A 57,671-nucleotide genomic window follows, 5' to 3' on the forward strand; every position below is an offset into this window, starting at 1 on the left:
CCTCCACCCTGGCAAATCCGACCCTGATTCACCTCGTCGACGCCCGCTACACCGAACTACCCGCCGCGGTGCGGGAGGCCATGCGCGCGCCCGCCACCACCGCGGGCGTCACCATCGTCGGGAGCGTGCCCCTCGACGACGGCGAACTCGGCCCCACCCCCATCGACTGGAAGCAGGCGGCGACGTGGGGCGGCGACCCGCTCACCTGCGCGGCCTCCTTCGAGCTCGATATCGCCATGCTGCTGCTGGCGCGCTGCGCCGGTGAACCCTTCGGCTGGCAGGGGCAGCAGGCCGGGCGGCTGGTCAACAATATTGTGCCGAGTCCGGGGCATGAGGAGGAGCAGACCGGGGCCAGCAGCACCACCCTGCTCGCCCCGCACACCGAGGACGCCTTCCACCCGGAGCGCGCCAATCTGCTCATGCTCGGCTGTCTGCGCAATCCGGATCGGGTCGGCACCACGGTGTCATCGGTGCGGCGGGTGGAATTGCGGCCGTGGCAGTGCGATCGGCTCAGTGAATCGATACTGCCGATTCTGCCGGATCTGTCCTACGGCACCGAATTTCCCACCACCCCTGCACCCGCCGTGCCCACCCTCGGGACCGATGACGGACGGCTCACGCTGCGCTTCGATCCGGCGTATACGCCGCTGGCGGACGCCGATCCCGAATTCCGCTCCGCCTATGACCATTTGGCGTCGGAACTCGAAAGGGTATGTATCACCGCCGCTTTGGCCCCGGGAGAACTGTTGCTGGTGGACAATGACGTTGTGGTGCACGGGCGGGTGCCTTTCCGGCCCCGATACGACGGCACCGACCGCTGGCTCAAGCGGGTGAATATCCGGCTGCCGCAGCGCCGCCGCGCCGAAACCGAAGCCGCCGAGGACGGGTACGGCCAGCGCATCGTCGCACCGTTCCGCGCGATGCGGCCTGAAATCGGCACGACCCTAGGACATCGCAGGTGAATTCTCGACCCACCCCGCTGCGGGTGCTCAGCCGCAGCGATCTCGCGGACGTTCCGATCAGCCCGGTCGAGGTGGTGCGCGCCGTCGAAGACGCGTATCTCGCCTTCGCGGCCGGGGAGTCGGATAATCCGCGCAAGCTCAGCGTCGCCCATCCCGACGGATGGTCGGTGGCCTACGCCATGCTCGGCCGGGACGGCCGCCGCCGCGTGGTCGCCATGAAAACCTCGTACAAGTTCGATCCGAACCACGACCGCAGCACCAAGAAGTACTACACCACGATCACGCTCTACGACGACGCCACCGGACTGCCGCTGGCCATGATGGACTGCGCCCGCGTGGGCGCACTGCGGACACCGGCGGTATCGGCACTGCTGGTGCGGGAGACCATTCGCCCCGAAGCGCGCAGCGTGCTGCTGATCGGCACCGGAACCCAGGGCCGCAATGCCCTGCCGCATCTGCTGGCCGCCAATCCACAGCTCAATCGACTAATGCTCTACGGCACCCACCCCGAGGGCCTCGAATCGGTGCATCAGCAACTACTGCACCATCATCCACAGGCCGAACTGGAGATAGTCCCAGATCCGTACGCCGCCGCCCGCACCGCCGACGTGGTGCTGGCCACCGCCGGGCCAGGCACCCGGGTCGCCCTGGAGGCGAGCGACCTCGCACCCGGCGCGCTGGCGGTGCTGGTCGGGTACGGGCTGGCACCGTCCACGCTGGTCCAGGCCGACCGCGTAATCGCCACCAGCGCCGAACAAATGGCGCTGACCGGCACCGATATGGCGGGGCCGGATGGCCGACTACGTCGGGTGGACGCCGAGCTACCGCAGATCCTGAGCCGCCGTGCGGTGGGTCGGACCGCGGATGACGAACGCATCTTCGTCTACAACAGCGGCTTGGTGCTCACCGATATCGCAGTCGCACACGCACTGGCTACGCGCGCCATCGCCGAGGGGCGTGGAACGGAGGTGTCGCTGTGGGACTGAACAGCTTTCGGCACAACAGCGAAAGGGGCCGACCCTGACGAACACCGTGAAATCCCTGACCATGGTCGCCGAACCGGATGACATCGAGCGTGAATCCGCCGCCGATGCCCACGATCTCACCCCCGGTCCGCACACGCCTGGCCGCGCCGGTATCACCGCGGCGCCGATGCCCGCGCACCGTGACGACTGGGAGCGACAACTCCTGGCGGATCCGAAACTATTGCGCGATATGGCCATTGCGGCGGCCGGCCCTTTCCATGTCGTCTACCCCGCCCGGGTCGGCCAGAATATTCGCGCCTTCCGCGAGGTATTCGACCGCGCCGGAGTGGTCGGCGCGATCTACTACGGCAAAAAGGCCAATAAGGCGGCCTGCGTGGTGACCGAATGCGCCACACACGGTGTGGGCGTGGATGTTTCCAGCGCGGCCGAATTCGACGCCGCCCTGCGCGGCGGCGTCGACGGCGGCGACCTCATGGTCACCGGGCCCGCCAAATCCGATGAGCTGCTGCGGCTGTCGGTGTGGCACAGGGCGATCATCGCTATCGACTCGCTGGAGGAACTCGAGCGGTTGAGCCAACTGAGCGCGAGGCGCGTTCGCAGCGAACAGGGCACTACCGGACCTGAGCGCGAGATATCCCCCGGCCCCTCGTCATTCCGGCGTGCTTTTGGCCGGAATCCACCTTCGGCCAGTAGTGGATCCCGGCCAAAAGCACGCCGGGATGACGGGGACGGCAGGCGACATCACGCGGAGAACCTCAGTAACAGCAGCCAGGACACTTCCAACGGGCCAGCCACACCCGGCGAGCCGGGCGGGCGCGCCGCAGCCGACCGGCGGCCGCGCGTGGTGCTGCGGGTACTGCCGCCGGGATCGCACAGCCGGTTCGGGCTGACCGAGGAGCAATTGGATCTGGCGGTCACCCGGATCGAGCCGGAGTCGATGCTGCTGGAGGGGTTCAGTTTTCATCTCACCGGCTACGACTACGCACCGCGGGCCGAGTTGGCGGCGGCGCTGATCGACCGCTGCCGGGAGGCGCGGGGGCTCGGGCATCCGGTCACCACCATCTCCATCGGCGGTGGGTTCGGCGTCGACTATGTACCGGAGCAGGCGTGGCGGAACTTTGTCGCGGGCGTGAATCCCCGGTGGTTCCACGGCGACAAGCGGCCCTCCCCCGATTCGTTCTATCCGTATCACTTCCCCGATCCGGGGCCGACCATGCTGGCGCGGGTGCTCGAGCACGACGATCTCGCGGGGCGGCTGCGGCGGGAGGGGCTGCGGTTGGCCGTCGAACCCGGGCGCGCGCTACTGGATCGGGCCGGAAGCTCGGTATTCCGGGTGCAGGGTGTGAAAGAGCTGAGCGCGCACGGGCATTCGTATTCGGTACTCACCGTGGACGGCACCAGCCTGAGTCTGTCCGAGCAGTGGTTCGACAGTGAGTTCCTGCCCGATCCGGTGCTGTGGCCGGAGCGCTCCGGCGCGGTCACGCCGACCTGTGTCGGCGGGGCGTCCTGCCTCGAGGACGACATGCTCAGCTGGCGACGAATCCCGCTACCCGGGCAAGCGTCGACCGGAGACCTGTTGATCTACCCGAATACGGCCGGGTACCAGATGGACAGCAATGAATCGGCATTCCACGAATTGCCCATTCCACCCAAGGTGGTGCTGCGCGACCGCGCGGATGGAATGGGATTCACGTGGACGGTCGATTCACCCGACCCACGAGTAACTTCCCGAATCGGGCAGGCCATTGCCGATGAGCGGTGACGCAAGCGCGCATTTCGGCCATCGAGACCAATCCCCGAACGCCTTCCACTAAGGTTTCCCTCAGCTTCACTCGAGGCGTAGCCGGGTTGTGCCCAAACCGGGTCCGACAACCGTTTCGCCTGGTAGACGTGCGGCGATAGTGACAAATAGTGGCCGTGTCAGCGGTTGCGCGTCCGGCCGCCATGAAGTTGCGGGCAATGCGCACCGAGAATCGAAACATCCACATCGCGAGGAGATACTTTCATGCCGGTTGTCACAGCCCGCGTGACAGACCTTATCGGTCAAACGCCGCTGTTCGAGCTGGCCGCCACCACCGGTGGCACCAAGTTGTACTTGAAGCTGGAGAGCATGAATCCGACCGGCGCCGCGAAAATCCGCATGGCCCGCGCCATGGTGGATGACGCGGAAGCGCGCGGACTTTTGGCAACCGGCGGGCATATCATCGAATCGACGTCCGGAAATACCGGTCTGGGTTTGGCGGTAGTAGCGGCCGAACGCGGGTATCGCTTTACCGCGGTGGTCGACAACCACGCCTGCCGGGACAAATTGCGAGCGATGAAAGCCATGGGTGCCGAACTTGTGTTCGTCGCCGAGGAGGGCAATGACAGCCTGTCCACCTCGGCGCGTGAGGAACTCGCCGAGAAAATGGCGGCCGAGGAATGCGCGGCCGCCGAACGCGCGGGCCTGCGACCGAATACGTACTTCACCGAACAGCACAACAATGACGCCAACGCCGTCGGCTACTACGCACTGGCCGACGAACTGCTCGCCGCGCTCGGCACGGTGGATGTGTTGATCTCCGCGGTCGGCACCGGCGGTTCCATGTTCGGCACCGCCCGGCGGCTGCGGGAGAACGGATTCGAGCCGCTGCTCTACGGCGTGGAACCGGTGGGCTCCATTGCCTTCGGCGGGCCCGCCGGACCGTACTGGCAGTCGGGCACCGGCACCCCGGAGGGCGCGGATCCGGGCAAGATCGTCGACGAGGACCTCGGCCTGCTCGAGGAGGGCGTGAAGGTATCCGATGTGGAGGCGTTCGCGACCGCCCGGGTAATCGCCGCGAAACTCGGCCTGATGATCGGCGGCTCGGCGGGCGGCTCGGTCTTCGCCGCGCTCGACCGCCTCAGTGAATTCCCGGCGGAGTCCACGGTGGTCACCATCGTGGGCGACGGCGGCGAGAAGTACCTCGATACGGTCTTCGACGACGACTGGATGAGCGACCGCGATCTCCTGGACGTGGAGACAGAACGTAAGGTCGCCGAAATGCTCGACCGCTACGCACCCGCAAGCCGTCAGCGCCGCATGGAACCGGCGCTCGCCACCACACCCGCGCGCACCACCCCGGCAGTGGTCAACAGCTCAGCCACCACCTCGGTGGCGGTCAGCAGTTCGGCCCCGGCCGCCTCCTCGGCTATGGCGACCTCCGCACCCGCAACGACCTCCGCTGCGAATGCCGCCGAGGCCACCCGCGCATCCGCGGCCGCGGCGACCTCCGCACCCGCGGCCTCCGCCCCGCAGCGGCAGACAGCGCCCCCCGCGATTTCGCCCCACGCCAATGAGCTCGAGTTGGTCGGTCAGTCGAACGGGGCCGCGGCCAAATGAACTCCGCCGCTCGGCAATCCGACGGACGACGACTCACCGCACTGGCGACGCCGATCGCATTCACGCAACTGGCACAGGTCGCGGTGTCGACCACCAATATCGCGCTCATGGGCACGCTCGGGGTGCGGGAGGTGGCCGCCGGTGGGTTGGCGCTGGTGTTGTTCAACCAGATTCGCACCATGTGCGTCGGATTGATCACCGGAACCGGTAATCGGGTGGCCACGGTGGTGAGCCGGGCGGAGAAACTCGGCGTGAGCGCTGGACCCGGAGGCGGCAGCCTGAGGGTGAGCGAGCCAGCCGGAAGGCTGTCCGTTGAGGGCGGCGGTGGGAGACGGGGGGGCCACGGAGGGCCCCGGGAACGCCGCAATGGGCACAGTACGGCGGCCGACCACGAGGTGCGCGAGGTGGTGCGGTCGAGTTTCCTGATCGCGACGCTGGCCGGAATCATCGGCGCGATATTGCTGATCGGGCTCGGCTGGGCCCTGCAATGGCTCGGGCAGGACGAGTCGGTGCTGGAGGCGGCGCGGCCCATGATGGTCGCGCTGGCCCCGGGACTGCTGCCGTGCCTGTGGTTCCAGGTGCTGCGTCAGTACACGGTGGGTATGCAGCGGCCGCAGGCGCTCCTGCTGGTGACCATCGGTTCCGTCGCGCTGAATCTGGTGCTGGCGCTGGCGCTCATGCACGGTTGGCTCGGACTTCCCGCGCTCGGGCTGACCGGTATCGGCGTAGCCACCTCACTGGTCTTCCTGATTACCTTCGGCGTGTTCTGGGCCATGGTGCACAGCGACCCGAAACTCGGTGCGGCACTGTCGATTCGCATGTGGCCCGCCCAGCTGGCGACGGTGCGCGAGGAACTGAAGCTGGGTACCCCGATCGCCCTCACCTACGGGTCCGAGGCGGGCATGTTCTCGGTGCTGGCGCTGGTCATGGGCAGTATCGGGGCCGCAGCGCTGGCCGCCCACAATGTCGTCTACCAGATCGTCTACATCGTGTTCCAGGTGGCGATCGGCCTCTCACACGGCTCGTCCATCCTGGTGAGCACGGCCGTGGCGCGCGAGGAGTACCCGCACGCGCGGGCGGTGGCGTGGCTGGCGGTGCGGTACGCGGCGATCGTGGTCGTGGTGACCGGCGCCGCCTATGTGCTGGTGCCGAACCTGGTGCTGAAGCCATTCCTGGGTGACGCCAATGGCGAGACCGTCGCGCTGGCGCACACCCTGCTGCTCATCGCCATCGTGCTGCAATTCTTCGATGCCGCCCAGAACATCGGGGTCGGTCTGTTGCGCGGTCTCAAGGACACCAAGGCCGGTTTCCGGCTCTCCCTGATCGGCTACTGGGCTGTGGGATTGCCCACTGCACTACTGCTCGCCTACCCCTTGCATCTGGGCGCGGCCGGGGTGTGGTGGGGGCTGACCGCCGGTCTCGCCGTCACCGCTGTCCTGATGCTGCGCCGCTACTTCGCCCTGCTCGATGCACGTGAGCAGCAGCTTCCACGCGTGCTGGCCAGTAGCTTCGGACGCTGAGCCGACACGCAAATCTCACCTTCCCGCAAGCATGTCGTCACTGGGCGAGGGCACGCTGAAAGAAACGGCTTCGCTATTCTGGCCGACGGAATCGGCAAGCCAAAGGCGAATACGAAACCGCCGGGGAGGATGTCCGTGTACATCTCGAGAGTCGCCGAGTACCCGAGACCCGATCATGTCCTGTTCCACTTCAGTGACACCCACCTGATCGCGGCCGACGCCGACCTGTACGGCGAAGTCGATGCCGAGCAGCGGTTGGCCGAACTACTCGAACAGGCCGAGGCCAGCCGTATTACGCCGAGCGCCATAGTGTTCACAGGCGACCTCGCCGATCACGGCGAGGCGCGCGCGTACGTCAAGCTGCGCAAACTGGTGGAGCCGTTCGCCGAGCGCATCGGCGCGCCGCTGGTGTGGGTGGCGGGCAATCACGACAGCCGGGCCGCGCTGCGCGAAAACCTGCTCGATGAGCCGGGTTCCGACACGCCGTATGACCGAGTCCATATGTTCGACGGGTTGCGCATCGTCGTCCTCGACACCACGGTGCCCGGCCACCACTACGGCGAGATCAGCGCCGCCCAGCTGCAATGGCTGCGCGATGTGCTCGCCGAACCCGCGCCGTTCGGAACCATCCTGGCCATGCACCATCCGCCGGTGCCGTGCGTACTCGATCTCGCGGTCACGGTGGAGCTACGCGATCAGCGTCGCCTCGCCGACGTGCTGGACGGCACCGATGTGCGGGCCATCCTGGCCGGACACCTGCACTTCTCCACCAATGCCACCTTCGCGGGCATTCCGGTATCGGTGGCGTCGGCGACCTGCTACAGCCAGGACCTGTCCGTGGCACAGGGCGGCCTGCGCGGGCGCGACGCCGCACAGGCCTTCAACTATGTGCACATCTATCCGGATACCGTGGTGCACTCGGTGGTGCCCATCGGAGCCGGGCCGACCGTGGGTGAACCGGCCGACCCGGAGCAGGCCGCGCAGCGATTGGCCGACGCGGGCATAGTCATCCCGCCCGCGGCCCGCATCCCGCACGTGGTCGAACGCCGCGACACCGCCGAGACCGACGGCGAAACGGTGGTCTGAGGCCCTCATCCCGGCGCCCCCGCACCCGGCACGCCCCGCACCCGTCGCCCCGGTATGCCCAGGCACGCGCCGCACCCGTCATCCCGGTACGCCGCACCCGTCATCCCGGTATGTCCCACACCCGTCATCCCGGCGTGCTTTGGCCGGGATCCACGCCGTCGCAACGGGTTCCGATGGATTCCGGCCAAAAGCACGCCGGAATGACGAGGGTTATTCCGCAGGCGGGTTCGACGAAGTTACGCCGCAGCCGGATTCGACGAGGGTTACACGGCACCGGATTCGACGAAGGTTTACGCCGCGCCGGATTCGAAGGCCGTGATCGCCCCCGCGACAATGTCGTGCCGCTCCCACGGCGCCGGATCCGGGTAGTAGGTCTCCAGGAACTGCGAGACCGCCCGCACCCGTTCCGCTTCGGGGACCTCCGGGAAACTGCCGTCATTGAGGCAGAAGAAGTCCACATTGCGGCGTCGCGCCAAACCGTCCAGGAAGGCGAGTCCGGTGTAGAGCGTGGTGTCCACGTACCGCACCTTCGCCGCCTCCTGCGGTACCGCGCGCCCGGTGAGCAGCGCGTAGTAGTGGTAGAGCGAATTGGTGACCGAGATATCGGTGGCGGCGCGGAAGCGGCTGGCGCGGGTGCGCGCGAAATCCGCCGGGAACCGCTGTTCCATCTCCCTGAGCACACTGCGGCGCAGGGGCACCGGCGTGTGCTCCAGGTGCCGGGTGATCACCTGCCCGAACCGGCGCTGCAACAGATCCCGGTTCACCCGCGCGGCATTCTCGAATCCGCTGCGGCGCTCATTGTTCGGGCCCGGACCGATGCGGGTGTCGGCCTCGATGAACCGACTGATCCCGGCGGGTGTGAAGAACATGGACGGCCGCACCGGGCGGGCGAAGAACATGTCATCGTTCGAGTACAGGAAGTGCTCGCTCAGACCCTCGATATGCTGCAATTGGCATTCCACCGCATGGGAATTGAAGACCGGCAGCCCGCTGCTATCGGGGAAATGGTCCAGCGCCCGCACGACAGTCACCTGCGGATCATCGGCGAGCCACTCCGGCACCTGGGAATCGGTGGCAATGAAGATGCGGCGAATCCACGGCGCGTTCTTGCGTACCGATCGCAGCGCGTACCGCAGCTCATCGATCTGCCGGATGCGCGCGTCGGCGTCATCGCCCTCGCCGACCACCACCTGCGCCAGCATTCCCGCACGGCGCGCCCGGAATTCGGGATCGGAGCCGTCCACCCAGGAGAACACGATATCGATATCGAAACCGACATCGGTGTGGTTCGGCTCGAACATTCCGGCCAGGGTCGGCCAGCTCATCTCGTACAGCAGCACCGTGGTCTGCTCCACATCGGCCAAATCGAAAACATTGCGGGTCAACGCGTTCGGACGCGGGCACTCCACGGTGTCACCGTGGTACTCCCACAGCTCGATCTCCACATGGTGCGCCGGATCGAGATCGCGACCGAGCCGAAATACATTGTGCTTCTTCTCATTGCACACGAACCCCGCCACCAGCGCCGCACCCAGCACCCGACGCAGCGCCGAACGATGCTTGGCATCCACCGCCAGTACCATTCGATGCGCCGAATCCCGCACCAGCAGGAACGGCAGATCCGCCGCCATCAGCTCGGCCCGCAGATATCGCAGGTCGTCCATCACCGCCGTCGACACCGCCAGATTCGCGGCGACCGACCGCGGCACCATTCCCACAATCTCCGGCTGCCCGGCACCCATGTCCACCATCACCGTTCTCCGCTCTGTCGCGCCTATCACCTCACGTTTGGTTGGGCCGACGGTCCCGCCGCCGGACCCGAGCTCCCCTTACCGGAGCGGGTCGCGAAATCCCCTGGGAGCGTGCCGCACCTAGCACGCGTCGTTCTGGACTGTTGCTGCGTTCGTCTACGCCGGCTGGGATTCCCAACTGATCTGGCGGACGATCTTCACCGGGCGGTCATCGGCCGGTTACTCGCGCGACCTCGTCTGGACGAGGAACTGTAACGAATGATGCAACCTGAGGTCATGGTTAGTCAATCGGATAGGCCCCAGGTGCGACGCTGTTTTCACATCCGTTACCGGACGCCCGGGCGGGAGGGCGCGAATCGCCGACGCCAGCCGAGCACCGCCGCAACGGCTTACACTGCAAGCACGCAGTCCAGCCCGCTGTGTGAATCGATCGTGAGGTGACGAAGATGGCAACGCGTGCCCAGCACCGTCAGGAGCCCTCGACAGACCATCCCGAGCTGCAAGCCCTCCCGGAGTGGCCGCTCGACACCATCGCGGTCCTCGTGACCGCCGACCCCGCACCGCACGCCATCCCGGTCTCCTGGCCGGTGCGTGCCGGTGACAGACGTATCCTGCTGAGCCTGAAATCCGATAGGGGATCCCTGGCCAGACTACGCGAGCGACCCGATGTGGCGTTGCTCATTCTCGGCGGTGGAAATGTGGCGCTCTGCGCCCGCGGCACGGCGAGTGTGATCGCCGATCCGCTGCCCGGTGCGCCCGACTACGTGGCGGTGGCCATCGACGTCGAGGCCATCGATGATCATCGGCAGTCGGCGTTCGCGGTCACGACTGGTATCCAGCGCACCGTGCTCGACCCGTCTGAGCTGCACTACCTGCAGGAGCGGGTGGCGACACTGCGCAACCTGGCGGGCGGCCGCAACTGATCACAAGAAATGAACTCGCACAACGGGTCCCCATTTCGACCATAATCATCAGGGGATGCGGTTCGAAGGGACCGCGGGGAAGGAGATCATGAGCGTCAGCCTGGCCAAGGGCGGAAATGTTTCGCTGTCCAAGCAGGCCCCCAATCTGACCAAGGTGCAGGTGGGCCTCGGATGGGACGTACGTACCACTACCGGGGCGGACTACGACCTGGATGCGAGCGCACTGGCCTGTGGATCGAATATGCGAGTGCTGTCGGACGCGCATTTCGTCTTCTACAACAACCTGCGCTCACCGGAGGGCACCATCGAGCACACCGGTGACAACCTCACCGGTGAGGGCGAGGGCGACGACGAGGTGATCAATGTCGACCTGGCGGCCATGCCGCCGACGATCACCAACATCTTCTTCCCGGTGTCGATTCACGATGCCGAAATGCGCCACCAGTCGTTCGGGCAGATCCGCAATGCCTATATCCGCGTCGTGGAGGCGCTGACCGGCGCCGAGCTGGCTCGCTTCGACCTCACCGAGGATGCCTCCACGGAGACCGCCATGGTGTTCGGGGAGCTGTACCGGCACGGACCAGAGTGGAAGTTCCGGGCCATCGGCCAGGGCTACGCCTCCGGCCTCGCGGGTATTGCCCGCGATTACGGCGTCCACATCTGAACGCCACTCTCTCGGCGCCACCCCTCGGCGCCGGTGCGGACGTGAGCCGCGCTGCCGCCGAGGGGGTGCTTGCCGCGTTCAGGAAGCGGTACGGGCGGTGAGTCCGGTCAGGGCGACCGAGTATTCCTGCCGCTCGTCGTCGAAGCGGACGGCATAGCCCGACGCGTAGTACCCCGACTTCTGCACCGCCTCCGCCTGTTTCAGCTCGCCCGCGAACCGCGGTTCGGTGAGCAGCCAATCGCGGGTGAGCATGGGCTCGACGAACAGGTACCGCCCATCCCACGTGCCATTGATCAGGACCTGGGTGAACTGGAAGGTCTGCGGATTGAACGGCAGGGTCGAATCCAGCCAGCGCAGGCCCGTATAGGGCACCGTTTCGGTGGCCGGATCACCGGCCGGAACATAGTCGGGCGGAAGGTATTTCGCCTCGGGCAGCGTGGCCGCACTGGCGACGTAGTCGGCGGCCGTGGGATCGATGGCGGCAACCGCCTCCGGATCCTGAAGGTAGAAGCGCAGATCGAAATGCGGTTTGTCGAAGGTCCCCGTCGGTGCGTGTCCCTGCGGAGCCCAGTCGACAACGACGTGGTCATAGGCGGTCGACTTCGCCTGTGCAGGCAGCTCGTACCTCTCGGATTTCGGGAATACACCCGTACCCACCGACACATCGGCATGACTATCCCGGTCGGACAGTCCCTCGAGCGCGTCCCGGCTGAAGCGCAACCCGATCTCGCTGGGATTGCCGTCCGCCGCCAGCACGACATACGTTCGCGCCGTACCGCTTCCGAGCGCACGCTCGGGTCCGTAGAAGGTTCCCGCTCGACTATCGGAAGAGCCGGAGCACCCCGCGAGCCCCAGCGTCCCGGCCACTACGATCGCCATTCCGATTCGTCGCCATGACATGGCGCTCACAGTACGACGAGCGATCCATCCACACACCGGGTCCGAGCCCCCAAAAACCCCCGTTATTTCCCCCTATTTCGACCTTTCGGACATACAACCGAGGCCCGTACTCATCAGGGCAGATCCGCAATGCCTATATCCGCGTCGTGGAGGCGCTGACCGGCGCCGAGCTGGCTCGCTTCGACCTCACCGAGGATGCCTCCACGGAGACCGCCATGGTGTTCGGGGAGCTGTACCGGCACGGACCAGAGTGGAAGTTCCGGGCCATCGGCCAGGGCTACGCCTCCGGCCTCGCGGGCATTGCCCGCGACTACGGCGTCCACATCCGAACGCCACCCAAATGTCCAATTGTCTCTAAATTGAAGACACAATCACGAATTGTGTCCTAAAATTAGAGACAACGGGACATTGGAGGTTGGCCGTGCTGTATGCGACGCCCACACTGGATGACGCCGATTCGGCAGTGCTGGCCGGAATATACCGTCGTCGCGACGCGATGGCATCCGCCATGCGTGTACCGAAGCGTTGGCCGGGATTGCTGCGCCGCAACCTCATGGCGCGTGCGATCCGCGGTTCGAACAGCATCGAGGGTTACGTCGTCGAGACCGACGATGCCGCCGCCGCCGTCGATTACGAAGAGGCGCTCACTGCTGACGAACGCACCTTTGCCGAGATTCGTGGGTACCGACAGGCGCTCGGCTATGTACTGACGATGGCCCAGGGCACGGGGCCGATCGACGAATCCACCCTCAAGGCACTGCATTTCATGATGTTGGGCCACGAACTGACGAAGAGCCCGGGACAGTATCGGACCGGGCCAATCTACGTACGTGAGGATGCGAGCGGCGAAACCGTTTACGAGGGACCGGGTTCGACAACGGTGCCGCCACTTATGCGGGAACTCGTCGATACCCTGGCCGCAGAGTCGGATCCGATCATCGCCGGAGCTATGGCCCACCTGAACTTGATGATGGTGCATCCCTTCAGGGACGGCAATGGGCGCATGGCGCGCGCACTCCAGACACTGGTGGCCTCACGTGGCGGCCTCGCCGAGCCCACGTTTTGCAGCATCGAGGAGTGGCTCGGTGTGAACACCGAAGACTACTACCGCGTACTCGCCGTGACGGGGGGCGGTGCCTGGTCACCCAACCGAGACGCCCGCCTGTGGATGAAGTTCAATCTCCGCGCGCACGATATCCAAGCCCAGACGGTCGAAGGCCGTATGCACCGCACTGAACACGCGTGGTTGATGCTCGACGAGTTGGTTCACGACCGGAAATTCCCAGAGCGAGTCACCGATATTCTCTACGATGCGCTGATCGGCTTCCGCATCCGCCGCCACGGCTATCTGATCCGCGCCGATATCGATGAGCGCACAGCCTCGCGCGATCTCAAGGCCTTGACCGACGCCGGACTACTCACTGCTCGCGGTGAGACCCGGGCCCGTCATTATGTCGCAGGCGAGGTACTCCTCGAGGTCAAATACCGCCTGCGCGAGGATGTCCCCCGACGCATCGTGGATCCTTACCCGGGGCTGCGGGCCGAACTCTTCGCGCCATAATGGGTCAGGTGCGGGGCCAGAATTGGGTCCAGTCCTCGGCGGTGAGGGGGAGGCGGGTACTGCGGGCGGTTTCGGCGGCGTCCTCGGCGGTGCGAATGTCGGTGGCGAAGGTGAGGGTGGCTTTGCGGAGACGTTCCTCAGCGCTGTCGCCCTGTTCGAGGTGGACCACCCGGAGGGATTCGGGGACGAGGTAGTCGGGGAGCCCGGCCTTGCGACTGCGGGAGAGGACTTTCTCCGCGAGGGCGAGGGCTGGTTGGGCCATGGCGATGCCGTCCAGGCACGACCGGCGGGACTTTTCGGTGTTCTTGCGTTCTTCCCAGGCTTGTTCCTGGGCGGCGACCTTTTCCTCGGGGGTGGCGTCCGCGCCGAAGGTGTTGTCCAGGAGGTGGGGGCTGCGGTGGGTCAGCTTCTCCACCAGGGTGGCGGCCACATCGGCGAGGGTGAACTCGCCCGCGGCTTCGGCTATTCGGGAGTGGAAGAGGACCTGGAGCAGCAGGTCGCCGAGCTCCTCCCGGATGGTTTCCGCATCGTTGCACCCGATGGCGTCGAGGAGTTCATATGTCTCCTCCAGCAGGTAGGGGCGCAGGGTGTCGTGGGATTGGGTTACTTCCCAGCCGCCGAAATTCCAGAGGCGGTCCATGACGTCCACGGCTTCGGCCAGGGCCTCGGTCATGCGGTCGGTGGGGGTGCTCATCGGGCCGCGGTCACCTCGGTTTCGACCGTGAGATCTACCGCGCCCTGGGCTTTGCCGTCCAGGGCCAGCAGCAGATCGGCCACGAACTGGAGCAAGCGCACATCGCGCAGGCGGTCCGCGCCGACACTGTCTTCCACGCGGGGCAGCGGCAGCTGCACCACGCCGGTGACGGCGCGGTAGCTGGCATTGGGGTAGATGCGCTTGAGCCGCAACTGTTTCGAGTCGGGCAGCTGCATGGGTGCGATCTTGAGGGTGGTACCGGTGACGCCGATTTCGGCGAGTCCGTACTCGCGGGCCAGCAGCTTCAGCTTCGCCACCGAGATCAGGCGGCCGACCTCGACAGGGAGCGGACCGTAGCGGTCGAGAAGTTCTTCGACCACCGCGGCAATGGCCGAATCGTCCTGGGCGGTGGCAAGTTTGCGGTATGCCTCCAGGCGCAGGCGATCGGAGCCGATGTAGTCGGGCGGAATGTGCGCGTCGACAGGAAGGTCGATGCGGACCTCCTTGACCTCCTCATCGACGGAGATCGGCCGACCATCAGCGGCGGCGCGATAGGCCTCCACCGCTTCGCCGACCAGACGCACATAGAGATCGAAGCCGACACCGGCGACATGGCCGGACTGCTCGGCACCGAGAACATTGCCCGCACCACGGATTTCGAGGTCCTTCATGGCCACGGCCATACCCGCACCCAGATCCGAGTTCTGCGAAATGGTGGCGAGACGGTCGTAGGCGGTTTCGGTGAGCGGCTTCTCCGGCGGGTACAGGAAGTACGCGTAGCCGCGCTCACGGCTGCGGCCCACACGGCCACGCAGCTGGTGCAGCTGCGAAAGACCCAGGGCATCAGCGCGTTCCACGATCAAGGTATTGGCATTGGAGATATCCAAACCGGTTTCGATAATGGTGGTACACACCAGCACGTCGTATTCGCGCTCCCAGAAGCCCTGTACGGTCTTCTCGAGGGTGTCCTCATTCATCTGACCGTGCGCGATCGCCACCCGCGCCTCCGGCACCAGATCGCGAATCCGCTTGGCCGCCTTCTCGATCGACGACACCCGATTGTGCACGTAGAAAACCTGGCCGTCGCGCAGCAGTTCACGGCGGATGGCGGCCCCCACCTGCTTATCGTTGTACGCGCCGACATAGGTGAGGATCGGATGCCGCTCCTCGGGCGGGGTGAGAATGGTCGACATCTCGCGGATACCGGCGAGGGACATCTCCAGGGTGCGCGGGATCGGCGTGGCGGACATGGTCAGGACGTCCACGTGGGTGCGCAGCGCCTTGATGTGTTCCTTGTGCTCGACGCCGAAGCGCTGCTCCTCGTCGACGACGACCAGTCCGAGATCCTTCCACCGCACCCCGGTCTGCAGCAGCCGGTGCGTGCCGACCACGACATCGACCTCACCGGCGGCCATACCCTCGAGGATTTCCCGCGAGTCGGCGGCGTCGGTGAAGCGCGACAGCCCCCGGACGGTCACCGGGAATCCGGCCATGCGCTCGGCGAAGGTCTGCAAATGCTGCTGTGCCAGTAGCGTTGTCGGCACCAGTACGGCGACCTGCTTACCGTCCTGCACCGCCTTGAACGCCGCGCGCACCGCGATCTCGGTCTTGCCGTAACCCACATCGCCGCACACCACGCGGTCCATCGGTACGGACTTCTCCATATCCGACTTCACCTCGGCGATGGCGCTGAGCTGATCGACGGTCTCGGTGAACGCGAACGCGTCCTCCATCTCCCGCTGCCACGGTGTATCGGGGGCGAAGGCATGGCCCGGCGCCGCCTGCCTGGCGGCGTACAGCTGCACAAGTTCGGTGGCGATCTCACGAACGGCCTTGCGCGCCTTGCGTTTCGTATTCGACCAGTCGGAGCCGCCGAGCTTGGACAGCGACGGCATTTCGCCGCCCACGTAGCGCGAGAGCTGATCGAGCGAATCCATCGGCACGAACAACCGGTCACCGGGCTGCCCGCGCTTGGACGGCGCGTATTCGATAACCAGGTATTCCCGTCGCGCCCCGCCCACGGTGCGCTCGATCATCTCCACGAACCGGCCGATGCCGTGCTGATCGTGCACCACCATGTCACCGGCGCGCAGCGCCAGCGGATCGACCTGGTTGCGCCGCTTGGCGGGAAGTTTCTTACCCTCCTGCGGCGCGGTGACCCGGTTACCGGTGAGATCGGATTCCGCGATCACCACCAGTTGCGCGGAGTCGAACACAATGCCGTCGTGCAGTGAACCGCACAGCACCCCGACCAGTCCGCCCACCGGTTCCGAACCCGGTTCCAGTGCGGCGGCGGGCACGTCGGCATCGCGCAGACGTTCCAGAATGCGTTGCGCCGTACCGTGTCCCGCGACCACGATGACCGCGCGGCCACCGGTGGTCACATGGGCGCGCAGCGAGGCGAAAACGGTCGCGATCAGTTCATCGGAGCCGCGGGCGGCGGGCGCGGCCAGCACCGGCAGCGCGATCTCATCGGGATGGTCGGCGGCGAGGGGACTCAGTGTCCACCAGGGCAGCCCGCGCTGCTCGGCATCGGCGTGCACCACATTCAGGCCCCGGTAGGACGAGGCCGCCAGATCCAGTCCGTGCGCGCCGAGCGGTGCGGTCGCACCGAAGGACGCGGCCGTCCACGAGGCTTCGAGGAATTCCTCACCGGTGCGCACCAGATCCGCGGCGCGCGTGCGTACCTTCTCCGGATCACACAGCAGCACATGGGTTTCCGGTGGCAGGGCCTCGGTGAGCAGGCGCAGCTCACCGGGTTGCAGCACCGGCAGCAGCGCCTCCATGCCCTCCACAGGGATGCCCTGCGCCAGCTTCTCCAGCATTTCCACCAGGGCGGCATCGGCCGGATGCTCGGCCGCCACCTCCGCGGCGCGTTCGCGAAGTTCGGTGGTGAGCAGCAGCTCCCGGCACGGCTGGGCGATCGCCACCTCGATGTCGACATCCGACAGCGAGCGCTGATCGGCGACCGAGAACGGCCGCAGCTCGGTGATCTCATCACCCCAGAAGTCCACGCGCACCGGATGATCCGCGGTCGGCGGGAAGATATCGAGAATCCCGCCGCGCACCGCGAACTCGCCGCGCTTGCCGACCATATCAACCCGCTCGTAGGCGAATTCCACCAGGCGCGTGAGCAATTCGTCGAAGTCGTACTGCGCGCCGATGCGCAACACGATGGGCTCGATATCCTCGAGCCCACGCGCCATCGGCTGCATGAGCGACCGCACGGTGGTCACCACCACTCGCAGCGGCTCCCCGTAGACGGTGTCCTCCGGGTGCGCGAGCCGCCGCAGCACCTGCAATCGCCGCCCCACGGTATCCGCGCTCGGCGACAGCCGCTCATGCGGCAGGGTCTCCCAGGACGGGAACTGCGCCACGGCGTCGCCGAAGATTTCCGCCAGCTCGACGGTCAGGTCGTCGGCCTCGCGGCCGGTGGCCGTCACCACCACCAGCGGCCGCTCCCGAGCAATGGTCGCCGCGACGAAGGGCCGCACCGCCGAGGGTGCGACCAGCATGGCCGACTCACGCCCGATAAGTCCCTTGACCTGCTGTAATGCGGTATCGGCCGCAGCCGCTGCGGCCAATCCAGCCAGAGGTGGACGGTGGGTGGGCATGAGGCAGACTCCTGGGCGCGGGTGAGCGATGCAGACGGCCAACCGAGTCTAATGGCTGGCACCGACGCGTCTCCGCCGCCACCCACGGCGACGCGACCCGGACGTGCTACTGCGCGTAGCGGCGCAGGCGACGAGCCGCGAACTCCCGGAAGTACGCCACCTTCTCTTCCGCGACGATCGACGGAAGCAGAAAATACCAGGCGCGTTCCATCCGCGCCGCCATCTGATCGATGGAATCCGTACTCACAGCAACGATGTGGACGCCGGTCGTCATCTCCTGCAGCAGCAGGCCGATGGTCTCCGGATCCAGGTCCGACTTCAGATCCCCCCTGGGCGATAGCGCGTTCGGCGAGCAACCGATGCGTTTCGCCCCAAGTCTTGGCGATATTCTCCCCGGCGGCGCCGCGGTAGTCACCGATCTGGTGGGTCAGTTTCAGCATCGCGCCGACCATCGGATCGTTCATCGTCAGGTCCGCCACCACATAGGTGATCCCGATGCACGCCTCCAGTGCGGGCACCCGCGGATCGAAGAATCCCTGACATGCGCTGACCAGTCGCTCATTACCCTGATCGACTACGGCGCGAGCCAGTTCTTCCTTGGAGCCGAAGTGAAAGTACAAGGCGCCCTTGGTCACATTCGACTGCGCGATGATCTCCGACAGACTCGCGTTCGCGTAGCCCAGCCGCAGAAAGACATCGGCCGCGCCCGCGAGCACGGAATCGCGAGTGATCTCCGCACGCGCTTGCCTAGCCATCAGATCCGCCTGTCATCAAACCAGCCATCCTGAAGTAGACCGACATCCCGAAGTTGACCGACATCACAGTTCGAACAGCACTTGAAGGATGCGTGAACCGTACCATCCGGCTGCCGCGTGCCAGTCGATTCGAGCATTCGACCCGTCCTCCTTCGCAATTCGCTGGTTAACTGTCCAGTTCTGCCCGTACATACCCGACATTTCGCGTGACAGTGTTCATACCCCTTTGCCGCTCGGCCATTCCGACGCCAGCTTCGGGTCGGCCTCCAAGTGCGTGAGACCGTTCCAGCACAGATTCACCAGGTGCGCGGCAACCACTTCCTTGGACGGCTGCCGCTCGTCCAGCCACCACGTCGCCGCGGTCGCGACCATGCCGACAAGGGCCTGTGCGTACAGGGTCGCGAGACTCGTATCGAAGTTCCGGCGCTCGAAATCCTCGGCGAGGATGTGCGCCACCTGATTCACCGCTTCATTGAGCAGACTCGAGTAGGTGCCCTCGGCCGCCGACGCGGGCTGATCGCGCATGAGGATCCGGAATCCGTCGGTGCGCTCCTCCATATAGGTAAGGAGTGCGAGCGCCACCTGCTCCAGGCGCACCCGCGACCGGTTCTGGGTCAGCGAGGCGATGAGCATATCGAGCAGCGTGGACATCTCGCGGTCCACGACCACCGCGTACAGCCCCTCCTTACCGCCGAAGTGTTCGTACACCACTGGTTTGGAAACCTGGGCCCGCTGCGCGATCTCCTCTATCGAGGTGGCGTCGTACCCCCGCTCCGCGAACAGCGCCCGCCCGATCTCGATTAGCTGCTGTCGCCGCTGGGTACCAGTCATACGTGGGCGCGACACCCGGCTTCCTTCACCCGAAGCCATCGCTCCACCTCCCTAGTACTTCCATACGACTGTCCCACAACTGTTCCAGACTCATCGGCCCCGAAGTTCAACGACCCGCGCGGCCGATCTGTAGCATTCGCAAACGCAACAACTGATCTAGCATGATTCGGGGTAACTCGTCGGGAACGCCCAGAACGTGGCCACGTCGTCAACCGCAGGTCCGCGACGGCAGTCTCCACGCTCCCAACGACCGGCAAAAGTCGCGGAGAGGCGGGGGAGTTCGACGTGAGGGCGTCTTCATGCGAGGATCAGTGCCGCATGCCGTGACGCAGCGGCGTACCGTACGGTTCGCCGGTGTGTTGATCCGCCGTAGTGTAATGGCAGCACCACTGATTTTGGTTCAGTTAGTTCAGGTTCGAGTCCTGGCGGCGGAGCAAAGCATCAACACCACGACAGCCCAGCAATGATGACAGGCAGCCGAGGGAGATCCATGCCACAGCAGACCGCCGTCGTCGTTCTCGCCGCCGGAGCCGGAACGCGAATGCGGTCCAAGACCCCCAAGGTATTGCACCCCCTCGCAGGCCGAAGCATGCTCGCGCACGCGCTGCATGCGGCGAACGAGATCGACCCGGCGTACCTCATCACAGTGGTGGGGCACGACAGGGAACAGGTGGGCGCGGCCGTCGGCCGGGTAGCCACCGAATTGGGTCGCGATATCACCCTGGCGGTACAGGAGGAGCAGCTCGGTACGGGTCATGCCGTGCAGTGCGCGCTCACCGCCGTACCGACGGATTTCACCGGCGACCTACTGGTCACCTCCGCCGATGTTCCTCTGCTGGACGGACATACGGTGTCCGCGCTGCTCGACGAGCACCGCAGCTACTCCGAGCGTTCCGCGGTGACCGTCCTTACCTTCGTGCCCGACGACGCCAACGGCTACGGCCGTATCGTCCGCGACGCCGAGGGCCACGTGCTCGAGATTGTCGAGCACGCCGACGCCACCCCGGCGCAGGCCGCCATTACCGAGGTCAACTCCGGCGTCTATGTCTTCGACGCCGCCGTACTGCGCGCCATGATCTCCCGGCTCACCACCGCCAATGCCCAGCACGAGCTGTACCTCACCGATGTGCTGAAGCTGGCGCGCGAGGCCGGGCACCCGGTGCACGGCGCGCGACTGGTGGATGCCGCCAAGGTCACCGGCGTCAATGATCGGGTGCAGCTGGCCGATGCCGGACGCACTCTCAATCGCTACATCCTGGAACGGCATATGCGCGCCGGGGTCACCATTGTCGATCCGGCCAATACCTGGATCGACGCGAATGTGACCATCGGCCGCGACGCCATCATCCGTCCGGGCGTACAACTGTTGGGCGACACCGTGATCGGCGAGGACGCCGAGATCGGACCCGACTGCACACTCACCGATGTCATGGTCGGTGACGCGGCGCGGGTGGTCCGCACCCACGGCGACGGCGCGACCATCGGCCCGGGCGCGAATATCGGTCCGTTCACCTATCTGCGGCCGGGCACGGTCGTCGGGCACTCCGGGAAGCTCGGTGCTTTCGTGGAGACCAAGAACGCCGATATCGGCGCGCACTCCAAGGTTCCGCATCTGACCTATGTCGGCGATGCCACCATCGGCGAGCACAGCAACATCGGCGCGTCGAGCGTTTTCGTCAATTACGACGGCGTCAAGAAGCACCACACCGTGGTCGGCTCACACGTGCGCACGGGCAGCGACACCATGTTCATCGCGCCGGTGACGGTGGGTGATGGCGCGTATACGGCGGCGGGTACTGTGCTGCGTAGGAGCGTTCCCCCGGGAGCGCTCGCGGTATCGGGCGGCGCACAGCGCAACCTCGAGGGCTGGGTGCAACGCAACCGGCCGGGCACCGATGCAGCCCGCGCGGCCGACGCGGCGAAAACGGCCGATGAGAAGTCCAGTCAGACCACCGAGCAAAAGGATGGCGAACGTCAGTGACCGCGTTCTCTACCGATAACCAGAAGAACCTGATGCTGTTCTCGGGGCGCGGACATCCTGAGCTGGCGGAGGAGGTGGCCAAGGAACTCAATGTTCATGTCACTCCGCAGACCGCCCGGGACTTCGCCAATGGCGAAACCTTCGTTCGCTTCGAGGAATCGGTACGCGGCTCCGACGCCTTCGTGCTGCAGAGCTTCCCGGCCCCGCTGAACCAGTGGGTCATGGAGCACCTCATCATGATCGACGCGCTCAAGCGCGGCTCGGCCAAGCGCATTACCTCGGTGCTGCCGTTCTACCCCTACGCCCGCCAGGACAAGAAGCACCGCGGTCGCGAGCCCATTTCGGCTCGTCTGATCGCGGATCTGCTCAAGACCGCGGGCGCGGACCGCATCATCACGGTCGACCTGCACACCGATCAGATCCAGGGCTTCTTCGACGGCCCGGTCGATCACATGCACGCGCAGGTGCAGCTGGTCGAGCACATTCGCAATAACTACCCGCTGGACAACATCACCGTCGTGTCCCCGGACGCGGGCCGCGTGAAGGTCGCCGAGAAGTGGGCCAACAACCTCAGCGACGCGCCCATGGCGTTCATCCACAAGACCCGCGATCCGCTGGTGCCCAACCAGGTAGTGGCCAATCGCGTGGTCGGTGAGGTCGAGGGCCGCACCTGCATCCTGATCGACGACATGATCGATACCGGTGGCACCATCGCCGGTGCGGTGAAGGTACTCAAGGAGGCGGGCGCGCTCGACGTGGTCATCGCCGCCACCCACGGTGTGCTGTCGCACCCGGCCGCCGAGCGCCTAGCCGCCTGCGGCGCCAAAGAGGTCGTGGTCACCAATACCCTGCCGATCAGCGAGGACAAGAAGTTCGCCCAGCTGACCGTGCTGTCCATCGCGCCACTGCTGGCGCGGACCATTCGTGAGGTCTTCGAAAATGGTTCGGTGACGGGGCTTTTCAACGGCAACGCCTAGCTCCGACCGCGCAGTCCCCCGGCATTCGCTGCGAGTGCCGGGGGATTGCCGTTTTCAGGCCCCTTTTCCGGTAGCGTTGAGATCCGAGCAGGTTTCTCAACGGTTTGCTACGGGTGTGCTGTAGCGCGGGAGAGGTGGTGCCGAATGGCCGGGACCAATGATGACGACCAGCTGATGGATGAGGTCCTGGATATGGACGACCAGGAGCCCGACCTCGACTACGACCTGGGCGATGACGATCAGGCCGATGAGGTGCGCGAGTACGAGCGCTATATCGCCGACCCGCCCGACGACCTGGTCATCACCAACCGGGAGAACGACGACACCGGCCGGCTCGGCATCGAACGCGAACTCGCCCAGGAACAGACCCGCCGTCGTCAGCGCGCGGAGCACCGCTCCGACGACGATCGCCCGGCCGAGGTGGCTGCCGTGGAGATTGTGGACGACCTCCGCGACTGAGTGGTGTTTCGCGAAACCCCGGGCATTGTGATAACCAGGGAAGGCGTTCACATCACCAGTCAGGAGGGCTCACCATGAGCACCCCGCCCAACGACCCGAACGAACCGCGGTCCGGCTCCGAATCGGGGGGCATGTTCGAGAAGCGGAAGGACTCGACGCCTTCGGCCGATCAGGACGTGACACCCTCGGCGGGTCAGGACACCGCGCCGTCCGGTCAGGGCACATCCGATCCCGGCCAGGCTGTTCCGCCGCCCGGTCGGATACCCCCTCCCGGTGCGTATCCGCAACCCGGCGAGGGATTCCCGCCGCCCGGTCAGGGAGCGCCGCCGCAGTATCCCGCCGGTGGGGTCTACAACTATCCGGCGGGCGCGTCACAGCAGCAGAGCGGATTTCCGCCGTATCCGCAGCAGCCGTACGGACAGCCGCCCGCCGGACATCCGGGCTACGGTCAGCAGTACCAGCCCTACCCCTCGGGCTATGGCGCACCGCCGCAGCAGCGTGGCACCCAGGTCTTCTCCATTATCGGATTCGTCTGCGCGGCAGTAGCTTTGCTGTTCTGCCCACCCGGCTTCGGTATCGCGGGCATCGTGCTCGGCCTGATCGGCAACAGCAAGGGTGAACCGCTCGGCAAGTGGGCCGCCCTCGCCGCCGGTATCTGCATGGTCATCGGCTTGGTCATCGGTTTCCTGCTGGTCGGTGCCAACGAATTCATGACCGACTGAGATGGAGCGGTTCACCGGATTCCCCATCGCGGGGCTCGACTTCTACGAGGATCTCGAGGCCGATAACTCCAAGACCTTCTGGAACACCCACAAGCAGGTCTGGGAGGAGTCGGTGCGCGATCCGATGAAGGCGCTGGCCGCCGAACTCGAACCGGATTTCGGTACCGCCAAGATCTTTCGGCCGTACCGCGATGTGCGGTTCGCCAAGGACAAGACTCCCTACAAGAACCATCAGGGCGCGGTGGTGCACGCCGCCGAATCCTGCGGTTGGTACGTGCAGATCGGCGCCGGTGGACTGTTCGTGGCGGGTGGGCTGTACGTCGCCTCGCCCGCGCAGAAGGCCGCGCTGCGCACCGCCATCGACGATGAGGTACGCGGGCCGGAGCTGGAAGGCATTCTGGGGCGGTTGGATTCGGCCGGGTACACGATCGGCGGCGATAAGCTGAAAACGAAGCCGAAGGGCTTCTCCATCGACCATCCGCGCATCGAACTGCTGCGGCACCAATCCATTACGGCGGGACGCGATCTCGGTGCGCCGAAATGGTTGTCGAAGCCCGAGGCGGGCAAGCATGTGCGAGCGGCATGGGAGGAGATGCGGCCGCTGATCGAATGGCTCGCGGCCGTCACCGCACAGAAGTAGGCAGCACCCCGCAACCAGGCCGCTCGCATCCAGCAACCGTCATTCCGGATGACGGGGAACGGATCTACTGAGCTTGAACGCGTGCTGTCGCCCACCCTCTCGTCATTTCCGGCGGGCTTCTGGCCGGAATCCACCTGTGGTCGGTAGTGGATCCCGGCCAAAAGCATGCCGGAATGACGGGGGGCGGCAGGCGACGTCGCGTGGAGAATCTCAGTAACGCCGTTCCGCGAGGAACAGCGCGAACCGCTGATCCGGATCGGTCCATACCTGTTCGGTCGCGAATCCCGCTGTATCCAGCTCCTTTTCGAATCCGGCGCGGCGGAACTTCGCGGAGATCTCGGTACGCATCTGCTCACCGGCCGCGAATTCGACGGTCAGGTCCAGATCACGCACGGTGACCGTCATGGCCTCGGTGGCTTCCAGGCGCATCTCGATCCATTCCCGCTCGGCATCCCACAGCGCGATATGGGCGAACTTCTCGGGATCGAAATCCGCGTTCAGGCGATTGTTCAAGACCCGCAGCACATTCCGATTGAACTGCGCGGTCACCCCGGCGGCGTCGTCGTAGGCGGGGACCAGCACCGCCGGGTCGATGACCAGGCCCGCGCCGATCAGCAACTGCTCCCCCGGCTCCAATACATCGTGGATTCCGGCCAGGAACTCGGCGCGCTCGCGCGGTATCAGATTGCCGATGGTGCCGCCCAGGAAGGCGATCATGCGCCGCCCGCCGCGCGGCAGATTGTCCAGGGTATCGGTGAAATCGCTGACCACGCCGTGTACCGCGAGTCCCGGAAACTCACTTGCGACCTGATCGGCCGCTGCCCGCAGTGCCGTCGTCGACACGTCCTGTGGTACATAGGTTTTCAATGGGCCCTCGGCGTTGAGCGCGGACAGCAGCAGCCGCGTCTTGGCCGCCGACCCGGCACCCAGCTCCACCAGCACCTCGGCCTGTGCGGTGCGCGCGATCTCCCCGACCACCCGTTCCAGCAGGGCCCATTCGGTGCGCGTCGGGTAGTACTCGGGCAACTCGGTGATCTGCTCGAACAACTCGCTACCGCGCGCATCGTAGAACCATTTGGGCGGCAGCGACTTCGGTGTCGCGGTCAACCCGCGCCGGGCATCCTCGCGCAGCGCGGCGGTCAGGTCTTCGTCGGTCAGGTGGATCTCCAGCGTCGCCGAAGTCATGAAGTAGCCCTTCCCATTTCGATATCCAGAGGTTCCACGGTCAGCTGTCCCGGCCCCGCCACCACCAGCTGCCGATCCCCGATGGCTCGCCAGCGTGGATCGTCGTCATACGGTTCCGAGGACAGCACCGCGACGCTGTCGGTAACCAATACCGACAGCGAGTGGTACCGCGTGGTGGCCCACAGGGTTTCGCCATCGCTCAGCAGCAGGTTCAGCCGCGCGGTCGGCGAGTGTTCGAGTACGGCGGTGGCCACCTGCCGCAAGGCGGTCGAAGTGTCGATCGCATCCGTTTCCAGCAACCCCCACAGGATCACCCACAGCGCGGCCGAATCGGTCAGCGATTCCGCCTCCAACAGCGACGGCGAATCGAACTTCGCCGCCAGGGCGGTGAGGGTTTCACGCCAGTTCGGGATGGCACCGTTGTGGCTGAAAGCCCACCGGCCGTGGGTGAACGGCGCACAGGCCGCGCGCTCCACCGGCATGCCCACCGTCGCGGAACGCACAGCGGCCAGCACCGCCGCGGACTCCAGCTGCGGCAGCACCTCGTCGACAGCGGGGTCGGTCCAGATCGGAGCGGCATTGCGATATCGGCTGACCACCCGACCGCTGGGAGTGGCCCGGTCGACCGCCACGGCGTTCGCGCCCGCAGCCCTCGAGCGCGGCGGGGTATCGGCTCCCGCTGCTCCGGATCGCGCGACCGCGCCAGCACCTCCACGCGCGGGCTCCTCCGCCGCGGCCACCTCCACTGCGGCCACCTCCGCCGGGTCCGAGACCCGGCCACCGGATCGCACGGCCGATTCCTCGCCCCAGCGCGTGGCATCCTCCGCCGCGGCCGCATCCACCGGGTCCGACGCCCGGCCGGATCGCACGGCCGCTTTCTCGCCCCGGCGCGGGGCCGCCTCCGCCGCAGCGGCATCCACCGGGTCCGGGGCGGTGCCGCCGTGCCAGCTCACGCCCGCGCCGCGATCGGCGGGCGCGCTGGTGGGCGGAGCCCACCAGGCCACGCCGAAGCCGTCCGCATTGATGGTGCCGCCGCCACGCATGTCGCGCGGGGCCCAGGATTGGGTGCGCAGGGAATAAGGGCCCCGGGTGAGGATTTCGCCGACGGGAATCGGTGGACCGAGGTAGCCGAGATGGCGGCACATCAGCGTTCCTCCGCTCGCAGATCTCGTGCCAGGCGGAATCCGGAGAAGATTTGGCGGCGAATGGGGTGGTCCCAATTGCGGAAGGTGCCGCGCGAGGCGACCGCGTCCGCGCCGAAGGAGCCGCCGCGCAGGACCCGGTAGTCGCCGCCGAAGAAGACCTCGGAGTATTCGCGGTACGGGAAGGCACGGAAGTTCGGGTACGGGTCGAAACCCGATGCGGTCCATTCCCACACATCGCCGATGAGCTGGTGCACGCCGGTCGGGGACGCGCCCGCCGGATACGCACCGATATCGGCGGGTTCCAGGTGGCGTTGGCCGAGATTGGCGGTGAGCTCGGAGGGCTCGTCGTCCCCCCACGGGTAGCGCTGGGAGGCACCGGTTCTCGGGTCGAAGCGGGCCGCCTTCTCCCATTCCGCCTCGGTCGGTAGGCGTTTGCCCGCCCAGTTGGCGTAGGCCTCGGCCTCGAACCAGCAGACATGTACGACGGGCTGGCGGGGGCGTACCGGCGTCATGGTGCCGAAACCGCGCCGCCACCACCGGCCGCCACCATCGCGCTCCCAGAATTGCGGTGCGGTCAGATCGGCTTCGACACGGTGCGCCCAGCCCGCCCGCGACCACAGTTCGGGACGGTCGTAGCCGCCGTCGGCAATGAATTCGAGATACTGCTCATTGGTTACCGGCGCGGCGTCGATGGCGAAGCCGGGTACGTGCACGAGGTGGGCGGGGCGCTCATTGTCGAGGGCCCACAGATCGGTATCGGTGCCCATGGTGAACTCGCCCGCCGGGATCACGACCTCCCCGCGCACCCGCACCCGCGACGGGGGTGTGGGCGGGGCCGACAGCACCGCATCCCCGGTCCGCAGCTGATGGGTGGCCAGCATGGTCTCGTCGTGCTGCTGCTCGTGCTGGGCGATCATGCCGAATGCGAAACCATCGGCCTCCAGGTCGCCGCCGCGTAAGGTGCTGCGCTCGAGCACATCCCAGACCTTCTCCCGCACCGTTCCGACGTAGGAGCGGGCCTCGGTCGGCGACAGCAGCGGCAGCGACGGCCGATTCGCGCGGGCGTGTTTGAACGCGTCGTACAGTTCGTCGATATCGGCGCGCACCGGTTCGCGCCCGCCCACATCGCGCACCAGCCACAGTTCTTCCTGATTGCCGATATGCGCGAGATCCCAGACCAGCGGACTCATGATGCGCGAATGCTGGGCGACGAGCTCGGCCTCATCCAGGCAATCGGTGAGTCCGATCGTGCGCTTGCGGGCCCGCTCCAGCACCTCGGCGATATGCCCGCGCAGCCGCTCGGTCTCGGCGCGATCGGTTCCGGGTAGGTGAGTGGTCATGGGAGAACTCCGAATTCGTGACGAACGGTGGCGGGTGTCCAGGAGGCGTGGCGCGAGTTCATGCGCCGCCTCCGGATTCGAGCGCCTCGGTCGGCGACAGACATCGTTTGCAGCGCAGGGCCGCGGCCGTCAGTTCCGCGGCCGCCTCCGGTGTACTGGCGTGGGCGGCGGCCAGTTCGAGCAGATCCACGGCGGCCGACCGCAATTCCGGATCGGCGAGACCGTGCCGCGCGGCCTCGGACCAGCGGCCCGCCGTGTAAGCCGTCAGGGCCGTAGCCTCGGCCACCACATCGGGTGTGGACAGCAGCGCGTCCACCGCGTGGACCGGCACCGTCCAACCCTCCCCCGGCTGCGTATCCAGATAGCGGACCTCCAGATGTCCGGACGCCCGCACCGGCGGAAACATGGTGGTCAGGTGGTAGTCGAGATCGACCGTGGACGGCCTGCGACCGATCTCGTCATCGAGCGCCCCGCAGATCCAGTCCGCGAAGGTCGCGCCCGGCGGAGCCGCCCAATCACCGCCGTCGGAGCGCACGCACAGCAGCGGCACATCGAGAGCCCAGCGGGCATAGCCGGTAATCGGATCCGACCATTCGTGCACCGGCGGCCGGGTCCGTGGATTGTCCAGGCGCAACCAGGTCCGCATCCGCTGCGACGCCCACTCCCCCGGCGGCACACCGTACAGGCGCGGGGAGCAGGCGAACGCGCTCAGCAGCGCCGGACCGAAGGTGTACAGGGCCGTCCAGCGCGCCGTCACCTCATCGGCATCGGCCCCGGCATCCACGCTGACCTGGACGGCGGCGGTATTGCACATCATGAGCGCGCCGTAGGGTCCGATACCGGAGAAGGAGCGTTCCATGGCGCGATAGCGCGGAAGTCGCAGCACCCGCCGGGCCTCACGATCAGGGTCGGCAGCGGCGGAAATTGTTCGGATACCGCGGAATTCGAGCAGCTCCCGCAATAGGGAGGCGTCGTAGCGCAGGCGGTCGCAGAGTTGTGACGCGGTACCGAAAGGGGCGCTGGATAGTTCGATCTGGCCGCCGGGTTCGAGAGTGACCCGGCTGCCCCCGGGTAGCGATACGGCCGGGGAATCAGGAGAAATGGACTGTGGCGCATAGGGTCCCAGCGCGTCCGCGAGCACAGTCGAATCCGGACGCGATCTCGATGCCGAGCACTCACCACGCGCGGTGAGCCATTCGAGCTCGGCACCGATGAGCATCGGTGGACCGAGCTTGAAGCAGACACCACCGACATACGCCTCGGCGGCCGCCCGGGAGGTGAAACCCGCATCCGGCGACCGATTCGTTCGTGAGCCGGGCGCAACCGCGCCGGGCGGCGCCGTATGAGAAGCCGTAACAGCCATGCCGAACCTCCGCTCGCGAGTCGGGGCGTCGCACGCCGACCAAACCAGAGTAGCGACGCGCTCCGACACACAAAGTGACTAAATGCGGAACAGCTCGAGCCATACGTTCGATTCCCGCCAACCCGATCGGTCTGCTTCGGGCCAGTCGATATGGTCGAAGTCATGCAGAATATTGCCCGGCTGCGTGCCGACACCCCCGGTTGTGAAGGCCGAGTATTCCTGGACAGCGCAGGCTCGTCGCTACCGCCCCGCATTGTCGTAGATACCGCCATCGCACATCTGAACCGGGAAGCGGAGGTCGGGGGCTATCGGGCCGCCAATGAGCGCCTCGACGATCTGCACGCGGTCAAAACGGCCATCGGTGAGCTGATCAATGCCGATGCCGCCACCATCGCGCTCAGCGATAGCGCCAGCCGTGCCTGGAGCGACTTCTTCTACTCGGTGCCGCTCGGCCCCGACGACCGCATCCTCATTTCGGGCTCCGACTACGCCAGCAATGCCATTGCCGCACTCCAGCGCGCCCGTCACGCCGGTGCGACGGTGGAACCCATCCCCAGCGACAGCAGCGGCCAAATCGACCTCGACGCGCTCGACGCCATGGTCGACGAACGCGTGAAGCTGGTGTCGCTGGTTCATGTACCGAGCAATGGCGGCCTGGTCAATCCGGTCGCCGAGGCCGCCCGCATCGCACACCGGGTGGGCGCGCTGGTGCTGCTCGACGCCTGCCAGTCCGCCGGGCAGCTGCCCCTCGATATCGCCGAATTGGACGTGGACGCGCTCTCGACCACCGGTCGCAAATGGCTACGCGGACCGCGCGGCACCGGCTTCCTCTACGTGCGGCCGGAGCTCGCGGCGACCCTGGAACCCCAGCGCCTCGATCTGCACAGCGCCGAATGGACCGGTCCCGATACATACCGGCTGGTCGACGGTGCGGAACGCTTCGAATTCTGGGAATGCAATGTGGCCGCGCGGCTCGGTTTGGGCGCCGCCGTGCGCTACCTGCTCGAGCTCGGCCCGAACCAGGTGTACCAGGCCATTGCCGAACGCGCCGAATACCTGCGCAAGACGCTGTCGGAGATCGGCGGCGTCACCGTTCGCGACCGCGGTACCCAACACGCGGGCATTGTCTCCTTCACCGTCGACGGTCACGAACCCGTCGATATCCGCGACCGCCTGGCGAGTGCGAACATCACCGTCACGGTCAGCCACCGCGGTTCCACCCTGCTGGATATGCGGGCCCGCGACCTGAACTCGGTCGTCCGCGCTTCCCCCCACTGCTTCGTCAGCTTCGAGGAGTTGGAGCGATTCATCGGTGCTGTGGCTTTGCTCGCCTCCTGAACTCACCGCGGAAACACCGCGACCCGTCATCCGGCGTAGGCTCCACCTCCGTCATCCCGCGTACGCTCCCCTTCCGTCGTTCCGGCGTGCTTTCGGCCGGGATCCACTACTCATCAAGGTGGATTCCGGCCAAAAGCACGCCGGAACGACGAGGATTCAGCGAGGGTTGACGAGGGTTTATCGACGGGGAACCTGCTGGTGCGTCCAAAACGGTTAACAGAGCGGCAGTTCGGCGGGATAGTTAGGTGTCCTGTCCGTGGGTCCGCAGGGTTGAGGGAGTTCAACGTGAGCCGATTCACCGATGAAATGTATGCCACCGCGCGAACATCCGTTCGCGGGTTGGTAACCGGGGAGCCCGATGCTCCCTTACGACGGACGTGGGGCGAGATCCATCGCATCGCGCGGCGGATGGCCGGTGGCTTGGCCGCCGCCGGTATCGGGTATAGCGACGCGGTGGGGGTGCTGGCGGGTATGCCGGTCGATATCGCGCCCGCGTGCCAAGGCATTTGGATGCGCGGTGCCTCGATCACCATGCTGCATCAACCGACGCCACGCACCGATCTCGAGATGTGGGCGCACGATACCGAGACCGTGCTGCGGATGATCGAGGCGCGCGCGGTGGTGCTGGGTGCGCCGTTCGAATTGGCCGCGCCGATCCTGCTCGAGCGCGGGATCGATGTGGTGCTCATCGACGATCTGCGCACGGGCGAGGATACCGATCCGCTGCCCACCTCCGAATCCGATATCGCGCTGCAGCAGTTGACCTCCGGGTCCACCGGCTCACCGAAGGCGGTGCGGATCACGCACAGCAGTTTCTTCGTCAATGCCTACGCCATGTTCGATCGGGTGAAATTCCAACTCGACGACGATGTCATGGTCAGCTGGCTGCCACTGTTCCACGATATGGGCATGGTCGGATTCCTCAGCGTGCCCATGCAATTCGGTGCGGAGGTGGTGTGCGTAACACCCCTCGACTTCCTGCGCCGACCGATCCTGTGGGCCGAACTCATCTCCAAGTACCGGGGAACCGTCACCGCCGCACCGAATTTCGCCTATTCCCTGCTGGCCCGCAAACTTCGCAATGCCGAGGACGGCGCGCTGGACCTCAGTAGCGTGCGCTATATGTGGAACGGCGCGGAACCGGTCGACGCCGACACCATGGAAGCCCTCGCCGAGGCGGGAAAACGTTTCGGGCTCAACCCGATGGCGCTGACCCCGGTCTATGGGATGGCCGAAACCACCCTCGCCGTCTCGCTACCGGATCCGGGGCGTGGACAAATTCTCGATATCGTCGACGCCGATCTACTGGAAGCGCTGGGCAAGGCGGTGCCGGTGCGCGATCCGGAGCACCATCACGGCAATGTGCGCCGCCTGCCCACCCTGGGCTATCTGGTCGACAATCTCGAGGGTCGAGTGGTGGACGCCAATCGCGAAGCACTGCCGGTGCGCTCCGTGGGTGTCATCGAATTGCGCGGCCCGGCGGTCACTTCCGGTTACACCACCGTCGAGGGTTTCCGCTCCACACAGGATGCCGACGGCTGGCTCGATACCGGCGATATCGGCTACTTCACCGAGGACAATCTGGTGGTGGTGTGCGGCCGCATCAAGGACGTCATCATTATGGGCGGCCGCAATATCTACCCGACCGATATCGAACGAGCCGCGCTGCGCGTCAAGGGCGTTCGTCCCGGCAATGCGGTGGCGGTCCGGTTGGACGCGGGGCAGAAGCGGGAGAGTTTCGCCGTGGTGGTGGAGAGTAATGACCACCAGAATTCCGAGGAGGTCCGGCGTATCGAGCACGATATCGTGCACGCCGTATTCTCCGAGGTCGGCGTGCGCCCCCGGAGTGTCACCGTACTCGGGCCGGGTGCGCTGCCCAAGACCTCCTCCGGCAAGCTCCGCCGCTCCGCCACCGCCGACCATCTGTCCTGAGCTCAGAGAGCAGGTAGCGACCGCCGGAACTCCTCGACCGGCAAACCGCCGATGCCCCAGTCCGCCAGTGCCACTTCGTCTATGACCACGAAGGTGCTGGCGGGACTCTTGTCGAGGACCTTGACCAGCAGGTCCGTCACCCCGGCGATCAGCGCCGCCTTCTGCTCCCGGGTGACACCCTCGTCGGTGACCTTGATATTGACGTACGGCATGTCAGTTCTCCTCGATATCGAAGTGGAATACCTTGGCGATGATCTGCCAGCGACCGTCCACGTGGACGATGGTCAGCAGATCGGTGAATCGCTTCGGTCCGATCGCGCATTCGACGCGTGCCAGGGCGGTGACCGGGCCTGCGAAATCCACCGAAACAATTCGATCGCGCCGCGCCGCGCCGCGTGCCGCGGGTGCGGGACGCGCATCGACGATTGGGAAGTACTCGTCCATGGTCAGCCGGGTCAGTGACCCTTCGGTCGCGGTGGCGTAGATGGCCTGCGGATGGAAGATCTTGCCCAGGAGCGAGGTGTCGCTGTGGTACAGCCCGTCGAAGTAGAGCTGGAGCGCCGCACGCACCTGTGCGTCGCCGCCGCTCATGACGCGACCTCGATCGGGGCGCGGGCGTCCATCCAGCGTGCGGCGGCGGTGGCCACCCGGCGACCGAGGTATTCGGCAGTGGCCAGATCGCCCGACCCCGGGGCGATTTCGGGTGTGGCGTCGGCTGGTGAATGCGCCATCGCACCGAGGAAGCTGCCGAGCCGATTGAGATCGCCCACGGATTCGAAACTGCCGGGCAGGAGTCCGAGACCCACCCACACCATGCCGTGCTGCATGGCGAACAGTGACAGTGCTTGCAAAGTCGCCAGCTTGTCACCGTTCACGCCCCCCGAATTGGTGAATCCCGCGGCGATCTTGTCCTTCCACAACTGCTGTGCCCAGCGGCCGGACGTCGCGTCGAGGAATGCCTTGAATGGAGCCGACGGACCGGCCATATAGGTGGGCGTCCCGAAGACAATGGCGTCGGCGGCGTCGATGGCCTCCCAGGCGTGCTCGTAGTCGTCGACGGAAACAAGCAGGACCTCGGCAGTCGGTGCCGATGCCGCACCCCTTCGCACCGCCTCGGCCTGGACGCCGGTGTGGCCGAATCGGCTGTGGAAGACGATGGCGATCGTGGTCATGGACAGTTCCTTTCAGCTGGTGACACCTACGCTAGGAACCGTGAACACATAACACCACGACTTAGTTTGAATAGGAGGTATAAGCTGAAGTTATGGATGTCGATATCCGCGATCTGGAACTCCTGGAGGCGCTGGGGAGTCAGGGCACGCTGACCGCGGCCGCTCGTCACCTCTATGTCAGCCAGCCCGCGCTCAGCCAGCGATTGCTCCGCCTCGAAGAACGGCTGGGTATGCCGCTTTTCGATCGGCGCGGGCGAAATCTGGTGCCCAACAATGCCGGTCAGCGCATGTTGCAGGCGGCGGGCCGCACGCTCGGCGAATTACGTTCGGCGCGACTGGATCTGCGCGAACTCGGCGAAGGAAAGGGGCGGCCGGTACGGATCGCCTCCCAGTGCGCGGCCAGCTTCGAGTGGATGCCGTCGGCGCTCAATACGTTCCGGCATCGAGCCCCCGGCACCGATGTGCGGGTCGAGCCCATTCGCGATGACGACATGATCGACGCGCTGCTCGACGACCGCCTCGATATCGCGCTCATGGCGAAACTGGATCGTCGGGTGGATCGGGTGCGGCTGGAGCGACTGTTCGACGACGAGATGCGCGCGGTGGTGAGTGCCCGGCACCCGTGGGCGAAGCGCGATTACATTACCGTCGCCGACTTCGAGGGTGTGCACATCGTGCTTCCCGATTCCTATGACCAGCAACGCATTCCAGCGCCGCCGCTACCGATTCCGACTGGTGCGCACTACGGCAAACTGACCACGCTGGCCACCGGATTCGATGTGGTCGTGGAAATCGTCGCGGCCGGCGAGTCGGTGACGGTCATGCCGCAGTGGGTGGCCGATCGGGTACGGGACCGTAGCGATGTGACTCTGGTGCGTGTGGGTGCGGTACCGGAGCGGCGCACCTGGTACTGCGCCACTCGGCACGGCGAAACATCGCGCGCCGTCAAGGTTTTCGTCGACCTGATCCTGGACCAGCTGGCCCGACGCTGACGGGCCGATCTGTTCAGCGCAGCCGAATCCGGCACAGTGCAGCTAAATCTGACTCAGCGCAGCTAAATCTGGCTCAGTGCAGCTAAATCTGGCTCAGTGCAGCTGATTCTGCGCGGGCTCCAGGCCCACCCGGACGAGTAGTTCCACCGCGTCGGCAGCCTGCTCGACAATGACTGGAAGCTCTTTGCGCTCCGGACCGGCGAACGGCTTCAGAACGAAATCGGCCGGATCCTGTCGGCCGGGCGGACGCCCGATACCGAAACGAACCCGCAGATAGTCCTTGGTGGTGAGGGCTTGCGAGACGGAGCGCAGGCCATTGTGGCCGCCTTCGCCACCGCCGCGCTTCAACCGAATACTGCCGAACGGCAGATCGAGTTCATCGTGCACGACAATGACCTCGGTGGGCGGCACGGAGAAGAAGCGGGCCAGCGCGGCCACCGGACGGCCGGACAGGTTCATATAGGTGCGCGGCTTGGCGATCAGCACCTTGCGCCCGTCCAAACGCGCTTCCAGGAGGTCCGCGCCGGACTTCTTGTGCACGGTGAAACGGCCGCTGACGCGCTCCGCGAGCGCGTCGGCGACCAGGAAACCGACATTGTGCCGGGTGCGCTCGTATTCGGGTCCGGGATTACCCAGTCCGATGACGAGCGCGGGCCCGGCAGTTGCCTCGGTCACGACGGTGTCTTTACGAGAACCGTTGCGAAGCAGTATTACTCGGCGGCCTCGGCGGTAGCGGCGTCGGCGGCGGCCTCGGCAGCCTCGGCCGCGGTGGGCTCGGCGGCGGGGGCGGTGATGACATTGACGATCAGGGCTTCCGGGTCACCGGCCAGGGTGACACCGGCGGGCAGCGTGATGCCGCCGGCGGTGATCTGGGTGCCCGGCTCGAGGCCCTCGACGGAGACCTCGATGGACTCCGGCAGCTTCATGGCATCGGCCTCGACGGAGAGGACGTTGGTCTCCTGGGTGACCAGGGTGCCCGAGGCGGCGTCGCCGGTGATCTCGACGAGCACGTCGACGACGACCTTCTCGCCGCGACGGATGACCAGCAGGTCGGCGTGCTCGATGTAGCGGCGGATCGGGTGAACGACCACGGACTTGGTCATCGCCAGGTGCTTCTTGCCCTCGATGTCGAGGTTCAGGATGGCGTTGGTGCCGTGCTCACGCAGGACAGCGGCGAACGCCTTCGCGTCCACCGACAGGTGCTGCGGAACTTCATTGTGGCCGTACAGCACGGCCGGGACATTGCCGTCGCGGCGGGTACGGCGGGCAGCGCCCTTGCCGAATTCGGTGCGAACGGTGGCTGCGAGAAGATTCGCGTCGGACATGAGTGGTCTACTCCTACGGCTCGGACTCTGTCAGCTGCTCCACCAGGGGACCCATCCCCGGCTGATGTTGGTCTTTCGTCGGGCGAAAGGAACGAACATGGATCGGCCAGCTTGCCGAGCCGCGTCGATCACGGTGGGCACGAATGCCCTCCCTCGCCGAGACAACCCGAAGACCTTAACACGGGCAGACTTCGGCCCGAATCGCACCCCCTGTGCGCGTGACGTGCGCGTGCGCACTCCATTCGTAGCGTACGACCAGCGTCCCCGCACCGCATCTCGACCTCGAGATCACCAGCGTGAGCCGGTGGGCTACGAGGCCAGCCGCTCCTGCCGGGGCAGATCACGGGCGGCGGTGAAAGTGGCCGCAGCGCTGACTGCGGCGCTGGACGCGATCGGTGCCGGACAGCACCACCGGAACGACCGGTGCGCCGGTCGCCATGGCCACCCGGATCACGCCGGTGCGGCCGCGATAGACGCGACCATCCGGTGAGCGCGTGCCCTCGGGGTAAATGGCCCACACCTCCCCCGCGTCGAGAATTCCCTCTCCCGGTACTCTGGAGCGGTTGCCGATGCCCCGAAGGAGCTCCCGTGACTTCCCCGACTACCCCGACCGACACCGTCCCCCGGCGGTTGGCCGAAGAGGTGGCGAGGCGGCGCACCTTCGCGGTGATCTCGCACCCCGACGCCGGTAAATCCACGCTCACCGAGGCCCTCGCGCTACACGCCAAGGTCATTTCCGAGGCGGGTGCGATTCACGGCAAGTCCGGGCGCAAATCCACCGTCTCCGACTGGATGGAAATGGAGAAGGCGCGCGGTATCTCGGTCAGCTCCACCGCGCTGCAGTTCGAATACGGCGACTGCGTCATCAATCTGGTGGATACCCCGGGCCACTCCGACTTCTCCGAAGACACCTATCGCGTGCTCACCGCCGTCGACGCGGCGGTCATGCTCATCGACGCCGCCAAGGGTCTCGAACCGCAGACGCTGAAGCTTTTCCAGGTGGCGCGCGACCGCGGGATTCCGGTCATCACCGTGATCAACAAGTGGGACCGGCCGGGTCAGGCACCCCTGGAACTGCTCGACGAGATCGTCGACCGCATCGGGCTCACCCCCACCCCGCTCTTCCTGCCGGTCGGTATCGCGGGCGATTTCCGCGGGCTGCTGCGGCGCGGCGAAGAGGGTACGGCGACCGAGTACATCCACTTCACCCGTACCGCGGGCGGCGCGACCATCGCCCCCGAGGAGAGCTACACGCCCGAGCAGGCCCTCCAACGCGAAGGCGATGTGTGGGTGACCGCCGCCGAGGAGAGCGAACTGCTCTCGGCCGCCGGGCAGGACCACGATGAGGAACTGTTCCTCGCCGGGCACACCTCACCGGTCATCTACGCCTCCGCCATGCTGAATTTCGGGGTGCGCCAGATCCTCGACACACTCGTCGAACTCGCGCCGCCGCCGCACGGACGCAAGGACGTGAACGGCAACCCGCGCGGTACCACCGACCCGTTCAGCGCGGTCATCTTCAAGGTGCAGGCCGGTATGGATACCGCGCACCGCGACCGGCTCGCATTCATGCGCGTGGTCTCCGGGGAATTCGAGCGCGGCATGGTCGTCACCCACGCCCAGACCGGACGACCGTTCGCCACCAAGTACGCGCTCACCGTCTTCGGCCGGGAACGCACCACCGTCGATACCGCCTATCCGGGTGATGTGGTCGGCCTGGTCAATGCCAACGCACTGGCCCCCGGCCACACCCTGTACGCGGAGAAAAAGGTGGAATACCCGCCCATCCCGTCCTTCGCGCCGGAACACTTCGCCACCCTGCGCGCCCACACCGCGGATAAGTACAAGCAGTTCCGCAAGGCCATCGACCAGCTCGACTCCGAAGGTGTTGTGCAGGTGCTGCGCAACGATCTGCGCGGCGACGCCTCCCCCGTACTGGCCGCGGTCGGCCCCATGCAGTTCGAGGTCGTCACGGCCCGCATGCTGTCGGAGTACAGCGTCAAGACCCATCTCGATCGACTGCCGTACTCGCTGGCCCGTCGCACCGATCCCGAATCGGCCGTCGAGCTGGCGCGTCAGCGCGGCGTGGAGGTGTTCACCCGCACCGATGGCGTGCTGTTGGCGCTGTTCGGCGATAAGTGGAAGCTGGCGTACGTGCAGAAGGAATTGCCGAACCTGACGTTGGAACCGCTGGTCGCGGGCGCGGAGTAGAACAACCGCGTCACCGCGCACCTGCTTTCACCCGCGGACATTCCGTCATCCCGGCATGTATTTCCACGCCCTGGTCGAAGGTGGATTCCGACCAAAAGCACGCCGGAATGACGGGAGCTCAGCCCACACCGGGAGCTCAGCCCAGCCCAGCCCATGAGAGGCGGCCAGCCCACGACGGGCGGCTCAGCCAATGACCGGCCGGCTCGAATCCATGACAGGCGGCTCAGCCCATGGTGGCGTCGGGAGGCGCGGGCTCCGTTCGCGTCGCATCCGCCGGGTCACGGGCGATCAGGCCCCAGCGGCTCGAGGTCAGGCGCAGGCTGGGTAGGTCCGAGAGCGAGAGCACCACTTCGTATGTGCGCTCGTATCCGGTGTGCGCGATGCGCCAGTGGCCGTCATCGCATTTGACGTACTTATCGGTGTAGAAGGCCGCGCCGCGCAGCAGCATATTGTGGCCCGGAATGAGGACCGTGTCGGCGAGGTACCAGGTGCCGGTGGCGGTATCGCCGTCGATATCGATCTCGGGGTGGTCGCAGCGGTGTTCGGTAATGACGTGTGGGCCCAGGGTGTTGCGCATGAACGCGAGGAAGGCGTCGCGGGACTCGAACTGGAGGTATTCGCTATAGGTCGCCGTCGCCTCCGGAACCATGGTGTCGGCGAACTCGTCCCACGCCTTGGTGTCGAGGGCGCGTAGGTAGCGGAACTTCAGCCGGCTGATCGCGGCGACGGCATCGGAATCCATACCTCCCACAATCCCATCAGGCATGCGGAATTCTGCGGAGATTGTGTAGATCTGTACCGATTCGCTATCACCCCGGCATCTAGGTGGTATGGGATGCCGGACGGCCGCTCAGGAGCTGATGCTGAAGCAGGTCTGACAGAAGTCCTCACCGAATTCGGTCAGGCGCAGGCTCTTTCGCACAATCTTGGGCGCGCGGCCCGCCTTCTTCAGCGCCGCCTCCACCAGCGGCTGTACCTCGAGGACCATATAGCGGCTCAACACCACCGGATCGTCGGAGTTCGCGAGCAGACCCAGCCGGTTCAGGTTGATCAAATAGAGGCGGGACCGATCCGGATACCGCACGCCCGACTGCTCCGGCACCGAGGTCAGATCCCCCGACACCAGTTCGGAGCCGATACCCAGCGGCCGGTTGGTACGCACATCCACCGACGGCTGCGGCCCGTTCAAAGCCATATAGCGCAGGATGCGCGCCTCATCGGGGGCGAGCTGATCGAGAATGCGGTCGTAGGCCGGGTGCACGTTCTCGGTGAAGTAGACATCGGCCGACCGAGCCAGCAGCGCGTCGCCGCGGCGGCGCAGATCATCGGCCGAGACCGAGCGGATCAGCGAACCGTTCACCGGAATCGCCGGTTGGCTCTGCCCCATGGGAGTCGGTACGTAACTGACGATTTCGCGCACCGACCCCTCGGTGACGCCGAGTGCGCTACGCGCGATGGACCGCAGCGCCGCCCCCGTGCGGTCGGCGATATCGGCCGACGATTCGCCGTCCATGGCCGCCTGGGTCAGCTGTTTGGTGACCTCGACGGTGGTACCGACCGCCCACTGTCCACTGCGCACCGCCGTACCGACCGCCAGCCCGGCCGCCCGGAAAGCGCCGCGAAGCAGCCGCGCCTCATTACTGATCTGCCGCTGCTCTACATCCGAGCTGCGTTCCACGGCACGGGAACCCGGACGGACCACTTCCTGCCCGGTCCTGTCGTCTGCCACGTCACTACTCCGAAGTTCGCCAGGTGAACGAAACCGTCCACAGAATTATTGCTGCCGGCGGCCCCCCACGCACGGTGAACTCGGCAGCCATGCGAAGGCTACCCCGTCCACGCCCGGCGACACCCGCCCAACATGATCCCTGCCACCCGCCGAGGGAATGCGATACGGCTGTGTTGCCCGTCATTCTGACGGGCGAGTCCGCATAGCGGAACAGTGCGGAGGTGCAGTGTGACTGAGATCTCGGACCAGACAAACCGGAACTGGACCCCTGTCCTGAATTCCCAATAAGGCCCCGCTGCCGACGGGGTGCTAACTTGAGCGTGCCGGGTACAGCGGCTGGTACCGGGTAGGGGTAGGCAGGAGGGTTTCGTGCTACAGAGTGTTATCCCCCATTCCATTTTGGTGGAGCTCATAACGATTCCATTATTTACGGGGGCCATCGGCTACATCACCAACTGGACCGGTGTGCTGATGCTGTTCAAACCGATCGCGTTTCACGGAATCCGCACGCCCGGTCTCGCAATGGTATTTCCCTACTTGCCCAAGCGGATTCAGGTGCTGCCGCTACTGCAGTACGACGGACGGATGGGCTGGCAGGGCATCGTTCCTTCGCGCGCCGACAAGATGGCGTCCATCGCGGTGGACAAGGGGCTGGCCAAACTCGGTAGTGTCGCGGACTTCTATCGCGAACTCGAACCGGACAAGCTCGCTGAACATCTGACCGAGATAGCGGAAGTTCAGATTCGCGACATCGTGGAAGAGATCCTGCAGCGAGAACATCCGCAGCTCTGGTACAACCTCCCCACGCAGGTGCGGGAGTTGATCCACGAACGTGTTCGGCAGCAGTTGCCCGATATTCTGCGGGAACTCACCGATGAACTCGGCAACAACATCGATCAGCTGCTCGACGTCAAGCAGATGGTGATCCGCTACTTCCAGGCGCGACCGCAGTTGCTCAACAGCGTGTTTCAGGTGCTCGGCGCGAAAGAGCTACGATTCATGCAGAATTTCGGCTTCTACTTCGGCGCACCCATGGGCCTGTTACTGGTCGCCACCCTGCATCTGACCGGATGGTCGAGCCTGGTGGTGCTGCCGATCGGTGGAATCATTATCGGCTGGGTGGTGAACTGGGTCGGCATCAATATGATCTTCGCGCCCGCCTACCCGAAGTGGTGGTGCCCGTGGCGGCAGGGCCTGCTCATCAAGCGGCAGCCCGAAATCACCGAGGGCTACGCGGACCTGGTGTCGCGTGAGGTCATGACCATCGCCAATGTCGGCGACGAACTGCTCAACGGACCGCGCTCGGATCGCACCATCCAGATGCTCGAGGACACCCTGCGCCCGGCCGCCGACCGCGCGCTCGGCCCGGCCAAGGGAGCGGTCAGGTTCATGCTCGGTGGGCGCGACTACGACTCGCTGCAGTCGACACTCACGTCCGAGGCCGCGCGCATCGCGCCCATCGCCTTCGCCGATCCGGCGTTCAATGTGCAACAGAGCAAGCAGGTCTCGGAGTACATCGCCAAACAAATGGCGGCGCTGAAGCCACCGGAGTTCGTGGATATGCTGCGTTCGGCCATCAAACAAGACGAATGGCTTTTGTTCGTCCATGGCGGCGTGTTGGGACTGTTCGCGGGCTACGCTCACATCCTGGTCTTCGGAACAGAGGTAGCAGAGAAGTTTTGGCCGTAGAGGAAGCATGGACGTGACCGAATCCGCTTCGGACAACGACGATTACCCGGAGTTTTCCACCGAACTCGTGGTACGACCGACCCCACCGGTACCCGCGGTGCCGGAACCCGCGCGACCCGCGGCGGGCCCCGTGGGCAGCGTGGCGCGGGTGGCGTGGTCGGCGCTGGCCGGGGCGACGTCCTGGGGTCTCGGTACCGCGCTCGGCGTGACCGGGACCGTCCTGCGCGGCAGTCTGGCCGGGCAGCCGCCGCGCGACATTCTCTCCGACGCCCATGCCCAGGTGCGTGATTCGATGCGCCGCGCGCTCGGCGTTCATCCGACCGCCGAGGTCGAGGCCGCTCCCGAAACCTCCCCGGTGACCGAATTGCGGGCGCGCGGTGCGGAATTGCTGCGCCAGTCGGCCGACCTGCACTCCACGGACGTGAGCCATCCGGCCTACGCCCGCATTCTCGATCAGCTCGCCCCCGACGAAGCCCGGATCGTGCGCTACCTCTACCTCGACGGTCCGCAACCGGCCATCGACGTCCGCACCGGGCGCACCGGCAATGGTGGGCGGTTCAATCTCGTCGGCGACGACGCGGGTCTGCGCTACCCCGGCCGCATCGACGAATACCTCACCAACCTCCGCCGCCTCGGTCTCCTCGACTTCGGCCGCGAACCCCTCGGCAACCCCAACCGCTACCAGCTCCTCGAGTCCTTACCCGAGGTGCGGAAGTTGTTGAAAAGAGCCGGCTTCGGCACCAAGGTGCTCTACCGCAGCATCGAGCTCACCAGCTTCGGCGGGGGTTTCGTGCGGACCTGCCTACCGGTCCCGAGCCTGGATCAGGCGCTCTAACCGCGAATACCGGCAACCGCCACGGCATTCCACCGGCGCGGCGTGCGCCGCACCTTTCGACCCCGTCCCCCATCTTCATGCGGGGCATGCGCCCACCGTCATTCCGGCATGCTTTTGGCCGGAATCCACACCTGCTGCCCCAGAGTTGGATCCCGGCCGACAGCACACCGGGATGACGAGAGGCGCCACAGCACGCCGGGATGACAGGCGACGCAATCTCGGGCCTACGCGGTAGAGCGGGCCCTATGTCAGGCGTCGTCGGCGAGTTCGAGCCAGCGTTCCTCGGCAGCCTCTTTCTCGGCTTGGACCTGCTTGAGTTCGGTGCCGAGGGCGATAAGTTTGTCCGGGGTGGTGGCGGCTTCGGCGAGGGCGGCGTGTAGCTTTCGCTCGCGCTCGTCGAGCTTCTGGACGGCGCGCTCGAGTTTGGCGAGTTCCTTGCGGGCGGCGCGGTAGTTGGCCGAATCCGAGGAAGCGGAATTCGTGGCCGCACCGGATGTGGGCTTACCGGGCGCGGAGATACCGGCCTTACCGCCCATCAGGACAGCACGCTTCTTCAGGTATTCCTCGATGCCGCCGGGGAGGTTGGTGAGTTTGCCATCACCGAACAGGGCCCAGGTGGAATCACAGATGCGCTCGATGAGGTAGCGGTCGTGGCTGATCACCACCAGCGTGCCCGCCCAGCCGTCGAGCATGTCCTCCAACTGCTGGAGGGTATCGATATCCAGGTCGTTGGTGGGCTCGTCGAGCAGCAGGACATTGGGCTCGCTCATGAGGATGCGGGTGAGCTGGAGGCGGCGGCGCTCGCCACCGGACAGGTCACCGACGGGGGTGCGCTGTTTGGCCGGGGTGAAGCCGAGGCGTTCGGCGAGCTGGCCCGCGCTGATCTCCTTATCGCCCAGCATGATTCGCTGCGCGACATCCTGTACGGCTTCCAGCACGCGCATACCGACGGGCAAATCGTCGAGTTCCTGCCGCAACCAGCCTATTCGGATGGTCTGACCCTGAATCCGCTTGCCCGACTTCAGCTCTCCGTCACCGGCGAGAGCACGCAGCAGAGTGGTTTTGCCGGAGCCGTTCACCCCGACCAGGCCGACGCGTTCGCCGGGCGCGAGCCGCCAGGTCAGGTCACGCACGAGTTCACGATCATCGGGGGTGCTGAGGGTGACGTCCTCGAGCTCGATCACCACCCGTCCCAGGCGTTTGCGCGCGAAGGACGCCAACTGCACGGTATCGCGCGGTGCGGGCACATTCGCGATGAGCGCCTCGGCGGCCTCCACGCGATAGCGCGGCTTGGAGGTGCGCGCCTGCGGCCCGCGGCGCAGCCACGCCAGTTCCTTGCGGGCGAGATTCTGTCGCCGCGCCTCGTTCACATCGGCCTGCCGCGACCGTTCGGCGCGGGCGAAGATCCAGTCGTTGTAGCCGCCCTCGTAGGTTTCCACCTTGCCGCCCACCACCTCCCAGGTGCGGGTGGCGACGGTATCGAGGAACCAGCGATCGTGCGTGACGACGACGAGTGCGCTGCGGCGCGACAGCAGATGTTCGGCCAGCCACTGCACACCCTCGACATCGAGGTGGTTGGTGGGCTCGTCGAGGACCAGCAGATCGAGTTCGCGCACCAGCGCGGCGGCGAGGGCCACGCGGCGGCGCTCACCGCCGGAGAGATTGCCGACCAGGGCGTCCATGCCGAGGTCGGCAATGCCGATACCTTCGACCACGGAGCGAATCCGTGTATTGGACGCCCATTCGTGTTCGGCGACCCCATCCGTCATCTGATCCTCGGCCAGTCCCGCCAGCACGACATCACCCACGGTCGAACCCTCGGGCAGCACCCCACGCTGGGTCACCACGGCAATCCGCAATCCGCTCATGCGACTGACCCGCCCACTATCGGGCTCCTCGAGCCCGGTCAGCACCTCCAACAGCGTGGTCTTACCGCCACCATTGAGGCCGACAACCCCGATCCGCTCCCCCGCGTGCACGCCGAGTGAGACGTCATTGAGCAACGGCGCGATACCGAAACTCTTGTTGACCTGTTCAAGGTTGATGAGGTTGGACATGGATCCTTCTGGGTTGTGCCGACGGCGAATGCGGCGATGGCCGAGAGCCAGCCTACCGAGCAGCTCGACACCGGCTACGGGCCGCTCGACCCGGTCGCCTCGCCACCTCGGTGGCGGCAATGCCCAACTATCGGGCACAAGTCGCTGACCGAGCCGACCGTCCGCACCGAACTACCGAGGTCGAAGGCGCGACGTCGGCAGCCCCACCCACGTCAGTGCCGACACCGCGAGCTCGACCCGAGCGGGTGGACAGCCGACTCAGCCGCGGCCGGAGGGGTCGCTGATCCGTCGTGCACCCGGGACCGGGCCGCTGGCGGTGCGAACACTGCGGCAGACACCGGCTCCGGAGAGTTCGGCGGCGACCGCTACCGCGGCGTCCTCGCTGTCGCAGAGGAAGGCACAGGTCGGGCCGGAACCGGAGACGATTCCGGCCAGCGCTCCCGAGCTCACGCCCGCTCGAAGGGTGCGGCGCAGTTCGGGTTTCAGAGAGAGGGCCGCGGCTTGCAGGTCATTGCCGAGTAGCGGGGCGAGCTGATGTGGGTCGCCGGAGGCGAGGGCCTGGAGCAGGGCCTCCGGCGGGCCGAGGCGCGGTGGGTCGCCGACCTCGCGCAGGCGATCCAGTTCGTTGAAGACCGCCGGGGTGGACAGACCGCCCTTGGCCAGCGCCAGCACCCAGTGAAAACTATTGCGGGACAGGACCGGAAGCAGCTTCTCGCCGCGCCCCCGGCCGAGGGCGGTGCCGCCGTGCAGCGCGAAGGGAACGTCGCTGCCGAGTTCGGCGGCGATATCGGACAGATCCTCGCGGCTCAGACCCAGCTCCCACAGCTCATTGAGACCCACCAGCGCGGCGGCGCAGTCGGCACTGCCGCCCGCCATACCGCCCGCGACCGGAATGCCCTTATCGATGGCGATCTCCACCAGCGGCGCGCGCCCATCCAGATGGGCCAGGCGCACGGCCGCCTTCCAGACGAGATTGGTGCGGTCGGTGGGTACATCTGCCGCACCCTCCCCGGTCACCTTGACGGCGAGGGTGTCCGAGGGTGCGATCTTCACATCGTCGCCGAGCGAGAGCGCCTGGAAAACGGTAGTGAGATCGTGGTATCCGTCATCGCGCAGATCGCCCACCCCGAGGTGCAGATTCACCTTCGACGGGGCGCGCACGATCACGGGACTGGGCACAACTGACAGCACGGGGTAAAGCGTAATGCGCTCCGAGGCCAGTTTCCGACCACGTGCCGGGACACCGCGCACAACGCGAGGTCGAAGCACTGCGTCGCAGCACCCCCGTCATCCCAGGCATGCCGCCCCTCGTCGTCCTCGCCATCCCGACACCTCGCCATCCCGACACCTCGCCATCCCGACACCTCGTCATCCCGGCATGCTTTTGGCCGGGATCCACTACCCATCGGAGGTGGACCCCGGCCAAAGTGCCCCGGAAGGACAGGGGGAGCGGCGCTACAGCAGCGCTCGCCCGGTGGCGTCGATCCACCGGCCGGTGCCCCCGCGGGGATCCTCGCCGCCCTGCGACAGCGGATTCGCGACGATAGCGCGACCGGCATCCTGCCCTCCGATACCGATGCGGCCGGACTCGCGCACTACACCGCGGCGGTATTGCAGGGCATGTCACAGGGCGCTCGCGACGGTGCGAGCAGCGCTGAGCTGGGCAGAACCGCGGAATTGGCCATGCGTGCCTGGCCGGCGGAGACGATCGCCTGAACAATCGCCGGAATTCCTTCGATCACACACTTGCGTCAGGTACCCATGGGGGGTATCTTTCTGGGTGTCGGGATACCCCCACACCGTATTTTGTGGATACCCCCGCACCGTATGATGTACCGCGAGCGAAGGAGACCGTCATGGCCACCAGCACCTACACCGTCACCGGAATGACCTGTGGCCACTGCGTCGGATCGGTCACCAAGGAGATCGGCAAGATCGACGGGGTCACCAGTGTCGACGTGGACCTCGCCAGCGGCCTGGTCAAGATCGAGTCGGCGGCCCCGATCGCGGATGCCGACGTTGTCGCAGCCGTGGACGAGGCCGGCTACGAGGTGGCGAACTGATATGAACGATCGACTGAAGTTCGCCGCATTCGGCGGCGGCTTGGTCGTCTTGTTCGGGGCCGCGCTCGGGATCGGCGCCCTGGTGGGCGACCCGAGCCCGGCCCCCGAACACGACACCATCCGAACCGAGGCCATCGACAGCCTGGGTCTGTCCGACAGCGAGTCCGGATACACCCTCGGCGAGATCACCGCACCCGCCGCCGCGAATCAGCCCGGCGCCCTGACTTTCCGGATCACCGGCCCGAACGGGACCGTGACCGCCTACGACAAACAGCACGAGAAGGACCTGCACCTGATCGTGGCCCGATCCGATGCCAGCCAATTCCGGCATGTGCATCCGACCATGGCCGCCGACGGCACCTGGTCCATCGATTGGAAGTGGAACGAACCGGGTACCTACCGGGTGTTCGCCGATTTCGCACCCAGCGGAGGATCGGGCGATCTGACGCTGAGTCGGACCTTCACGGTCGCCGGGAACACGGTGGACCGGCCCCTGCCACCGGCATCGCGGACCGCCGAGGTGGACGGCTATCGCGTCACCCTCACCGGCGATCTGTCCACTGCCGGAGGCGAATTGAAGTTCACCGTCGCCCGCAACGGGAAGCCGGTCACCGATTTACAGCCCTACCTGGGCGCGTATGCGCACCTGGTGGCGCTGCGGGCCGATGATCTGGCATACCTGCACGTACATCCACAGGGCGAGGTGGGCAGGACGCCACCCGGCCCCGAGGTGGCGTTCCACGCGGAGGCACCGACCGGCGGCGAATACCGCCTGTACCTGGACTTCTCACATAACAACGCGGTTCATACCGCCGAATTCACCATTGCGGCAAACGCACCCGCCACGGACGCACCCGCGCCCGGAGGACACGGAGGAGGTCACTGATGAGCGCGCCAGCCACTGAACGGTCCGTCGAACTCGAGATTGGTGGCATGACCTGCGCCTCCTGCGCCTCCCGAATCGAGAAGCGGCTCAATAAGATCGATGGCGTCACCGCGACGGTGAACTATGCCACCGAGAAGGCGAAGATCAACTTCCCGGAGTCGGTCGACGCCTCCGATCTGATCGAGCAGGTCACCGAGGCCGGGTACACGGCCGCCGTTCACACCACCGAACCGGTGAAAACCGAGTCGGCCGACAGTGATTCGAAACCCAGCGCCACTCGGGAGCTGCGGCACCGACTACTCGTGAGCCTCGCGCTGGCGCTGCCGGTGGTGGCCATGGCCATGATTCCGGCGCTGCAATTCACCAATTGGCAGTGGCTTTCGCTGACCCTGGCCGCACCCATCGTGGTGTGGGGTGGTGCGCAGTTCCACCGTGCCGCCTGGATGAACGCCAAGCACGGTACGGCCACCATGGACACGCTGATCTCGCTGGGCACCATCGCCGCCTTCGGGTGGTCGGTGTACGCGTTGTTCTTCGGCAACGCCGGTACGCCCGGCATGAAACACCCGTTCACCCTGACGATTTCGCGTGGTGACTCGACTGCCGCGCTGTACTTCGAGGTGGCGGCGGTACTGATCGTGGCCATTCTGGCCGGGCGGTACTTCGAAACCAGGTCCAAGGAGAAGGCCGGTTCGGCGCTGCGGGCGCTACTCGAGCTCGGCGCCAAGGATGTGTCGGTACTGCGCGGTGGCGTGGAAGTCCGGATCCCGGTCGGCGATTTGAAGGTCGGCGACGAGTTCCTGGTGCGGCCCGGCGAGAAGATCGCCACCGATGGCGTTGTGATGAAGGGCAGTTCAGCCCTCGATATGAGCATGCTGACCGGTGAGCCGGTACCCGTCGAGGTGGGCCCCGACGATCAGGTGGTCGGCGCGACCGTGAACGCGGGCGGCATGCTGACCGTGCGTGCCACCCGGGTCGGCGCGGATACCCAACTGGCGCAGATGGCACTGCTGGTGGAGGACGCGCAGAACGGTAAGGCGGAGGTACAGCGTCTCGCCGATCGGGTATCCGGTGTGTTCGTCCCGATCGTCATCGCCATCTCTGTTGCGGCGCTGGGCTTCTGGCTCGGTACCGGTGCGGCCGTGGCGACCGCGTTCGGCGCCTCGGTAGCGGTGCTGATCATCGCCTGCCCGTGCGCCCTGGGCCTGGCCACCCCGACCGCGCTACTGGTCGGCACCGGACGTGGTGCGCAGCTGGGGATTCTGATCAAGGGTCCGCAGGTGCTGGAATCGACTCGACGCATCGATACCGTGGTGCTCGATAAGACCGGCACCGTCACCACCGGGAAAATGTCGCTGGCGGAAGTGATTGCGGCCGATGGCGTGGACTCGAGCGAATTGCTCGCGGTGGCCGCCGCGGTGGAGCACGGCTCCGAACACCCGGTCGCCAAGGCCGTGGTGGACGGCGCGAAATCCAAGGGTCTGTCCCTGGAAGTCGTGGAGCAGTTCGTATCCCACGGTGGCAAGGGTGTGCAGGGCCTGGTCGGTGAGCGGGCGGTCGTCATCGGACGCACCGAACTGCTCGACGACTGGTCGGTGTCGGTGCCGGAGCCCCTGGCCGAGGCCAAGTCGCAGGCCGAAAAAGCCGGACACACTGCCATCCTGGTCGCCTGGGACGGTCGGGCCCGCGGTGTCCTGGTGATTGCCGACGCCATCAAACCCACCAGCGCCGAAGCCATTACGGACCTGAAGGCCCTCGGCCTCACCCCCGTCCTCCTGACCGGCGACAATGCCGCCGCAGCCCGCACCGTCGCGGACAAGGTCGGTATCGACGAGGTGATCGCCGAGGTCCTGCCCAGCGACAAACTCGACGTCATCAAGCAGCTCCAGGACCGAGGCAAGGTAGTGGCGATGGTCGGCGACGGTGTCAACGACGCCGCCGCCCTGGCCCAGGCCGACCTGGGCCTGGCCATGGGCACCGGCACCGACGTAGCCATCGAAGCCAGCGATATCACCCTGGTCCGAGGCGACCTCCGGACAGTGGCGGCAGCCATCCGCCTGTCCCGGGCCACCCTGCACACCATCAAGGGCAATCTCTTCTGGGCCTTCGGCTACAACGTCGCCGCCATCCCCCTGGCAGCGGCCGGCCTGCTCAACCCCATGCTCGCCGGAGCCGCCATGGCCCTGTCCAGCGTCTTCGTAGTGAGCAATAGCCTCCGCCTGCGCCGCTTCAAGTAATCCAACGAATCCGAACGGACCGCTCAACATCCCAAACGGATGCCTGAGCGGTCCGTTCGTCATACTCCGGCTCGCCCAACCGCCCGACGGCCGACGCACCATGGCAGACTCGCCCCCAGCTATCCACAATCGAGCCCAGAGGACATCTCTTGACTGCCCCCACCGGCCCCGATGGGCTGCTCAGTGTTGCCGAATACCTGACCGCGACCGACGTTATGGTCTCTGCGGTCGACCCCGATGCACCTGGGGCACCGCGGGTTTCGTTCCCGGTGCCGGATGGTTGGCAGCAGCTGGACCGGACCATGTTTCCCGGGACCTCCGGCGTGTGGGCCACCACGCCCGAGGACGGCTGGGCCGACAACGCCGTCCTGATGATCGCGCACTTCTCCAAGCCGGTCGACCCCGAAACCCTGCTCGCCTGCGGTTTCACCGACGCCCGCCGGCTGCCGGAATGGCACGAACTCGACACCCACATCGGCGAATTCGACGGTTACCCGTCTTCAGCCATCACCGGCACCTACGCGGTCCCACCACTGACGCTGTGGGCATACAACCGCTACCTCATCGTGAGCGCCAACGACGACCAGTACCTGGTCCAGCTGACCGTCACCGTCCGCACGGACCGCGACGGCTCGGCAGCGTCCGACATCGTGGCTGGGCTGTCGGTTACTGTCTGACGGCCGTGCCCGCCAAGCCCATCCCACAGCGACGCCGAGCCGTATGCGGCGGCCCACCGGATGAAGTTGGCGGCTGGCTCGGTCAGCCCTGTTCGGCGAGGCGGACGAAGGCGGCGGTGTCGAGGGTTTCACCTCGGGCGGTGGGGGCGATTCCGGCTGCGAGGAGGCGCTTTTCGGCTTCTGCGGGGGAACCGGCCCAGGCTGCCAGGGCGGCGCGGAGGGTTTTGCGGCGTTGGGCGAAGGCCGCGTCCACCACCGCGTAGACGCGTTTGCGGAAGGCGTCGTCCTGGGGCCAGGGGGAGGTTTCGAAGCGGTCGATTCGGACCAGACCGGATTCGACTTTGGGGACCGGCCAGAAGATTTGGCGGCCTACCGTGCCCGCGCGGCGGACGGGGCCGAAAAAGCCCGCTTTGACGCTGGGGACGCCGTAGATGCGGCCGCCCGGTTCGGCTGCCAGGCGGTCGGCTACCTCCAGCTGGACCATTACCAGAGCTGTTCGGATGGTGGGGAATTCGGCCATCAGGGTGAGGAGGACGGGGACCGCCACGTTGTAGGGGAGGTTCGCCACCAGGGCGGTGGGGGCGGCGGGGAGGTCGGCGGCGGTGACCTTCATGGCGTCGGCGGGAACCACCGTCAGGCGGTTCTTCAGCTCGGGGGCCCGGGCGGCGACGGTGTCGGGCAGGGCGCGGGCCAGGACGGGGTCGATCTCCACCGCGATGACCTGGTCCGCCATATCGAGCAGGGCGAGGGTCAGCGAGCCGAGTCCCGGGCCGACCTCCATGACCACATCGTCGCGAGTAACTCCGGCTGTCGTCACGACGCGGCGCATGGTGTTGGCGTCGTGGACGAAGTTCTGGCCGAGCTGTTTGGTGGGGCGCACGCCCAGCCGGTCGGCCAGCTCCCGCACTTCGGCGGGACCTAGAAGAGCGGCTTGACCACGGGCGACATCGGGCTCGGACACGCCGCCAAACGTATCAACCCCGGCCGGGCGGCCCGCGCACCACGCCCTCACGTAGTACGAACCGGCATGCCTGCGCTCCAGGACCGACCACCACGGACGTGATCGCCGCCCCCCGGAGCGGGTACGGCCGCGTTCACTCGCGGTGAGCTCAGTACTCCGACGGACGCCGCCGGTCGTCCGACCCGAACAGCAAGCGCACCAACACCACCGCGCCGCAGTCCGCGGTCGACTGGGGCGGGGGAATTCAACCAGCTGGCTTGTCGGTGCGAGAGCGCCCGGTCGATCCGGCCCGCACTCGGCCGGGATCCACCCGCTCAGTGTGCCGACAGAGGTGGTGGATTCGGCTGAAAAGCATGCCGGAATGACGCTGTCGGACGGCGTCACGTCTCAGGGCTGGGTCGGGGTGGACAGCACGCGCGCGACGAAACTCTCGATCGCCGTCCACATCTCCGGATTGAGCTCGGTGTGCTGCCCCATGCCGACCACGGTGGCGAAGTCGACGCCATTGGCGGCGAACTGAGCGGCCAGAGCGGCGTGCAGCGGGGAGGGAACCACCGTGTCGGCGGCATTGAGCAGCAATAGGATCGGGGCGTCGTAGCCGCTGGTGGGTACGGTCATGTAGGTGTCGATGGCGGCGCGGAACCGGGGGTCGCCGAGCGGACGGGAGAACAGCTCACCGAGCGCGACGCCCTGTGTCAGTTTTGCGATATCCGCGAAGCACTTACTTCCGGCCTCATCGAGAATGCTCGTGCCGAGCGGAGTCAAGTAGCTGTCCAGATCGAGCTCAGGATGGGTCTCGCGCAGTCCGGCGAACATCATCACGACGAAACCGTTGATCATGGCGCCCGACGTGCCCGGGATCTCGGGGAAGTAGGGACCGCCGAGGGGGACGAGCTTTTCCACGTCGGAGGACGGGTCGACGGCGATGGTGCCGCGGAAGTCGAGGTCCGGAGCCAGCGCCGACTGGAGATTGGCAGTGCCGAGCGCGGCATGGCCGCCCTGCGAGAAGCCGGTGACGGCCCAGCTGCGCGACAGGTCGGGGCGGGCGGCGCGAGCGGCCTTCACCAGGTCGATGGTCGCCGTCGCCTCGGAACGCAGTTCGAGATACGGGTGCGGTCCCGTCTCGAACCGACCGAGGCCGAGCAGGTCGGGAGCGACGACGGCGAAGCCCTTGTCGACGAAGTACTGGAGAATCGCGTCTTCCTGGGGACGGCTGAAAACACTCGAGGCGCTTTGCCCGCCGCAACCGGGTCCGAGTCCGGAGGTGCCGTGGTCATAGGCCATGATCGGCCACCCACCGGCCGGAGCCGGTCCTTCGGGCAGCATGAGCGCACCGCTGGCTGGCACCGCTTCACCATTCGAGCGCGTGGTCCAGTAGTCGACGGAGTAGCCGTTGGCCGCCCCGCGCCACCCGGCGGGCTGGGCCGCCACCGTGATCGGTGTCCCTTCGGCCGCCGCCTGCGCCGGAGCTCCGGGCACGCTCAGCAGCGCACTCGCCGAGATCGTGGCCGCCGCCAGGGCACGCGTCCATCCACCGAGCACTCGCATCAATCCTCCATCTGGGCCCCGACCCGGTTATTCGACCGGTCGAAGCCTAACGGAGTTGATCATCAGTCCAGATGAGAGTTCTCTGGCAATTTGCCCACCGGGACAGGGTGGACTTCAACAGGGATTCAAGGTTTGCCAGCGTGTAACCAGCACGCATGCCGCCCAGTTCGACCCCGCCTCCGAACCCGCACGCGCCATTGACCGCATCTATAACTTGTTCTAATTTCGGTCGATGAACCGCAGATACGACGGACGTCGCGTCATTGTCACCGGAGCCGGCTCGGGAATCGGTCAGGGCATCGCCCTGCGACTACTTGCCGAGGGCGCTCACCTGGTCGCCGCCGACATCAATGCCACCGGACTCGCCTCCACCGTGGAGGCCGCCCCTGCCGACCAGCGCGAGCGGTTGCGCACCATGGAATTGAATGTCGCCGACCAGGCATCGACCCTCGCCACCGTCACCGAGGCGATCGAATTCCTCGGCGGGCTCGATGTTCTCGTCAATGCCGCGGGCATCATGCGCGCCGGACACCTGCACGAGATGCCCCTGGAAACCTGGAATCAGGTGATCACGGTGAACCTCACCGGCACCTTCCTGATGATTCAGGCCGCCCTGCCGCAGCTGCTGGAATCGCAGCACTCGGTAATCGTGAACTTCTCCTCCACAAGCGCTTTCGGTGCCGCCCCGTATATGGGCGCGTACGCGGCGTCGAAGGCCGGAGTCAATGCGCTCACCCACTCCCTCGCCCTCGAATACTCGAAAAAGGGTCTGCGCGCGGTGAATATCGTTCCGGGCGGCATCAGCACCGCCATCACAGCCGGGCTGGATGTGCCCGCCGACGCGGACTGGAGCCTGATGGCGCGACTGCCGGGCTGGCTCGAGGGTGGGGCGCTCGGCAAGCCGGAGGACATCGCCGGTGTGGTGGCGATGGTGGCGTCCGAGGACGGCCGCTATATGACCGGCACCGAACTCCGCGTCGACGGCGGTGCGCTGATGTAGCCGAAACGACGGAGGACGGGAGTCAGCTCAGGCCCATGCGGCTGGTGCAGGAGGGCCAGGCACCCCAGCCCTGACGCTGACGGGTCACCTCGGCGATGGCGATCTGCTCTTCGCGAGTGGCCAGGTCGGCGCGGGGCGCGTAGCGGGTGCCGCCCTGACGCTGCCAGGTATTCAGGTCGAACTGAATGCCGCCGTAGTACCCATTGCCGGTATTGATGGCCCAGTTGCCACCGGATTCGCACTGGGCCAAGGCATCCCAGGTGGCCCCGTCCTGAACCTCCGGCACCTCGGTGCCCGGCTTCGCACCCTTGCGCACCGTCTTCGGCTGAGCCGGGACGAGAACGTTCGAGTCGATCAGCTCCCGGCCCGCCTCCTTGCCGTTCACGATGGAGACCGCGAACGTCGCGTCGTGTACGCCGGGTACGCCCGGATTCTCCACGACGGTGCGGCTCATATTGAGTTCCGGATCCTCGATGACGATTTCCGGCGGATCCAGTGCCAGCCCGCGCTCGGTGTGATTCTCGACCACGCGGCGGGTGACGACGATCTTCATGCCATCGGAGAGCGGGGTACTCGCGGCCGGTTCCACGGTGTCCTGATTGACCAGCGGACGGCCCTGCACCTTCAGTAGTTCACCGACGGTGGGCGCGGCCAGCCGAACCAGCATGGGAGCGCCGCCGTTATCGGCGAGTTCGAGGGTGCGCGGACTGGTGACGAGCAGCTGTCCGCCTTCCAGCGGCAGCGGTGTCGGCCGGGCCGGGGAGGTGAATACATCGCTGGGCAGGCTCAGTTTGACCAGCGCCTCGGCGACGGTGAGCGCGGTGGTCCACACCTTCTGCTGCTGGCCGTCGACGGTGAGTGCGACCTCGCGGGCCCGGTTCAGCGTAATGGTGTCGCCGTCGGAGACCTTCGAACTCGCCGTCGGGCTGACGTCGTCCTTGCTGTCGATCGAGAATCCGGCCGCCTTCACCACACCGCGCACATCGAGGTACATGGTGCTCTGGGTGATTTTCTGGCCGTCCACCACGACGGTGACCGTCTTGTGGTTCAGGATGGCCAGTCCCGCGCCGACGATGAGCGTGACGAGCATCGCCGCGATCGCGCCGTACAGCAATGGCGATCGCGACGAGTTGATCTTAATCAACGCGTTCATGGGGAATCCCGGCATGGTCACAGTACGATAACGAGGGGGTTAGGAATTGACAACCTAAACGCGCGTACCGGCGTGTTTCACAATAACGAACCGATATCGAACTGCAGGTTGGTCACGATTCGGCTAGATCATAGTGAGACAAACCACATCGCGCGAGTCGGGGCCGACCTCGCACAATTCCTGCGAGCTACCTCCGTCATTCCGGAGCCGCCCTCGTCATTCCGGCATGCTTTTGGCCGGAATCCACACCCCTTATGAGTGATCCTGGATCCCGACCGCACACATGCCGAGATGACGAGCCCCCTACGTGGGGACACACCGGATGACGCGGCTCAGATTCCGTACACCCGCCGCGCATTCGCGGTCGTGATCTTGGCCAGCTTCGCCGGGTCCTGTTCGCGCACCTCCGCCAGCGCCCGCACCGTGTACGGCAGGCAGTACGGCTCGTTCGGCGCGCCCCGGAACGGATGCGGGGTCAGGAACGGCGCATCGGTTTCCACCAGGATCAACTCGTCCGGAACCAGCTTCGCCGCCTCCCGCAATTCATGAGCGTTCTTGAAACTCACGGTGCCGGAGAAACTCAGCACATAGCCCTCTTCCGCGCATGCGATGGCCATGTTCGCGTCGGAGGAGAAGCAGTGGAAGATCACCGTCTCGGGCGCGCCCTCATCCAGCAGTACCGCCAGCAGATCGTGATCGGCCTCGCGGTTGTGGATCATGAGCGGCTTGTCGAGGCGTTTGGCCAGGTCTATATGCCAGCGGAAACCCTCGACCTGCTCCTCGATATCGGCGCAGCCGTCGAGTTTGCCGGGCCAGTAGTAGTCCAGACCGGTCTCCCCGATGGCGACCACGCGCTCGTCAGCGGCGAGTTTCTCCAGCTCGGCCTTGGCGGCGTTGTCGAGCGCGTTGGCCCGCGTCGGGTGCAGTGCGACCGCCGCGAACACCCGCAGATCCCAATTCGCCGCACGGACCGCGAACCGGGCGGCATCGAGATCATCGGCGATCGTGACCACCTGGCGCACACCGACGGCTTCGGCCCGATCGACAATGGCCGCAACCGATTCCGCATCGGTCGCACCGCACGCGTCGAGGTGCGTATGCGCGTCCACCAGGGGGGACAGCGGTTCCGGCGGTTCCGGTGCGGGTCGGGTGTTACGCATCGACACCACCGGTTCCAGGGATATTGAGGCGAGCGGCTGGGGGCACGCAGATTAGAGTAGACACACCATGAGTGCATCCGATCGCCCCTCCTTTTATGTCACCACGGCCATCGCGTACCCGAACGGCGCGCCGCATATCGGACACGCCTACGAGTACATCTCGACCGATGCGCTCGCCCGCTTCAAGCGGCTCGACGGATTCGACGTGTTCTTCCTGACCGGTACCGACGAGCACGGCCAGAAGGTGCAGCAGGCCGCGAAGGCCGCCGGTGTACCGGAGGCGGAGTACGCGGCGGGCAACTCCGATGTGTTCGAACGCATGGACAAGGCCCTGGAGATCTCCTTCGATCGGTTCATCCGGACCACCGATTCCGATCACCACGCGGCGTCGGTCGCCATCTGGGAGCGGATGGCCGCCAGTGGCGATATCTACCTCGACACCTACGCGGGTTGGTACTCGGTGCGCGACGAGGCCTTCTACACCCCCGAGGAGACCACCGTCCTCGAGGACGGCACCCGCATCTCGACCGACACCAAGACGCCGGTCGAGTGGACCGAGGAGTCGAACTACTTCTTCCGCCTGTCCAACTATCAGGACAAGCTGCTCGAGTTCTTCGAGCGGCACCCGGAATTCATCGCGCCCTCGACGCGACGCAATGAGATCGTCTCCTATGTGAAGGCGGGCCTGAAGGACCTGTCCATCTCCCGCACCACCTTCGACTGGGGTGTGCCGGTACCGGGCGATCCGGCGCACGTCATGTACGTATGGGTGGACGCGCTCACCAACTACCTCACCGGTGCCGGCTTCCCCGATACGAATTCCGAATCATTCCAGAAGTTTTGGCCCGCGGATGTGCACATCATCGGCAAGGACATCACGCGCTTCCACTGTGTGTACTGGCCCGCGTTCCTGATGTCGGCGGGGATCGAGTTGCCGAAACGCGTTTTCGTGCACGGGTTCCTGTACAACAAGGGCGAGAAGATGTCGAAGTCGGTCGGCAATGTGGTCGATCCGATGGAGCTCGTCGACACCTACGGGCTGGACGCGGTGCGGTTCTTCCTGCTGCGGGAGATCTCCTACGGGCAGGACGGCTCCTACAGCCATGAGGCCATTGTGGGGCGGATCAATTCCGATCTGGCCAATGAGTACGGCAATCTGGCGCAGCGCTGCTTGAAGATGGTCGCGCGCGACTTCGGAAGTGCCGTACCGACTCCCGGTGAATTCACCGAGGAGGACACGGCGCTGCTCGACCGTGCCCGTGGACTGCTGGAGAAGGTGCGCGCCG

48 protein-coding genes, 1 tRNA gene and 3 pseudogenes (2 of these 52 running past the window's edge) are annotated in these 57,671 nt (G+C 66.1%); 28 read left to right on the plus strand and 24 right to left on the minus strand.

The annotated features are described in order from the left end of the window. The 6 genes from NU1_RS05750 to NU1_RS05775 all read left to right on the plus strand — a co-directional run. Window positions 1–962: the 3' portion of a TauD/TfdA family dioxygenase gene (locus tag NU1_RS05750; RefSeq protein WP_084521006.1), read on the plus strand. 100 nt of this gene lie to the left of the window's left edge; only the last 962 of its 1,062 coding nucleotides appear in the window; the start codon falls outside the window, past its left edge; its stop codon occupies window positions 960–962. A gap of 23 nt (window positions 963–985) precedes the next feature. Continuing rightward, complete coding sequence (locus NU1_RS05755; protein ID WP_067518384.1) at window positions 986–1,948, plus strand: ornithine cyclodeaminase; 963 nt, start codon at window positions 986–988, stop codon at window positions 1,946–1,948. Window positions 1,949–1,994: 46 nt separating this feature from the next. Further along, a complete protein-coding gene (locus tag NU1_RS43015; RefSeq protein WP_067518097.1) occupies window positions 1,995–3,710 on the plus strand; it encodes a type III PLP-dependent enzyme domain-containing protein in 1,716 nt (571 codons plus the stop codon). 243 nt (window positions 3,711–3,953) lie between these two features. Further along, entirely contained in the window at window positions 3,954–5,309 is a 1,356-nt protein-coding gene (locus tag NU1_RS05765) for a PLP-dependent cysteine synthase family protein (protein WP_157552007.1), read from the plus strand. Continuing rightward, window positions 5,306–6,829: an MATE family efflux transporter gene (locus NU1_RS05770; protein ID WP_067518099.1), complete on the plus strand. Its 1,524-nt coding sequence runs from the start codon at window positions 5,306–5,308 to the stop codon at window positions 6,827–6,829. Before NU1_RS05765 ends, NU1_RS05770 begins: the two co-directional genes overlap by 4 nt. A gap of 135 nt (window positions 6,830–6,964) precedes the next feature. Next, complete coding sequence (locus NU1_RS05775) at window positions 6,965–7,915, plus strand: phosphodiesterase (protein WP_084521027.1); 951 nt, start codon at window positions 6,965–6,967, stop codon at window positions 7,913–7,915. A gap of 290 nt (window positions 7,916–8,205) precedes the next feature. Here the strand turns inward: NU1_RS05775 and NU1_RS05780 are convergent, their stop codons facing one another. Further along, a complete protein-coding gene (locus NU1_RS05780) occupies window positions 8,206–9,666 on the minus strand; it encodes a stealth family protein (RefSeq protein WP_084521028.1) in 1,461 nt (486 codons plus the stop codon). Between the two features lie 446 nt (window positions 9,667–10,112). Here NU1_RS05780 and NU1_RS05785 point away from each other — a divergent pair, with 446 nt between their 5' ends. Both NU1_RS05785 and NU1_RS05790 read left to right on the plus strand, forming a co-directional pair. Further along, window positions 10,113–10,589: a pyridoxamine 5'-phosphate oxidase family protein gene (locus tag NU1_RS05785; RefSeq protein ID WP_067518102.1), complete on the plus strand. Its 477-nt coding sequence runs from the start codon at window positions 10,113–10,115 to the stop codon at window positions 10,587–10,589. An 88-nt stretch (window positions 10,590–10,677) separates the two neighbouring features. Further along, window positions 10,678–11,253: a TerD family protein gene (locus tag NU1_RS05790; RefSeq protein WP_067518387.1), complete on the plus strand. Its 576-nt coding sequence runs from the start codon at window positions 10,678–10,680 to the stop codon at window positions 11,251–11,253. A gap of 78 nt (window positions 11,254–11,331) precedes the next feature. Here the strand turns inward: NU1_RS05790 and NU1_RS05795 are convergent, their stop codons facing one another. Next, window positions 11,332–12,153 (minus strand): DUF5602 domain-containing protein, encoded by an 822-nt coding sequence (locus NU1_RS05795; RefSeq protein ID WP_067518104.1) that lies wholly within the window; start codon window positions 12,151–12,153, stop codon window positions 11,332–11,334. A gap of 107 nt (window positions 12,154–12,260) precedes the next feature. Here NU1_RS05795 and NU1_RS05800 point away from each other — a divergent pair. Together NU1_RS05800 and NU1_RS05805 are read left to right on the plus strand one after the other, a co-directional pair. Continuing rightward, window positions 12,261–12,479, plus strand: a pseudogene (locus tag NU1_RS05800) (TerD family protein); the annotation flags it as partial. 95 nt (window positions 12,480–12,574) lie between these two features. Further along, entirely contained in the window at window positions 12,575–13,714 is a 1,140-nt protein-coding gene (locus NU1_RS05805; protein ID WP_067518105.1) for a Fic family protein, read from the plus strand. Between the two features lie 4 nt (window positions 13,715–13,718). On the opposite strand, the gene NU1_RS05810 is transcribed toward NU1_RS05805, so the two are convergent. The 4 genes and pseudogenes from NU1_RS05810 to NU1_RS05825 all read right to left on the minus strand — a co-directional run bounded on the left by NU1_RS05810 (window position 13,719) and on the right by NU1_RS05825 (window position 19,608). Beyond that, window positions 13,719–14,408 (minus strand): nucleoside triphosphate pyrophosphohydrolase, encoded by a 690-nt coding sequence (locus NU1_RS05810; protein WP_067518108.1) that lies wholly within the window; start codon window positions 14,406–14,408, stop codon window positions 13,719–13,721. Continuing rightward, window positions 14,405–18,022, minus strand: coding sequence for a transcription-repair coupling factor (gene mfd / locus NU1_RS05815; RefSeq protein ID WP_067518110.1), 3,618 nt, complete (start codon window positions 18,020–18,022; stop codon window positions 14,405–14,407). The genes NU1_RS05810 and mfd overlap by 4 nt, the downstream gene beginning before the upstream one ends. 106 nt (window positions 18,023–18,128) lie before the next feature. Then, window positions 18,129–18,777 (minus strand): annotated as a pseudogene (locus tag NU1_RS05820) (TetR family transcriptional regulator). Between the two features lie 216 nt (window positions 18,778–18,993). Continuing rightward, complete coding sequence (locus NU1_RS05825; RefSeq protein WP_067518112.1) at window positions 18,994–19,608, minus strand: TetR/AcrR family transcriptional regulator; 615 nt, start codon at window positions 19,606–19,608, stop codon at window positions 18,994–18,996. Between the two features lie 363 nt (window positions 19,609–19,971). Here NU1_RS05825 and NU1_RS05830 point away from each other — a divergent pair. The 6 genes from NU1_RS05830 to NU1_RS05855 all read left to right on the plus strand — a co-directional run bounded on the left by NU1_RS05830 (window position 19,972) and on the right by NU1_RS05855 (window position 24,387). Beyond that, window positions 19,972–20,042 (plus strand) — tRNA-Gln (locus tag NU1_RS05830). Window positions 20,043–20,098: 56 nt separating this feature from the next. Further along, on the plus strand, window positions 20,099–21,589 hold the full coding sequence (gene glmU / locus NU1_RS05835; RefSeq protein WP_067518114.1) for a bifunctional UDP-N-acetylglucosamine diphosphorylase/glucosamine-1-phosphate N-acetyltransferase GlmU: 1,491 nt from the start codon (window positions 20,099–20,101) through the stop codon (window positions 21,587–21,589). Continuing rightward, window positions 21,586–22,566: a ribose-phosphate diphosphokinase gene (locus NU1_RS05840; protein WP_067518115.1), complete on the plus strand. Its 981-nt coding sequence runs from the start codon at window positions 21,586–21,588 to the stop codon at window positions 22,564–22,566. Before glmU ends, NU1_RS05840 begins: the two co-directional genes overlap by 4 nt. A gap of 144 nt (window positions 22,567–22,710) precedes the next feature. Beyond that, window positions 22,711–23,025: a hypothetical protein gene (locus NU1_RS05845; RefSeq protein ID WP_067518117.1), complete on the plus strand. Its 315-nt coding sequence runs from the start codon at window positions 22,711–22,713 to the stop codon at window positions 23,023–23,025. A gap of 74 nt (window positions 23,026–23,099) precedes the next feature. Continuing rightward, window positions 23,100–23,747: a hypothetical protein gene (locus NU1_RS05850; protein ID WP_067518119.1), complete on the plus strand. Its 648-nt coding sequence runs from the start codon at window positions 23,100–23,102 to the stop codon at window positions 23,745–23,747. 1 nt (window position 23,748) lies between these two features. Beyond that, window positions 23,749–24,387: a DUF2461 domain-containing protein gene (locus NU1_RS05855; protein ID WP_067518120.1), complete on the plus strand. Its 639-nt coding sequence runs from the start codon at window positions 23,749–23,751 to the stop codon at window positions 24,385–24,387. A 210-nt stretch (window positions 24,388–24,597) separates the two neighbouring features. Here the strand turns inward: NU1_RS05855 and egtD are convergent, their stop codons facing one another. From egtD to egtA, 4 genes are read right to left on the minus strand one after another with little or no spacing between them, the layout of a single operon-like run. After that, window positions 24,598–25,572: an L-histidine N(alpha)-methyltransferase gene (gene egtD, locus NU1_RS05860; protein ID WP_067518122.1), complete on the minus strand. Its 975-nt coding sequence runs from the start codon at window positions 25,570–25,572 to the stop codon at window positions 24,598–24,600. Beyond that, a complete protein-coding gene (locus NU1_RS43735; protein ID WP_067518124.1) occupies window positions 25,569–26,717 on the minus strand; it encodes a class II glutamine amidotransferase in 1,149 nt (382 codons plus the stop codon). The genes egtD and NU1_RS43735 overlap by 4 nt, the downstream gene beginning before the upstream one ends. After that, a complete protein-coding gene (gene egtB / locus NU1_RS05870; protein WP_067518126.1) occupies window positions 26,717–28,057 on the minus strand; it encodes an ergothioneine biosynthesis protein EgtB in 1,341 nt (446 codons plus the stop codon). Before egtB ends, NU1_RS43735 begins: the two co-directional genes overlap by 1 nt. A 58-nt stretch (window positions 28,058–28,115) precedes the next feature. Then, window positions 28,116–29,420 (minus strand): ergothioneine biosynthesis glutamate--cysteine ligase EgtA, encoded by a 1,305-nt coding sequence (gene egtA / locus NU1_RS05875; RefSeq protein ID WP_084521007.1) that lies wholly within the window; start codon window positions 29,418–29,420, stop codon window positions 28,116–28,118. Window positions 29,421–29,582: 162 nt separating this feature from the next. Here egtA and NU1_RS05880 point away from each other — a divergent pair, with 162 nt between their 5' ends. Then, the gene (locus NU1_RS05880) at window positions 29,583–30,758 is read left to right on the plus strand and encodes an aminotransferase class V-fold PLP-dependent enzyme (RefSeq protein ID WP_067518389.1); all 1,176 of its coding nucleotides are present in this window, start codon (window positions 29,583–29,585) and stop codon (window positions 30,756–30,758) included. A 285-nt stretch (window positions 30,759–31,043) separates the two neighbouring features. Beyond that, entirely contained in the window at window positions 31,044–32,690 is a 1,647-nt protein-coding gene (locus NU1_RS05885; protein WP_067518128.1) for a fatty acyl-AMP ligase, read from the plus strand. A gap of 2 nt (window positions 32,691–32,692) precedes the next feature. Here NU1_RS05885 and NU1_RS05890 read toward each other — a convergent pair whose 3' ends face one another. Genes NU1_RS05890 through NU1_RS05900 form a run of 3 tightly spaced genes read right to left on the minus strand, consistent with a single transcriptional unit; the run spans window position 32,693 to window position 33,862 of the window. Continuing rightward, entirely contained in the window at window positions 32,693–32,902 is a 210-nt protein-coding gene (locus NU1_RS05890; RefSeq protein WP_067518129.1) for a tautomerase family protein, read from the minus strand. Between the two features lies 1 nt (window position 32,903). After that, window positions 32,904–33,281 (minus strand): nuclear transport factor 2 family protein, encoded by a 378-nt coding sequence (locus NU1_RS05895; protein ID WP_067518131.1) that lies wholly within the window; start codon window positions 33,279–33,281, stop codon window positions 32,904–32,906. Continuing rightward, the gene (locus tag NU1_RS05900; protein ID WP_067518133.1) at window positions 33,278–33,862 is read right to left on the minus strand and encodes a flavodoxin family protein; all 585 of its coding nucleotides are present in this window, start codon (window positions 33,860–33,862) and stop codon (window positions 33,278–33,280) included. The genes NU1_RS05895 and NU1_RS05900 overlap by 4 nt, the downstream gene beginning before the upstream one ends. A gap of 92 nt (window positions 33,863–33,954) precedes the next feature. On the opposite strand from NU1_RS05900, the gene NU1_RS05905 reads away from it, so the two are divergent. Then, window positions 33,955–34,854, plus strand: coding sequence for a LysR family transcriptional regulator (locus NU1_RS05905; protein WP_067518135.1), 900 nt, complete (start codon window positions 33,955–33,957; stop codon window positions 34,852–34,854). A 93-nt stretch (window positions 34,855–34,947) separates the two neighbouring features. Here the strand turns inward: NU1_RS05905 and pth are convergent, their stop codons facing one another. The 3 genes and pseudogenes from pth to NU1_RS05920 form a co-directional block, all read right to left on the minus strand. Next, window positions 34,948–35,529: an aminoacyl-tRNA hydrolase gene (pth, locus tag NU1_RS05910; protein WP_067518137.1), complete on the minus strand. Its 582-nt coding sequence runs from the start codon at window positions 35,527–35,529 to the stop codon at window positions 34,948–34,950. A gap of 35 nt (window positions 35,530–35,564) precedes the next feature. Next, on the minus strand, window positions 35,565–36,179 hold the full coding sequence (locus tag NU1_RS05915; protein WP_067518139.1) for a 50S ribosomal protein L25/general stress protein Ctc: 615 nt from the start codon (window positions 36,177–36,179) through the stop codon (window positions 35,565–35,567). Between the two features lie 355 nt (window positions 36,180–36,534). Further along, window positions 36,535–36,717 (minus strand): annotated as a pseudogene (locus NU1_RS05920) (lysophospholipid acyltransferase family protein); the annotation flags it as partial. Between the two features lie 50 nt (window positions 36,718–36,767). Here NU1_RS05920 and NU1_RS05925 point away from each other — a divergent pair. Beyond that, complete coding sequence (locus tag NU1_RS05925) at window positions 36,768–38,390, plus strand: peptide chain release factor 3 (protein WP_067518143.1); 1,623 nt, start codon at window positions 36,768–36,770, stop codon at window positions 38,388–38,390. Between the two features lie 223 nt (window positions 38,391–38,613). On the opposite strand, the gene NU1_RS05930 is transcribed toward NU1_RS05925, so the two are convergent. Together NU1_RS05930 and NU1_RS42520 are read right to left on the minus strand one after the other, a co-directional pair. Beyond that, window positions 38,614–39,132, minus strand: coding sequence for a nuclear transport factor 2 family protein (locus tag NU1_RS05930; RefSeq protein WP_067518145.1), 519 nt, complete (start codon window positions 39,130–39,132; stop codon window positions 38,614–38,616). A gap of 108 nt (window positions 39,133–39,240) precedes the next feature. After that, window positions 39,241–40,119 carry an Abi-alpha family protein gene (locus NU1_RS42520; protein WP_084521008.1) on the minus strand — a complete coding sequence of 293 codons (879 nt, stop codon included), beginning with the start codon at window positions 40,117–40,119 and terminating at the stop codon, window positions 39,241–39,243. A gap of 369 nt (window positions 40,120–40,488) precedes the next feature. Here NU1_RS42520 and NU1_RS05940 point away from each other — a divergent pair, with 369 nt between their 5' ends. Continuing rightward, window positions 40,489–41,808 (plus strand): DUF445 domain-containing protein, encoded by a 1,320-nt coding sequence (locus NU1_RS05940; RefSeq protein WP_170264196.1) that lies wholly within the window; start codon window positions 40,489–40,491, stop codon window positions 41,806–41,808. A 13-nt stretch (window positions 41,809–41,821) separates the two neighbouring features. After that, window positions 41,822–42,643, plus strand: a complete 822-nt coding sequence (locus NU1_RS05945) for an Abi-alpha family protein (protein ID WP_245719962.1) — start codon at window positions 41,822–41,824, stop codon at window positions 42,641–42,643. A 248-nt stretch (window positions 42,644–42,891) separates the two neighbouring features. Here NU1_RS05945 and NU1_RS05950 read toward each other — a convergent pair whose 3' ends face one another. Together NU1_RS05950 and NU1_RS05955 are read right to left on the minus strand one after the other, a co-directional pair. Continuing rightward, window positions 42,892–44,700: an ABC-F family ATP-binding cassette domain-containing protein gene (locus tag NU1_RS05950; protein ID WP_067518146.1), complete on the minus strand. Its 1,809-nt coding sequence runs from the start codon at window positions 44,698–44,700 to the stop codon at window positions 42,892–42,894. A gap of 258 nt (window positions 44,701–44,958) precedes the next feature. Continuing rightward, the gene (locus tag NU1_RS05955) at window positions 44,959–45,891 is read right to left on the minus strand and encodes a 4-(cytidine 5'-diphospho)-2-C-methyl-D-erythritol kinase (protein ID WP_067518396.1); all 933 of its coding nucleotides are present in this window, start codon (window positions 45,889–45,891) and stop codon (window positions 44,959–44,961) included. A gap of 665 nt (window positions 45,892–46,556) precedes the next feature. On the opposite strand from NU1_RS05955, the gene NU1_RS05960 reads away from it, so the two are divergent. The 4 genes from NU1_RS05960 to NU1_RS05975 all read left to right on the plus strand — a co-directional run bounded on the left by NU1_RS05960 (window position 46,557) and on the right by NU1_RS05975 (window position 50,563). After that, window positions 46,557–46,763 (plus strand): heavy-metal-associated domain-containing protein, encoded by a 207-nt coding sequence (locus NU1_RS05960; protein ID WP_067518397.1) that lies wholly within the window; start codon window positions 46,557–46,559, stop codon window positions 46,761–46,763. A gap of 1 nt (window position 46,764) precedes the next feature. Then, window positions 46,765–47,649: a DUF8832 domain-containing protein gene (locus NU1_RS05965; protein ID WP_067518149.1), complete on the plus strand. Its 885-nt coding sequence runs from the start codon at window positions 46,765–46,767 to the stop codon at window positions 47,647–47,649. Continuing rightward, the gene (locus NU1_RS05970) at window positions 47,649–49,886 is read left to right on the plus strand and encodes a heavy metal translocating P-type ATPase (RefSeq protein WP_067518150.1); all 2,238 of its coding nucleotides are present in this window, start codon (window positions 47,649–47,651) and stop codon (window positions 49,884–49,886) included. Before NU1_RS05965 ends, NU1_RS05970 begins: the two co-directional genes overlap by 1 nt. A 149-nt stretch (window positions 49,887–50,035) precedes the next feature. Next, window positions 50,036–50,563 carry an LpqN/LpqT family lipoprotein gene (locus NU1_RS05975; protein ID WP_067518152.1) on the plus strand — a complete coding sequence of 176 codons (528 nt, stop codon included), beginning with the start codon at window positions 50,036–50,038 and terminating at the stop codon, window positions 50,561–50,563. A gap of 82 nt (window positions 50,564–50,645) precedes the next feature. On the opposite strand, the gene rsmA is transcribed toward NU1_RS05975, so the two are convergent. After that, on the minus strand, window positions 50,646–51,524 hold the full coding sequence (rsmA, locus tag NU1_RS05980; protein WP_067518154.1) for a 16S rRNA (adenine(1518)-N(6)/adenine(1519)-N(6))-dimethyltransferase RsmA: 879 nt from the start codon (window positions 51,522–51,524) through the stop codon (window positions 50,646–50,648). 387 nt (window positions 51,525–51,911) lie between these two features. Then, window positions 51,912–53,072: an alpha/beta hydrolase family protein gene (locus tag NU1_RS05985; protein ID WP_067518156.1), complete on the minus strand. Its 1,161-nt coding sequence runs from the start codon at window positions 53,070–53,072 to the stop codon at window positions 51,912–51,914. 232 nt (window positions 53,073–53,304) lie between these two features. On the opposite strand from NU1_RS05985, the gene NU1_RS05990 reads away from it, so the two are divergent. Next, window positions 53,305–54,072, plus strand: a complete 768-nt coding sequence (locus NU1_RS05990) for an SDR family NAD(P)-dependent oxidoreductase (RefSeq protein WP_067518157.1) — start codon at window positions 53,305–53,307, stop codon at window positions 54,070–54,072. A 22-nt stretch (window positions 54,073–54,094) separates the two neighbouring features. On the opposite strand, the gene NU1_RS05995 is transcribed toward NU1_RS05990, so the two are convergent. Further along, window positions 54,095–55,225 carry a resuscitation-promoting factor gene (locus NU1_RS05995; protein WP_067518399.1) on the minus strand — a complete coding sequence of 377 codons (1,131 nt, stop codon included), beginning with the start codon at window positions 55,223–55,225 and terminating at the stop codon, window positions 54,095–54,097. Between the two features lie 332 nt (window positions 55,226–55,557). Then, entirely contained in the window at window positions 55,558–56,385 is an 828-nt protein-coding gene (locus tag NU1_RS06000; RefSeq protein ID WP_067518159.1) for a TatD family hydrolase, read from the minus strand. Window positions 56,386–56,452: 67 nt separating this feature from the next. Between NU1_RS06000 and metG the strand changes: the two genes are divergently transcribed. Continuing rightward, a protein-coding gene (gene metG / locus NU1_RS06005; protein ID WP_067518161.1) for a methionine--tRNA ligase crosses the window boundary here: on the plus strand, window positions 56,453–57,671 show its 5' portion. The gene runs 341 nt beyond the window's last position; the window shows 1,219 of its 1,560 coding nt (coding positions 1–1,219); the start codon lies at window positions 56,453–56,455; its stop codon lies beyond the right edge, outside the window.

Origin of the sequence: Nocardia uniformis NBRC 13702 (genome assembly GCF_001613345.1) — a bacterium.
Lineage (GTDB): Bacteria > Actinomycetota > Actinomycetes > Mycobacteriales > Mycobacteriaceae > Nocardia > Nocardia uniformis.

What these genes read in the sequence shown, in the direction of transcription:
- NU1_RS05765 (WP_157552007.1), top strand. Translation starts at nt 3,954, where the DNA reads ATGCCGGTTGTCACAGCCCGCGTGACAGACCTTATCGGTCAAACGCCG.
- NU1_RS05770 (WP_067518099.1), top strand. Translation starts at nt 5,306, where the DNA reads ATGAACTCCGCCGCTCGGCAATCCGACGGACGACGACTCACCGCACTG.
- NU1_RS05780 (WP_084521028.1), bottom strand. Translation starts at nt 9,666, where the DNA reads ATGGTGGACATGGGTGCCGGGCAGCCGGAGATTGTGGGAATGGTGCCG.
- NU1_RS05785 (WP_067518102.1), top strand. Translation starts at nt 10,113, where the DNA reads ATGGCAACGCGTGCCCAGCACCGTCAGGAGCCCTCGACAGACCATCCC.
- NU1_RS05790 (WP_067518387.1), top strand. Translation starts at nt 10,678, where the DNA reads ATGAGCGTCAGCCTGGCCAAGGGCGGAAATGTTTCGCTGTCCAAGCAG.
- NU1_RS05795 (WP_067518104.1), bottom strand. Translation starts at nt 12,153, where the DNA reads ATGTCATGGCGACGAATCGGAATGGCGATCGTAGTGGCCGGGACGCTG.
- NU1_RS05810 (WP_067518108.1), bottom strand. Translation starts at nt 14,408, where the DNA reads ATGAGCACCCCCACCGACCGCATGACCGAGGCCCTGGCCGAAGCCGTG.
- mfd (WP_067518110.1), bottom strand. Translation starts at nt 18,022, where the DNA reads ATGCCCACCCACCGTCCACCTCTGGCTGGATTGGCCGCAGCGGCTGCG.
- NU1_RS05825 (WP_067518112.1), bottom strand. Translation starts at nt 19,608, where the DNA reads ATGACTGGTACCCAGCGGCGACAGCAGCTAATCGAGATCGGGCGGGCG.
- glmU (WP_067518114.1), top strand. Translation starts at nt 20,099, where the DNA reads ATGCCACAGCAGACCGCCGTCGTCGTTCTCGCCGCCGGAGCCGGAACG.
- NU1_RS05845 (WP_067518117.1), top strand. Translation starts at nt 22,711, where the DNA reads ATGGCCGGGACCAATGATGACGACCAGCTGATGGATGAGGTCCTGGAT.
- NU1_RS05850 (WP_067518119.1), top strand. Translation starts at nt 23,100, where the DNA reads ATGAGCACCCCGCCCAACGACCCGAACGAACCGCGGTCCGGCTCCGAA.
- NU1_RS05855 (WP_067518120.1), top strand. Translation starts at nt 23,749, where the DNA reads ATGGAGCGGTTCACCGGATTCCCCATCGCGGGGCTCGACTTCTACGAG.
- egtD (WP_067518122.1), bottom strand. Translation starts at nt 25,572, where the DNA reads ATGACTTCGGCGACGCTGGAGATCCACCTGACCGACGAAGACCTGACC.
- NU1_RS43735 (WP_067518124.1), bottom strand. Translation starts at nt 26,717, where the DNA reads ATGTGCCGCCATCTCGGCTACCTCGGTCCACCGATTCCCGTCGGCGAA.
- egtB (WP_067518126.1), bottom strand. Translation starts at nt 28,057, where the DNA reads ATGACCACTCACCTACCCGGAACCGATCGCGCCGAGACCGAGCGGCTG.
- egtA (WP_084521007.1), bottom strand. Translation starts at nt 29,420, where the DNA reads ATGGCTGTTACGGCTTCTCATACGGCGCCGCCCGGCGCGGTTGCGCCC.
- NU1_RS05880 (WP_067518389.1), top strand. Translation starts at nt 29,583, where the DNA reads ATGCAGAATATTGCCCGGCTGCGTGCCGACACCCCCGGTTGTGAAGGC.
- NU1_RS05890 (WP_067518129.1), bottom strand. Translation starts at nt 32,902, where the DNA reads ATGCCGTACGTCAATATCAAGGTCACCGACGAGGGTGTCACCCGGGAG.
- NU1_RS05895 (WP_067518131.1), bottom strand. Translation starts at nt 33,281, where the DNA reads ATGAGCGGCGGCGACGCACAGGTGCGTGCGGCGCTCCAGCTCTACTTC.
- NU1_RS05900 (WP_067518133.1), bottom strand. Translation starts at nt 33,862, where the DNA reads ATGACCACGATCGCCATCGTCTTCCACAGCCGATTCGGCCACACCGGC.
- NU1_RS05905 (WP_067518135.1), top strand. Translation starts at nt 33,955, where the DNA reads ATGGATGTCGATATCCGCGATCTGGAACTCCTGGAGGCGCTGGGGAGT.
- NU1_RS05915 (WP_067518139.1), bottom strand. Translation starts at nt 36,179, where the DNA reads ATGTCCGACGCGAATCTTCTCGCAGCCACCGTTCGCACCGAATTCGGC.
- NU1_RS05930 (WP_067518145.1), bottom strand. Translation starts at nt 39,132, where the DNA reads ATGGATTCCGATGCCGTCGCCGCGATCAGCCGGCTGAAGTTCCGCTAC.
- NU1_RS05950 (WP_067518146.1), bottom strand. Translation starts at nt 44,700, where the DNA reads ATGTCCAACCTCATCAACCTTGAACAGGTCAACAAGAGTTTCGGTATC.
- NU1_RS05960 (WP_067518397.1), top strand. Translation starts at nt 46,557, where the DNA reads ATGGCCACCAGCACCTACACCGTCACCGGAATGACCTGTGGCCACTGC.
- NU1_RS05965 (WP_067518149.1), top strand. Translation starts at nt 46,765, where the DNA reads ATGAACGATCGACTGAAGTTCGCCGCATTCGGCGGCGGCTTGGTCGTC.
- NU1_RS05970 (WP_067518150.1), top strand. Translation starts at nt 47,649, where the DNA reads ATGAGCGCGCCAGCCACTGAACGGTCCGTCGAACTCGAGATTGGTGGC.
- NU1_RS05985 (WP_067518156.1), bottom strand. Translation starts at nt 53,072, where the DNA reads ATGCGAGTGCTCGGTGGATGGACGCGTGCCCTGGCGGCGGCCACGATC.
- NU1_RS05990 (WP_067518157.1), top strand. Translation starts at nt 53,305, where the DNA reads ATGAACCGCAGATACGACGGACGTCGCGTCATTGTCACCGGAGCCGGC.
- NU1_RS05995 (WP_067518399.1), bottom strand. Translation starts at nt 55,225, where the DNA reads ATGAACGCGTTGATTAAGATCAACTCGTCGCGATCGCCATTGCTGTAC.
- NU1_RS06000 (WP_067518159.1), bottom strand. Translation starts at nt 56,385, where the DNA reads ATGCGTAACACCCGACCCGCACCGGAACCGCCGGAACCGCTGTCCCCC.